This is a genomic window from Legionella sp. 227 (genome assembly GCF_043161935.1).
Lineage (GTDB): Bacteria > Pseudomonadota > Gammaproteobacteria > Legionellales > Legionellaceae > Legionella > Legionella sheltonii.
In genome coordinates this window covers 2561371-2619041 of record NZ_CP171154.1, presented here as the reverse complement: position 1 = coordinate 2619041, position 57671 = coordinate 2561371, and the positions used below count along the sequence as shown (strand labels likewise).

Below are 57671 nucleotides of genomic sequence, written 5' to 3'. Positions count from 1 at the left end.
AATATTAGCACTATCCAACAGGCATCACTCAGAGCAATACTCGGTATCGTTCCTCAGGAAACTGCTTTATTCAATGATACCTTAAGAAATAACCTAATCTATGGAAATCCGCATGTCACTGACGATGAATTGGCAGATGCACTACAAGCAGTACATCTTGATAGGTTCGTGACAAAACTGCTTGATGGGTTAGAAACCCAAGTTGGTGAGCGCGGATTAAAATTATCTGGTGGCGAAAAACAACGAGTGGCCATCGCTAGAATGCTGCTTAAAAAACCTAAAATTTTTATTTTTGATGAAGCAACATCTTCACTGGATATGAAAACAGAGAAAGACATTCAGACCTGTCTCAAACAAATATCGGTCAACACAACAACACTTATTATTGCCCATAGGCTTTCTACAGTAACGCATGCAGATAATATTCTGGTACTCGCTAATGGTGTGATTATTGAGCAAGGTACCCACAATGAACTATTAAATCAAAATGGTGCCTATGCTCAATTGTGGAAAGCCCAAAATCAAAATAAAATTGACGCAGGGTCTATTTAGGTATTAAGCAGGTCAATCAAGTGTTGAAAACAGTTGTTAATTTAAAAAATATTGTTCCAAACCTAATGATCATGCTGTGATACTAATGGAGACGACATTATGAATAAAAAACAAAACAACACATCCATCATTCCCCCTATTTTATATGGTACAGCATGGAAAGAAGATGATACAAAACGATTGGTGCTTCAGGCACTCAACTCAGGATTTCGAGGAATTGATACAGCCAATCAGCGCAGACATTATTTTGAAGAAGCCGTTGGTGATGCTATTGAGCAATTTTTAACAATCACTCAAAAAACACGCAGTGATTTATTTCTTCAAACAAAATTTACTTCTGTACATGGTCAAGATCACAGAAAACCTTATGATGAATTTGATTCGTTGACTAACCAGGTCAAGCAATCCTTTGCAAGTTCACTCGAACATTTACGAACAGACTACATTGACTCCTATATACTTCATGGTCCTTCACTATCTCATGGAATAATCGATGCAGATTTGGAAATTTGGCAGGCCATGGAGGAGCTGGTGCATAGCAGCAAGGTGAAGTTTCTTGGTATTTCGAATGTCAATATTGCACAAGTTGAAGAGCTATATAGAAAAATCTCTATAAAGCCATCGTTTATACAAAATAGATGTTTCGCCATAACACAATGGGACCAAGACGTTAGGACATTTAGTCAAAAAAACAAGATTATCTATCAAGGATTTTCTTTGCTCACTGCGAATCAGCCGTATTTATTAACCCCCTACATGCAATCACTTGCTGTAAAATATGATAAAACCATCCCGCAAATTATATTTCGCTTTGCAAACCAAGTCGGGATGTTGCCTTTAACCGGTACTACAAATCAAAAACATATGAATGATGATTTAAACATATATGACTTTGAGCTTTCGCAAGAGGATATTCAATATATAGAAAATATAGGGTTAGAAGTGAACCAATATGACCATTAAAATTGAAACATCAAGGATGTTTTTGCGTTTGATTCAGGATGAGGACTTAGACGTAGTAGCTCAGCTCCATGCAGACCGAGAAGTTAGAAAATTCTTTCCTGATGGAACTCAAGATCGAGAACAGACTAAACAAAGAATAAAACAGATTATGAATCTTTATAGAGATAAAGGATTACCTGGATTTGTTATATTCAACAAGATGACTCATGAATTCATTGGGCGATGTGGATTTGGACCAATTGAAACGGGGGAAATTGAAGTTGGATACCTTATTGTAAGAAAATTTTGGGATATGGGTTATGCATCTGAAGCACTAGAGGCACTTCTTGAATGGAGTAAAATAAATATCAATTCTGATTATATTATTGCTTTTGCACCACTCAACCATAGTGCATCAAATCGAGTAATGGAGAAATGTGGTATGGAATATTATAAAGATGATATTGGTCATGGTGTTGAGTGTAAATTTTATCGCTCCAAAAATAAATAATTTATAAAACAGGTCAATTAGCATGACAAAAATTACAACAGAAGAAGCCGCATTAAAATTAGCTGTACTTATTGATGCTGATAATGCTCGAGCTGTCATTATTGATGGTCTTTTAACTGAGATTGCTAGTTATGGAGATGCGATTGTAAGAAGAATTTATGGCGATTTCACCTTGCCATCTAGCGCACAATGGAAAAAGGTATTGCATAAATACGCTATAAAACCAGTACAACAGTTTGCGTTTACTTCTGGAAAAAATGCAACGGATAGTGCGCTTATTATTGATGCTATGGATCTACTTTATACGCATCGTTTTGGTGGTTTTTGTATCGTATCAAGTGATAGTGATTTTACAAGTCTTGCTAACCGTATTCGTGAAGAAGGGTTGCAAGTTTTTGGATTTGGAGAGGAAAAAACACCAGAGGCATTTCGTAATGCCTGTAATAAATTCATTTTCACTGAAGTACTACGCCCTGTAGCACCACCTGATCACTCAATCAGTCAGTCAAAAAAGAGAAAACAGCCTGTTAAACAAGCGAAAGCGAATGAACCCTCAGCACAAGAATTTCCAAAAGAATTTATTCTAGAGGCATTAAATAACTCATACGATGATACTGGTTGGGCATACATAGGAACATTTGGTGGCTATTTAACTAAGTTAAAACCAGACTTTGATTCCAGGCTTTATGGTTTCAAAAAGCTGAGTGACTTAGTTAAAGGAAAACCAGAGATTTTTGAAACAGAAGAACGTGTCAATCCAGGATCAAACACAAAAGTTTTATATTTACGTGGTAGACAAGAATAACGTGGAAATGATTAATGAATCTATTAGAAAAAATTGCAGCATTAGAAAATGAAGCTGCTGAATTTGGTTTTCAGTGGGAAACGACAGATCAGATTATGGCTCAAATCCAAAGTGAGTGTATTGAAGTCGATGAGCATTTAAAAGCAGGAACTAATAATTACTCATCTGCTTTGCAGGAAGAAATAGGTGACCTATTGCATGCCGTGTTTTCACTGTGTGTATTTTGTAAATTAGATCCCAAAGATACACTGCAACAAACCGTGGAAAAATTTGAGCGTCGGCTCCGCGCTGTCAAAATGATTGCTCATGAAAAGAAACTCCTTAATTTGGAAGGACAACCTTTTGATGAGTTGATGTCTATCTGGAAACAAGCAAAGAGTAGAGTGGGTTAACGCTAAGTGAGTATGACTTTCAAATTGGGTAGCCGAAATGTAGATTCAGCATAAAATCACAAACGCGCAATTGTCCTGCGCTTGATAAAATGTTTTCATGCTCGCATAAATTTCCGTACAAAATTAATGAATAAAATCAACCTATAAAAGAAACAGCACACCTTTCGCAACTGGTTGCATTATGTGTAACCCATTGTATTTATTCAAAATAAATCTATATTTGCAAGAATAGGCTGCGAAACTCTAAATATTTGCTAATTAGCAATCAAAAAAGCAGTATGCAAATGTGCATCACTTTTAAATATTTTGTGAATTTTATCTGATGCAGATCTGCATACTAGCACCCGTAACCAGTTGAAATATATAGCTTAATATGATCTAATTGTAGTTAAGGGTGGCGTGCATGGATGCATCAGCCAAACATCCAACATAATCGCAAAAAGAGGTTATATTATGGCTAGAATTACTGTTACCTTACCTGAAAATCTCCACGAACAAGTGCTTAAAATAGCTGGCAAAGAAAATGATTCTATCTCGTATACTACAACAAGGCTTGTTGAAATTGGGCTAATGGTCATGAACAGCAAGACTGAAAATAAAGATGAAAAAAAAGCCACTGATATTGAAGAGTATTGCCAAAAACTCATTATTCAAATTAATGGCATTGTTAAGGAAATTGCTGTTGATAGATTTAATTTTGATAATGAAAAAATTATTCAAATAACTAAAGATACCTTAAGCAAATTTAATAAATTAAAAGGTATTCAACAGGAATCATTATAGTTTAATCTCGTTAATTCTTGATGTTTTTGGATTTAGAAACAATTGCTCTAACTCTAACTTGCTATGAAAACGATATTTATAAAGTTAAATTGTTATTAGCCGACACAAGATGTAATAACCATTTAAAGAGTACAGGTAATGGCATTACATATAATGTGTGATCCTATTCATGGGATTATGGAAATAGATAAAGATGCCCATGAGGTTATAAAAACCGTAATCGATACATGCTACTTTCAAAGACTACGACATATTAAGCAACTTTCATTTGCGGAATTTGCTTATCCAGGCGCTGTCCATAATCGGTTTAGTCATTGTATAGGAGTCTCTTATTTAGCCAATAAAATATACAATGCATTGGATTTTAGGAAAGAAGATATAAATACAAGGTCAGCACTATTATTAGCTGCTTTAATGCATGATATAGGTCATGGCCCATTCTCACATGTTTTTGAAAGTGTAACGGAGGAAATGGGGCTACATATTTCTCATGAAACATGGTCTTCAAAGTTCATTACTCAAATAATTTCGGAAAACCCTAAATTTTCAAGCCAATTAATATTAGCCAAAAGTATATTTGAGAAAAAAGAAGGCATACTAAGTAAAGTCATAACGTCGCAACTCGATGTAGATCGATTAGATTATTTGTTAAGAGATAGTCATTTTTGCGGCGTATCATATGGTAATTTCGACTTATATTGGTTAATTTCTTGTATAAAAACTGAAAAGAATGAGCTTATTATTTCTGAAAAAGGAGTGAAAGCACTGGAACACTATATTATGGCAAGAAGACTGATGAATCAGAATGTTTACTTCCATAAAATTAAGTGCTCTGCAGAATATTTATTAAAAATTTTCTTTAAAACACTATGCGCTCATTTAGATCAATCAAAAAAAACACCAGTATTGAGAGATTCATTATTTACTAAATTTTTTATCCAAGCGGATAAAATTAAAAAAACGAGTAAATTAAATGAAGAGTTAGAGGAAGAGGATATACCGGAAGATCTATTCAAATTATATGCAAGAATGGCTGATCATGATTTTTGGAGTTTAATGAAAAACCTGACCGACATTCCCAGTAAATATAACAATGAATTTATAGCGTTTATTAAAGAGATTGGAGAAAGATTTTCCACTAGAACCTTACCGAAGGTATATCGAATTAATTCCGAATTTTATGATTTTGCCAGGAAGCTTGTTAATGAGGAAAAACAAAAATTATGCCTATCTGATATAGATAAAGAGAGATTCTGTTTGATAAAACATCCCATTGGTATTTATAAAACAAACAAAGAGGCTATTTTTGTGGAGATAGAAAATACACAATCTTATTGTAACGTATTAGCTCATTCTCAATTACTTAAATTATTTTCAGAGGAAGATATTTGCTACGTTTATTATATGAAATCTAACAATAATACTTTGAATGAAAGCTTAGAGGCTATTACTGAAAAATTACGTAAGCATGGTTGCCTAGATATTTCCTCTGATGGGCAAAAAGAAACCCCATTTATTGGGTCATAATTTATATTTCCTGCTTTAGAAGACAATTCCAAAATGGTTATTTTGAATTAATATACCCCGTGAATTGCCCCTTAGATCTGAAATTCAAATATATTTAATTTAAAAATCAATTGAATATTATTGTATTTCATTTAATTAATATCAATAACAAACATTTTCAATACAAGCATATGATATGCTAGAGTTGCTCCAATTAAAAAAACACTATAGCTCCATTTCTACTTCACGTCGTATTTTTATGGGCAGTGTTTTTTCAGGGGTGAATGAACCAGACTTTGCTATTGATTGCTGGCTTTTGTTATACGCTGCGACCATTTGATTTAAGTCTCTTTTGTTGTCAATGATTGCAGCATGGTCCCTAATGGAAATGATTTCGCTTTCGCTTAACTTCATGGATTTCTTTTGAGCAAAATCGGCAATAGGTTTTGGTAGTTCGATTAGCTTATCAACTTTTAATGTAATGGTTCCTGTATTCTTTTGCATTAGTTGCTTTTGGATTTCTGAAATCCCTTTGTTTAAATGAATATCGTTCCAGTCTGTTTTTGTTTTCCCTTGTAACCTATCGGGAAATACAGCTCTGATACTTAAGTTCTCTTGTTTAAAGGCGTCGATTGTTTTTTCGATGGCTTGTTGTGATTTAGCGAAAACCCCATCATTATCACCTGCAATAACAACTTCCTTTACATTGAATTTCTTGATGATTGGGCTCAAGTTTTTCATATTTGAAACGCCAAAGGAGCATAGTACAGTGGCTTTGCTATCTGCAAGAGCTATAGATGCGGCTGTTTCAAAGCCTTCGGCAATATAAAGATTGGCTCCTTGCATTCCTTTTTGAATAACGCCACAACTGCCTTCTATGATTCCTTTGGATAGCTTTGGATTGTCCATGAATTTATTTTTACTGGCAGTTTGCTTGTCCAAGTAAATTCGTTGAACTCCTGTCAGTTCATTTTTCTCATTTTTTGCTGCAATGATTAATGCTGGAATTTTATTGACTTTATCTTCCAATAATCCGTGCTCATTGCAGTTTTTCCATTGAGAGCCAGTTGGCCAGAAGCGTATATCCATTTTATCAATGGATTCTATACCTCGATGTTGTTTTAGATATTTTTCGGCTAGTGTTCCTTTTGCTGAGATAGAACCATCCCAGATGCTTTTTGCTGAAATTACTTTGTTTTTCTTTTCAAGATCACTTAATTTTTGTACCTCATTTTTACTTGGAGTGGGGACTTTTATGAATTTGGATGGTTCTTCTAATTGATTGATGCCTGCCATGGACGCAGCTTGGGAGAGAGCTTCTTTAAAGGACAGGTTATCTCTTGCCATAATTGCTTGAATCGGCGCGCCTCCTATCCCGTCACTAAAATCATGCCATAAGCCTTTGTCCTTGCCTTTCAAGCTTACAATTAAGCCACCAGAATAGCGTAATTCTCTGGAATTTTGTGTTTTTGGCTCACCCCAGATTGCTTTATAGGTGGTTTCTGGGTCTACCATCAGGGCTTCATTAACAATTCTTGCATCTAAAAATTGCGCAGATTTCTGGATTTTTTGTAAGACCGGATTGTTTGATTGTAATGATTTAGAGGCGATCGTTTCTGGCTTAAAACCGTAGTTGCCTTCTAATTCCTTATTAATTGTTTTTACAGATGACACATTCAATGGATATTCTTGTAACGCTAATTGATACCCATTTCCTTTTTCAATTTGCCTAATGTGATTGAAAAGGGATGACCAGTTTTTTTTCCAGGCTGATATTTCTTTTGCAGAATTAGAGTTTATAACGCAGAGGAACTGCGTTGATAGTGTGTGTACGACTTCATTGAGATCCTTAATTTCACGCAATTTTATTCGATGGTTGCTAGCCTGAGTTAATAGCTTTTCTTTGTTGCCTTTTTCATAGGATAAAATTGAATCAAGGTACTTTGAGCCTTTTAATTGATGAGCCAATGCATCACGTTTTGATGACTGAGTGATTGCCTCTGAAATCAACTTGTTATACTGAACATTGCCATTGGCTTTATTAAGGTGTGCTTGCTGCCAAAGCCTGTTCGCTTGAATGCTGTTTTTTTTGTAAGTCAGGAAGCATTGATAATCTTTTTTCTCAGAGGATGAAAGAGTAGAAAATCGTTCTTGTCTGTCGGTAACACGTAGATATTTACTAAGGGTTTTGGTTTCAAGATTTGCTTCCTTTATGAAAGGATAGTGACCAGCGATATCATTTTTAATCTCATTAATTACTGCAAGACGTGTTTTAAAATTAGACTTATTTGACAAAAATTGCTTGATATTTTCCCGATACTGATGCTTTTCTTTTTGTGTTGTTAGATTTGCTAAATCCAGCTTGAAATAGGAGGCTATTTCAGGCATGGCTTTATTGTGCATCAATTTATGGGCTAACTCATTACGAGCAATGATTAACTCAATAGATTTTGGATTCCCCCACTTCCCTTCACTGTTTTCAGCTTCTTTTAGACTTGTAGTCCAGTTCTCTCTAAGCTCCAACTGTAACGCTTTATAGGCTTTGACATTATCGAACGCCAATCTTCCCTCAGCACTTAATCCATTTCGAAATAGCTTATCGCTGTGCGAGCGCGCGTCTTTATGGATGGATTGCCATAAAGATTCTGGCTTTTGATTCAATTCTTTTGCATGAGTTAAAACAAAAGGATGTGATAATTTGGATTCTCTTCTAATTGAAGACGCAAGTTGTTCTTTCACCTCGCCTTGTGCATTTAAATAAAGCGAAATATTGGTGCGTATTAAATCCATTGTTGCCTGCTTACCAAGTGATTCCAGGCGTAGCTGTGCTTTTTTAAATTCCTTGCCATACTCATGCTGTGGCAATCCAATCCGGTTTAGTTCGCCGATAGAAAAATGCTGCAAATAGGGTTTATAACGCTCCAGATCCCGACTAATTAAAAAAGCTACTGCATTTCGTCTAGCAGCCAGTTGTTGCAAAGCTTGCTTATTCTGATTTGAAATTCCATTATGCAACAATTGAGCATTGATATGTTGTCTTCGTTTAAGAATTTGTTGGTTTAAGGACACGTATTGCCTAACGATAGAAAAATCCTGACGCTCTGATTTGGGTAGTGAATGAAATAACTTCGAGGCTTGAAAACGCAGGGCTTCACGCCGATAGGTACTAACACCAAAACCTAAACGCTCTTTGGCAAGACGATACAGTTTGGGATCATTCACAATGGCAAATGCTAATTTTGTCGCTTTTCGATCTTGCCCTTGTTGTTTGTATTGCACATAAGTTTCTACCGTCTCTTCCAAGACTTTCCAGTCTTGTTCTTTTGATAATTTTTTTTCAATGGCATTTTGTAAAACTATACTGTTTTTGTGCTCTTTAAAACGTGCTTCATGTGCTTTCAAAACATCTGAATCAACCATATCCATTGAGGAGTACTTGTCGCTGTTATTGGTGGTAATGGCTTTAATCAGGTGATCTTTATCGTCCGTGACTACTATCATTTCCCAAATACCCCGGGTTGTTTCCACGTAATAGTTTTGGATAGTTGATGCAAATCGGTTTTGGCTTTCAATAAGGCCAAGTCCTCTCTTTTTATCTTTTCCCTGGGTAGCATAGGTCGTGAGTACATAGCCATGATCAAGATGGCGCAGTTCTTTTGCTCCGTGAGATAAATGTAAGGGTTGATTGTCTTCTGTGGTAATCTCTATTCCCTCTTTGGTAATTTGTTTGATGGTTGCCAATTCAGAATTGCGAATACTGTTGTGTTCAGAATTACGTTTCCATTGGATTTGATCACCAGCCATTAGACTCAACTGTTCCTGTCGATATACTTCGACTGGACGTTCCAGATCTTTGTTTTCTGTTTTAAATTCAGGTAGAGAGGACAATTTGAATATGATGGTTTGACCATTTTCAAGCTTAAGTGGCAGTGTATTCTTTTGCTTGTTTGCGTTAGTGACTAACCCAACCGTTAAATAATCTCCTGCTTTAATGTTATACCGATTGATACTATGATTAAAACGAATGACATCATTTTGACTATAATAAGCTGCGTTTCTGAGCTTAATTCCGGTTAAATTGCGCTCTTTTAATATGGGTTGCAGATGTACCTGTCCGGTTAGTGTTCCTTCGTTGATTAAGGCGCCACGTAAAACCTGCGTTATATCCTGCCGGTTCTTGTGCGTTGGTGCAAAGCATAATGTGTTTTGCCGTTCTTCTGGTGTTAATGACAACCATTTATCTGAAAGATACTCAACTCGTTTTAGATAAGTATCAAGCGTTTCCACATGGGTTAACTTTTCAACGGCATCATAGATTTCACCTCTGCCAGCATGAATAGCTGACTCCCTTAATTCTGTGTCTTTCTGACGTAGATTATCCGTCATAGCAACGGTTTTAACCCCATAATCCTGAATGACAGAGAATAATTTTCCACTGGATGGTGATGGAAGTTGGGCTTTATCGCCAATGATTTTTAACTGTGTATTAAACTGTTCTGCAAGTTTAATAATTTTATGCCCTTGGGGATTAGACAACATGGAAGCTTCATCAACTACAAATATAGTTTTACTCAAGTCCTGTTTCTGATTTTGTAATTGGCCTAACTCCCTTGCAAAGGTTGTGGCATTTAACCCACCTTTATTACGCAGTTCATTGGCGGCTGATGAACCTGCTGTAATACCGCGTATTTCATACCCATGAAGGAATGCCAGTTCTCTGGTTAAACGCAGCATGGTGGTTTTGCCAGTTCCAGCATAGCCTTGAATAGCAATAAATCGGTCTGTTGATGTTAAAAAGTGTGACATTGCTTTTTTCTGTGAAGAAGATAAAGAAAACTGCATGTCCCGTTCTTTGTCTTTTATAAAATCTCGAACTATTTGTTTGGAACAAATAGCATCAACTGCCCCTTTACCATTTTCTATGCGTTGAATTGCTTCACTCTCCATGGTCAGTTGCCAAGGAGTTGTCAGCAATGCTTTTTGAGTATAGGGATGCTTGGCTTCATATAGGTTTTGATTTTTAATATTCTCAACAATTACTTTATCAATGTATTTTTCATCAACTATGCTGTTACAGGCTATAACATGCTTAAGTGCTTCTTTTTTTAGCTCTTTTTGCTCAAATACTGCCTGTTGTTGACTGACGGATTCAATGGCAACATATACAGCTTCCCTGGCATGATTCATTTCGATGTTTTCTTTGCCATAAAATCGCTCCACGATTGCTTCTTTTACAGTTTGAAACACATTTTTCTGCTGTCTATAGGTTGCTTCTACCAATTGGTGAGGATCAAAATTCAATTCATGACATTCTCTGATGATGTCTTCTTTCCAATGCTCATGATCAATAATTTCTTTATCCGGCTTTGTTTTTTGAGCCGCCAAGGATGAAGCTTTTGCACCAGTCCATCCCTTTTCATCGAGCATTGAATCTATCGCCTCACGCCGTTTTGAAAAATGGGTTAAAACTTGGTCAGGCACGCCTTGAATTTCCCATAAACCATCGCCATCGGAAACCACTGTATAGCCTAACTCCTTGGTTAAATTTGCTAATTTATTGCGAAATTTAAGCCCCCCATAAATGTGGTGCTTCATGATTTGCTCAACCACACCCCTATTAGCATCCATATCACTGGCCAGTGAGCGCCATTTTCCATCTGGGCACATTGTCATATTTAAACCAACCAAATGCCCATGCGAATTAGGATCATTAGCACGAGAACTTGGTTGGCGAAACGCTGCAATTACGAAATTATGAGTATCAATGTACTCAACTTTGCCATCAACTAATTGGCGTGCTTGGGCAAATTCTTTCTCCATTTGATCAACAAACCATTCAAGGGCCTTATCAAACACTTCACCAAGCCTTGGATCAGCGCCGCTTTCAAGCAAAATTGAAAATGATTTAGGCGCAGTAATTGTCATATCAAAACCTGGGCGATGATGAATTCCGTCCTTATCAGTTCGACCAAGTTGGGTTCCATCAGGCAAGCTTCCTTTGAGAAGAGCCATCATTTGATCTTTTTCTACTGTTTGTCCGTGAATACCAAGTACTTTGGCCCCGTCTCCTAACCAACGCACGCTTTTGGAGTCGTTAGCATAATAATTAACAACATCAAGATAATAAGATGCAGCTCCTTCGGCACTTTTTAGTGGCTGAATACTTAACATATTTCCCCCGCTACTTTGATCAATCTGGTTTTATAGAAACTCAACACTCTCTTTTTCTTTTGTTTCAAGTTTTACCGATTCTTTCTTTGGTGCCATTACTGACTCTAAGGCCTCATCATGAGACGCAGCCAGGAGTGGATCGCTGTAGGTGTCCACTAATTTTTCTATTTTTTGACGGAGTGGATCAGGGTCAATCTCGCGCGCGATAAACTCCTCATGAATAAGCGGATAATCAACATAATCAAGCTTAATCTTTGCAGCAGGGAACTCCCCCTTGACGCGCAAATACCCTTGTAAGTCATTGACCACCTGAATTTGAGTTGGTAACACCAATTGCTTTTCCTTAATCTGTCGCGATACAGAAATCCCATCGCGCATAGTGTTCGCTCCATAACTGATAGATTCATTTACTTCTTCAACCTCATAAGTACCAATATTACGAGATGCATGCTCTGCATCAGTGTGTTCAGGTAAGCGCAAAAATAATCGGGTCGAACACAGGTTTGAAAGAGATGCAGCACCATCGTTGCCATAGATAGTACGCAATTGGGATGCGCCATGATGACCTAATAGGAAGCAGCCACCAAATTTACGACTTTCTGATTTAACGGCGCTCAAAAAAGGTAAAGCATGCAAAGTAGCCAACTCATCCAAAATAAACCAAACTCTTCGGTTATCATTGGGTGTTAAACTTAAGAGCTCCTTGGTCGCGGTATTAATCCAGGCTGAGATTAAAGGCCTAATTGTTGGATGTTTACGTCCATCAGAACTGACAAACAAGCATGAGTTGCTCTGATCATTCAAAATCCAGTCACGAATCGAAAATATGTCGCCATCATCCTTCAAATACAGCAAAGATTTTAAATAAGTGGCCATTACAGTTTTTACGTTTAACGCAGTTTTTTGTACTTTATCTGAAACCAGTGATTCTGATTCAGTATGACGCAATAAATGATGAATACGACCTAAATCTGCCGTGAGCAAATATTGCAATAACATAAGGTTGGAGCGATTCGGATCATTTTTTAGTTCATTGGCTGTAGATACAAAAATCATTCGAGCGGCTTTAATCCAGAAAGGATCCATGGTGTTATTAATAGGCATTGGCATGATTGCCTCAGCCAGAGCCTCAAGGTCAGCCTTATCTTCGCACTCTGCCCAAACATTCCAGGAATGGCCTCTGATATCCAGAGGATTTAAAATCACATCCTGATTCTCGCGATAAAAACGGGATAAATAAGTCCCTCCCTTATCATAAATAATGGCACGTTCACCCCTATCTCGAATCGTTGTTAATAGATTACGAATAGCAACAGTTTTTCCAGAGCCTGTTGTACCAACTATTTGTATATGCTGAGTTTCAGAACCTAAAGGAAGTGACACCCGCCCAATCTTATACGGAGAAATTCTTGTTGTTTTTTTAATACGTTTTTGTAAGGTTTCTTCATCAACTAGCTCACCACCACGAATGATTTTGGATTTACTTTGATTTTCTCCTCTTTTTTGTAGCCATTTAACCATAATAATCAACATCCCCATGGAGGCAAGTAATGACTCCATCAGACTGTAAAATAGTGATCGCTTTAGTTGATCTATAAATGTAATGATCATAGGGGCTTTTACAATTTGTGCCGAATACACCGGATAAGATTCACCTGTTGGCATACGTACTATTTGTTTCGCTTTGCTTTGTATTAGGACCATTGCTTGGGCTTTAACCCACACTTGACCTATATAACGCTGATAAGTACTGGTATTAAAATAAAAAGTTATCACTGTGAAAACCAAAAAAACTATGATCATAGCAAGGCTTACTTTCTTACCTACTTGCGTGAACATGCGTACATTGTGTAAAAAGATTTGACCGCCGCGAATAAACAATTTTGTGGGATTTATAGCCATAATTGACTCCGAATCAGTATAAAAAGAGTGAAAATCACGCTAGAATAATAAAAAAGGAGGAAATTCCATGGAGAAGAACCATAAAGGGCAAGTGATAATTCGCTCAATCGATGAGCTACCCACTGCTCAACAAAAACAAATTCGGTTGGCCTCCCTGGGAATAGGCTCTCTTGTTCTTTTAATTGAAGTTTTAGCCTTCCTTGCTTTTGGAGCGTTTCCAAGTAATAGCGGCTCGCTATTTTTCTACTGCGCTGATTGGTTCTTGTTTGGGGCTGTGCCCTTAGCTTCGTATGGTCTTGGTTCTTCTTTTGGCTTTGTTTTAATGCTCTCTGACTTAGGCTACGCATTATCTTTGGGACATGGCGGATCTGATTTTTCGTCATTAAACCAGCCGTTTTCATCAAATGAATCACCCAGTTACCATCGTTCAAATAATTACAGCTCCCACGTGAGCATAAATCCAAGCTCAGGCCGTCCGATGTCGGGCAGCAGTGGTATGGATATCTCAGGAAATCCCTATGGTACGCGCTCCTGGTAGCCATCATTTTACGTCCTTGTTAGATCGAGCAACGATTACATCCTGCATCAGTTGGGAGCCATCTTGAACAATACCGCCTAAATTCTTAGAGATTTCTTTATTGGAGCGAACAAAATCTTTGTCAACTGCTGTAACTGATTCTTTGCTAACGTTACCTACATTGATGTTCTGGGTTCTCTTATTCAAAGTATTGGAATAATCATTAAGCGCATGATCTACGCCCTCATTACCTCTAATATGATTTTTAAAAGCATTATTTTTTTGTTGCACCTGATGTTCATTAATAGGATGATTTTTTTGAAATTGGTTAATCGTTTGCTCTGTTTTTTCAGCAACAAATTGTCGCGCATAAGACTGCGCTAATTCAGGATCATGACGAATCAGCCATTCTGCTTGCTGTAACCCAATAGTGCCCTGACTATTAGGAGCACGATGATGTGATAACCAATCAATAAAACCTGTTTGCGCATCAAGATTAATCGACGCTGTTTGCTCACTGGATGTAGTTGCTTGTCGGTGATAACTCTCTGATTCAGAAAAACTTGCCATAGCCTCATCACGATAATGCATGGATTTATCATAGCCTGCTGAAAAATTATTAGCCAAGCGTCCACTAAAATCATCGGATGCACGAAAATGCTCATCTTTAGTAGCTTGTCGTGCCTCATTAACTACAGCAGTAAAATGATGTTCATCACTAAAACGGCGTGCTTCATTCATCAAGCGTGCATCTTGATGGGAGTTTGATTTATCCCATTCGCGGCGTAAATTTCCTCCCAACTCAACATTTCCTTTTAACCCAGGAACAGCAGAGCCAGTCCCTAAACCACCTGAACCACCAAAATTAATACTGGCGGCACTTAATACTTTTGTGGCCTCATCCCGAGAAATATTATGATCGTGAGCAAAGGTATCAATAAGATTAGAAATCTTTGATGCCGCTTGATTAAAACCTGCTGAAGTAGATATTTGATATCCTTGTCCACTTTGTTCGTTATGTGATTGTGTTTCACCTAATTCTGCTAAGCTTCGAAGCGATGCAGCATATTGCTGTGATGAAGCAATTGATTTATTAAATCCAGCACTCTTGGCACTGTCTGATAATTCAGTAAACGCAGAGCGCGTGCTTTCGCCTAGTTGAATATTAAGTGGGGTATGTGAAGTCGCAGTTGCCATGGTCAATGTTTCACTGCCATCCCTTGATAGCCTTGCAATCGAGCCGCTATCAAGACTGGTTTCTATGCCACCTAACGATACTCTTGCATTTTGATCATTATGAAAAGAACTGGAGTTAAACCCATGGTGGTTGGCAAAACTGGTGTTGCCATAGCTGTAATTACCCATTTGTGCTTCTTCAGCTGCGGAGGATGCGGCATTTTGAACAACGCCTGACGGTTGTTGTGCGACCGACACAAAACTTCCCACCTGGCGACTGATTAACATATAACTCAAGGTAGTAGTCGCCAAGACTAAATATCCGCCTAAAGCAGCCATGTTTTCATAGACTTGATTCATACCTGTTTGATACGCCAGGGTAGTTACTCCTGTTGAGACAAAAGATAATGAAAACTGTGCCAAAATAGTCATAATATAGTTAATCACTGTAAACATCGGTGTCCACAAGGCAAGCCAAACATAAAGTGTTGCGTAAAATTGGAAAAATGTAATGCCGCAGGGAAAAGGGAAAAAGAACAAAACGAAAATAAAACATCCTATGACGATGCAAAACAAAAGACTCTGCAACATAGGCAACCAATAAGCGGACATCAATCCAATATTACTTAATGCCGCGGGAATTTTGTCTTGCGAACGACTTGCTGAAAAACTATCAATGGCCGCTTTGGAGTTTACGCGAGCGCCCATAGAAAACACGCCGTCTCGAATAGCATTGGCCATCATATTTTGCCGGATCAGTGCTGCTGCATCACTGGACATAGCCGTTAAATGATTGTAAGCCTGTGGCAGATACTTTTCAAAATTGGCCAAGGCATCTGAATGATTACCAAAAGCAAAGCCTGCGTACTTGGATTTAGCGTCTTCAATGACGCTATTCCACGCAGCATCCAATAAGGCAGCTGCTTCCACACAGGATCTAAACTGTCCATCGTAAATAAATCCACGCGCAACCGAAGCATTCGATTTAACCAATTCCCAAATATCTCTTGCCTGGTTAATGTCTTTTAAACTATATCGACCGTACATCACATCATAAAAGACACATTGCTGCATGAATTTTTGCATGTTTGCATTAAACACTGGATCGGTAATTTTAATATTGCTCGCTGATAAAAAGAGCTTCGCACCCATGATCATGCCTGTTTGACTGTAATCCATGTCGTTAGGTGAATGAAAGAAGAATTCAAAAAGCTGCGTTATTTTATCGCTTAACTGGCTGCTCAAGCCCCCAACAACACCCAGAACCAAGGGAACATTATCAACAGTTAAATCTGGGCGTAGTGGGTCAGTTCTGTCGTGGATTTGTAGATTACAGGTAGGTGTTAGGATAAAAGAAATGACAAAAGCATATTTTAAAATAAAGAAAAACATGTTGCGCACGTCACGCTTTACAATAAATTGGCCAACTGTCCAAATCCCACCAATAATGAGTGCAGTTCTAAAAATTCCCAATATTCCATCGTAATGAAACATAGCCGCAGTAGCGTTATAAAATGCTTTAATCAACTCACCGCCAGTAATTGTATAAATTTGCATCGTAACTGCCATTGCACTTACCTCAATTGATTAGCCCAACTCAAAGATTGAGTGAGCTCTGATGAAAATTCACCGACCAACATTTGCTCGATGGTTTGGGTTTCCTGAATCATTTGCATCGCCATGCTCATACGTTGATGCGCTGTGCCTTCCATTTGCGTCAGATCACGACGAGCTTGGTTAAGATCAGATTGAAACTCTTTCATGATTGCTTCTGGGTATTGCAGAGTACCTGCTGCTTGTTTGATGAGTTGTAGGTTTTCATTCAAATATTGAAACAAAATATCAATGGCAATGGCTTCTGAATATCGAGTGGTGTCAATTACCGCGCTCTCTTTCATAAAGGCCAGTTGCACGCTGACCATTTTCATAATTGGATATTGGGTGGACTCAATCAATCCTTTAGCGGCTTCGCTTTGCTCCACATTGTCTTTAATCTTACTGGCCATATCCAAGATAAGGTCACGAACTTTTGACTCTAAACCATGACTCATATCAATGGTTTTACTGGTTAATGTTGGCTGTAAACATTTCACCTTTTCATCACATTGGTAGACTTTCACCTCACCACCACGTAAAAGCGCGCTGATTAAATTATTGTTACTCACTAAGGAAGCCAGCCGTTGGACATGCACTCCATCTGCATCGCGAGTAAGAATTAAAGTGCCTGATAAAGTCATCATGAGCTGGGCTAATTCGGTGTCATCAGCAAATAAGCCGTTTTTCTTTAATGCATTCCATGCCACATTCGTATTGTCTACTACTTGCTCATTACTGCTGTTTTCATTAATCACTCGGTCGTAATCGTAATTGCTGGAGCCTTTACCACAACCTTGCCGCGCCTCTGCCCAATCAGAAAAAAGGTTCTTGGATTGACCGATGGATTGGCAGGCATGTTGTTGTGCCTGGCGGGTGCGAGGCCATAAACCAAGCACCGCACTCTCAGACATCTGGCACGAGTTCATCCCTGATTGATTCACCCAGGTAGCCACATTTTGTAATTTAGTTGCCACATTACCTAAAAGCGGAGTGGCTTGCTCTAAGGCCAATTGAAAAGCCAATCCTTGTGAGTTGTTCAATATATTTTTTGTGAAATCGACAAACTCTTTACCTTTGATATGGGAAAAGCCGCCAAAGGTAGCATCAATACCACCACAGCCTGCGGATACTTTAGGCCAGTTCAAACGCATGATTTGTAGATTACGTACACTACTTCTGGCATACAAATTACCACCCGTATAAAAACCGGCACGCTGTGCCTGATAAGCATGAGGCTCTGTTACATTCGCACCCATACTAAGGGCTTTAAAATAACTTGTTAAATCATCCCCTATTGATTTAGCATGGCATATACCAAGGGTGCTAATCAGAGCACACGACAAAATTATTTTTTTCATAAAACCACCTCTTCGTTATGTGTCTGACTCATCTTTAGTAGGCGATTTATAAGCTCACCTTCATCAATATTGCCCTCGGTTACAAGCCGTGCTAATTGATTCTTTGGGTTAATCAAGAATAGAGAAGGAAAAACGCTGACTTGAAATACCTTGCTTTGTCCTTCCTCCATTACCGCATCAGGAAATGATGATAAAAAGCCGCCATCAACGGAAATTGCGACTACGCTAAAGCCATACTGTTGGCTAACACGTTTTAGTATCGGTGCAAAGCGTTGGCAATGAGGGCAACTGGAACTGTAAAAGAAGAAAAATCCTTGTTGCTTGGCAAGCATATTAAGTGATGTATCAGAACGATTTGCATACACACAGGACGCAAATAACATCACTAACACTATTCCAACCGCTGATTTATTGCGCATTGTATTCCCCTGATTGAAAAGCATTGGTTGCCATTAAGATGTTTTCTTTCAGTTCCGATTGACTGATCAGACCATAGGCAACTGGCATAGTTTTTTTAGAAACTGGGTTAAGAGCAAAGACGGCAGGAATATGTTTTACGCCCATCTGATTCGCCTCACCTGAGTCCACCCGGGAATTAGGAAGTAATGGAGAGAAATGATCAGTCATGGCAATAGGAATTACGGTCATGTGATAACTGTTAGCAAAGTCACTCACAACCTCCGCCATGCGCTCGCTGAAGGGTTCTCCGCCTTTATAGAAATACAGCAATCCCGATGTCTGGCTAATTTGAGCAATCGCTCTTTCTTTTTGCATGCTGTTTTGCTGGTTATAAATATCACGTGCTGTACTGCCACTCGGATTAACAAGACTTTCATCTTGATCAGGATTGATTAATAAATCGAGCATCCATTTTTCGGAAAAAAGATTAGCCTGTGCCACAATCAAACGTTGTAGTCGCCTTGCCCTAGCTATGTTAGCGCGGGTTGGATTTAAAATAGCTTGTGCACGAGCACGCTGTACTCGCTCACCAATTAATTTCCATGTTTTATCAGGATCTGCGGGTTTCTTGATAACAGGAGATACCACACGTTCTTTCTTTTTAGAGTGTACTTTAGGATCCTTATGCCAATACCAACCCTCTTCATGTTCGTTAAGATAAGGCAGCTCTGCATGCAGCAAAGGACTGATGCTAATCAGAAAGACAAAAACCCACTTAGCCATTAATATCTCCCTGGTTATAAAACTCCTTGAGGCGCTGGCTTATTCCATTAGCCGTTTGTCCATAATCAGGTTTTTTAAGTTTGTTTTTTACCTCGGCGTAAAATTCAGAAAAATTAATTGATTCAAAATGAATGAGTTGCATTTGTTCTGGCGTAATACCCGAACAATTAGAGTGCTTTCCGTTGCCAAAACTGATGTGCAATTGATTTCGCCGTCCTTGTTCTTGAACAATGCGGGCTAATTTAGATTGAAAGACACAATAGGTTTCATGGGTATCGGTACATACGGAGCCGCCAGGAAATTTTCTGCGTTTATAACAATACCGGCCTGTTGGAACAACCAGCTTGTTTTCTCGAGCTTTACCCAATTTTTTCTCACTATCGCTACAATGGGCTAGTTCTAAATCAACACCCCACCCAGAATCACTGCAGCAATTTTTAAAGTGAAGCATTGTTGTTGAACACTCAAGCAATTGCCCTTTAAAAATATAATTGGCATTTACATCAAAGTCTTTCGATGCATCAGATACCGAGGACAATGTAGACATGGCCTTTTTAAAATCATCTTCGTTGGCAGGGCTATATTCATGTGTTGCACAATCACCCTCCAGACAAAATGCGCCCTCGCCACAAAGTAATTGATTATCGGTGCATTGGTTTTGTGGGCATTGATAAGTTTGCTGATAGGTTTTACAGCGACCACCTTCCTCCTTGATACATATTGAAGCAGTTTGTTCACAACCTTCATTTATGATGCCATCACAACTATTTTGTCCTTCATCACCACATTTATAGGTTGCTCGCTCTTTCCAACAAGGACGTGTAAACGGAACTTCCCCAATAATCCGTGTTTGATTGGGTTCTGTGCAGGTTAAGGGTGCTGTAATGTGGCATAATCCTTTTTGTTCCTTATTGTTTAAATGCTGACACTGATCATCCCAATACTCCTTACCTTGATAGATTTCTACTGTCATTGTCACGGAGTGAAAATATGGAATGGTGCAACGTCCATATCGACACTTTCCTACCACCAGTGATAAGGCTGGATTAGCGCAAGTAGAAGTTTGCTCCACCACTACCAAACCCTTTGTATCAATAATGTTCACTTTAACCATGGCACAATGATCAGGGAATTGAATTGAAGGAGCTGTTACTTGATCTTTATATATCGTATAGCAAGGATTTTTTCCCTGCTGGCAAGTATCCGTTTGAGCAAAATTAACTGAGACCTTAAAAGGTTTGGTGCTCCTTCCCTTTTTTTGCAGAGATAAAGTATAACTTTCTGTTTTGTAAGGTGAGAGTTCCAAACGCAGATTTCTGGCACAATGCAGTGTTCCTAATCCTTTGCTAGTCAGGCATGTTTTTTCCTGCCAAGAATAGTGGCACTCTTTGGGTTTTAAAGAACAGGTGGTTTTATCAGTGTTTTGCCCAAGCATAATTGCATCCCCATTTTCCGCGATTTGATTCAACTTTTGCATGGATTCGGAAGATTGATTTACTTGATACACAGGTCGGTGATTGAAGCTTTCGCTAACTGCTTTCCCTGATTCATTATCAACTACAACTGTTTGTGAGTCCGCTTCAAGACCCGTATTTTCCTGAGTGACTCCGCTGTAATAATGTTCCTGCGGCAGATTCGTTTGATAACCAGGAAATTTATTAAGATCGAGCTCTTTCAACAAGTCAATGGATTGATTCGCATGACTTGTTCCTGTCTGGGCGCCTTCTTTATAGGCTTGCTTGAGATCAAGCGCGTTGACTTGTGTGCTTAATATCAAAAAAATAAAAATGATGTATTTCATCTGACTTGCTCTCCTCTTAGTCGAAGAATCATTTGATTTAACGAAGGCACTTCCATGGATTGCTCGCCATCTATTTTTTCTAAGGCGTAATCCAGAGATACATCACCATAAAGTTTGTCGTAATCAACTGGCTTACAGTCCATATTGGCAGGACAAAGAGGCATGTCTTTGACATAAACCACAGCAGGAACCGCAGTGACTTCAAACATCTTAAAAAGAATCGGATCCAGCTGCATTCCAATCCCTGTTTTTTGACTTAACGTCTGGATAGCAGTCATCGTTTCTTTAAACGAATTATGAATCAACCCACGAATTACGGGAGTTGCGCCACTTTGTTTGCACTGTAGAAGCCAAGCCTGCAAACTTCTTTCTGGCATTGAAAATGATAAAAACACCAGAACCTGACTGACCTTCTTCAAGTGAGTAGCTATAGGCTCTTGTGCTTTAGATGCTTGGCTCATCTCATGAGAGAACTCGATGATTTGGTTTGATTTTTTTGAGATTTCAAGGCTTTTATTGATTTGTTTTACTTCTTGAGTAAAGACATTGGCTCGATTTTTAGCATTTGATTCAATAGTGGCAATATAAGCCTCATCTGCTGCAAGCACTGATGCTGAAAAAAAGAATAATACAACTAAGAATGCGGGGTTCATCACTGCTCCTATCATTAAAGAGCGCAACAGTTGCGCTTACGCCAAATCAGATACCCAAAATCCTCACCTTTAAATGGATATTCGTGACCTGCCTCCCATAAGCTCGTAGCACGCCCCAAGGGATAACAAGCGTTAGTAGTTGGTAAAGGATTAACCATCTGATAGCGATAACGTGATTTGGGTAAAATAGGGGAATAATGCGTATGACAAATGGATTTTGTGCTGCTTGTCGAATCGTCCAGTCCTACCGTATCCTCCAGTAGTCCTTGGCGATGCAGTTTGTAATTCATACGTTCAGAAAGCAACACAGAAGCTTGAACTCCTCCAACGTGTTCTTGCACATGTCCTGTTAAGGGATACATACTTCCCTGGGCTCCAGCACACCAAAAGAGTTTATCAATGGCGCTTCCCAGTAAGGCAGTACTTGCATCGGCAGCACAGGCTGCTTGTGCTGGCAAACTACCAAACAATACTGCTTCAGGATTGATGATAAAACCCAGTTCATCATCATTCCACATCACATCTAATTCGCTGGGGTAGGCAATGTCAAAATCGCCTTTTTCAACACAAATACCATCGGTTAATACATTCAGCCAGTACATCAATGGAAATTTGTACCAATGCACATGATAAAAGGATTGATTGGACAAGTTGCTGTCTGTTTCCACCGCACCCTTGCGATAATATTTACCGAAATTTAAGGAGATTCCCCCTAAATTAACTAAACAAAAAGGGGTACGTGTAACATCGACTAAGTTGACAGGCTCCCAGTACCCAATCGTTAATCCAAGACGTGGGATAGGATTTCCTGGACATTCACAAACAGGCAACTTAGGATTTTTAGTGTCTGGTAAATGATTAGAAGAAATGAGATTCATTTGCCCTAAACTTAAGGGGAACAAACACGACCAACACACATCGGTGATGGGATTAACAAAACGACCGTGGCACGAACCTGCTTCTGTTACTCCGGTAATAATAAAAGCAAGGAACATAAAAAGGGACTTCATATACTCACCTCATTAATTAGTAGACGCTTCCCTGCTTGCACAACCCTAACCGGCAAATGCTTTATTTGAAATTTGGAGACCAAAAATCCATTTAAATCAAAGTAGATGGCTTGTTTAAACAGGTTGGCAACATCCTTTACAGAGCCTGCGGTGAGGATTAATTTGACTTTTTGGTGCTGTCTTAGCTCTTGCGCAACCCATGACACTTGCTCTTCATCATCACCATCAAAAAAAATAAGTGTGCTGCTTAAGCCAACTCGCTCCAATGGATTAATTACTGTGCCTTGTTTCACGATTACTTCCCCATAACTGTCTTTCACATCGTAAGGCACAGTAAGTGATGGATTAAAAAACCACGTTTTATCTACCTCTGCCCTGGGCAAATTTGTAGGTGTTGGGCGCGCCAAATGTTCCTTTACCCGGTTTTTAAATTCAGACTGAACCCTCTTCCATTCACCATTGGCCTGCATACCTGCTATTTTTTGCTGGATGTACTCTAAAAAGTCCATTTCAGCTATTACGAAAGTCTTTCCTAATACGCCAAAATCCTTAGCATTCGCGATGGGTAGATAAAGCAGGCAAATAATCAATAGAAGCGCTTTCACGATTTAGACTCCAAACCAACTCTATCCATTAGAACGTTTGTATAATCAGGACTGCCCTTAATCACGGCCTCTCTTGGGACTAAAATCAATGATTTGGAGCGCGATAAATCGCTCAAAGCCTCTTCCAAACGATGAGAAAAATCTTTGATTGCCAATTCTTTTTCAGGAGTTGAATGATTTTTTTGTGCCTCTTTTTTTATAAATTGAGAGGTAATAGCCAGGATATCAACGGTTGCAATTTCTGGCCGCTTAGCTGCGCAATAAAAAATCCCGTTAACAAAGATGCTTGTGAAGAGTGCAGCCTGTATGGCTACTTTGGTTGTCTTAAACATAACCGTAGACCTCCTGAGCAACCTTGGAAATGGCATCAGCTAATGGCAAACCTGTTGCCATTAATCGTTTCAAAGCCTCTACTTCAGGGCCACGTGTAGTGTTTAGCACGCGTGAAAATGGATCAACAATCAAACGATGCACTGTTGAATTTTCTTCACACATCATTAAAAATTCAGAGTATTCATTAGTTATTTTAAGGCTGCGGATTAAACGCTCACCATAAGCATCCAGCTGATTACTCGTTTTTAAAGTATCAATCGTACTTTTTGAGGCACCTAAAAAGATTTTATAATAGGCATTGTCGTAACACATTTTGGCAGTTGGATTATTGTCATAATCATCTAAGCCATGGGTCACAGTAATAAAATTACCACCGTATTTAGGCGCTCGCCGATAGCCCTCGTTCACAAAATTAGCACTGCCGCCCGTGCCATTGTCTGAAAGTAATTCGTAGGATTCATCAATCAAGCAGCTTTTGGGAATGTGCTTTGGCGTGTAATACATAGCATTGGTAATTTGATACATTAAGATTTTTAATACAATGCGTTGTAAGTCCTTATTTCCATCAAGACCACCCAACTCCAAAATGACTAAATTTCTTTTAAAATCCAGTGAGCAAGTCGGTTCAAAATAATTGCCATAACGACCGTTTTTAGTATAGCTATACAACAGCCGCCCAATATTTTGAGAAATAGGATCGTGACTCGCTTCTAAGTGATGAGCAATAAGAGTGATTGTTGTAGCATTGTGATGTTGTCGCCACATTGCCTCAATGGCTTTCTCAATATGACTTCGTTCTTCATCACTGACGTTACCGGATGGTCTTGCCATCATACCAACGAGCTGAATTAATTGATTGTGAACGTCTTTAAATGCGGTGTCATTTTTGGCTTGTGCATCAATTGTTGAAAAGAGGTTTAGGCTAATTTCGGTGTCATGATTAAAATCAATGAGCTGTCCGTTCAACATCTCACACGATTTTGCGTAGGAACCACCCACATCAATAATATAAACAAAGCCGCCCTGGGATAACAGACTTTGAATGTAGTCATTCATTAAGAAGGATTTTCCTTTTCCAGGCGGGGCAACAATGGCGACATTGTAGTTTCTGACTACGTTGTCAAAAAAATAAATAGCAGTAAATTGGCCTCGTCTTTGTGGATAAACTTGTGCAAATCGCCCTGCACCCTTCCACTCACCCTGGATAGGTAATAAGTTAACTGTATTAAAACTGGTTAAAGGTCTTACTCGTCCAAATGATTTGTAATCATCAAACATGCCCTCAGCTGGTGCAAAGGGCATGGATGCCAGAAGTGTTTGTAGCTGCAAGCCTGTTGGCGTACGTAAATCAAATTGATTGCCACGAAATACATCCTTAGCACGTCGCACATCGCGACGGACATTATCAGGCGTTGTAAACAATAAAACGTTATAATACGAATCAACTAAAGAGTCATCAGAGCTTAAGCGCTCTCTTAACTCCTCGATTTCTGCGTATTTTTTGTTAAAATTTTTGACCCATTTGGCAATAAAGGGCTGTTTGGCATTTTGGCCTTCATCGGCATACTTGGCATCTAATGCTGCCATCACCTTGTCTTTATCTTTAATTCGTACTGCAAAACTAAAAAGAAAAGGACAGCTTATTTGCAATGAGGCATTAAACAATTTTCCAAACAAATCACCCATTTGCCATTGCATAGGAGATTTAGGGTATTGCCTGACGGACAAGCATTTAATCACGCGGGTATCTTCTTCGCGCTCAATCTCTATTTGATTCGACGTAACTCGCATGCTCGCTTCAATATCAGTAAGTTGGAAGCGAATTTCAGTATTTGCATCATAATTAGTTTTTTCTTCATATAAACTCTCGGTTGGAAAGAGCCATTCACGCTTTAAGCTAATTACTTGTTCCACAGAGAGTTCCTTACACATAATGTTGACTGACTTTAGATTATTGCTAATGTCTTCGCGCAGACTGCCAAGCAACAAACGGTCATCTTCTATAGATTTTCGTGGAATCGAAATACATAGAAAAAGTCGGAAATCACGCAAAACAAAATTACTTTCTTTAGTTAATGAGCCATACACTCCTTTGCGATAAAATTCAGCTCTTCGGTGTGCCAGGGCTTTTAAAACCTCACTGCCTTGATTGCGTTGATGTTCCATTTCATCAATCATGTGGCCAATTTTAGGAGATGCCCAAAACAAAGCATGAAAACAACTTTCCGGTGGCAAAATATCCGTTAATATACTGGTAAGAATAGTTACAGTTTCTTCACTGGCACCGATTAGTGTCGAGCATTCAAACATCATATGAGAGGCTTGTTTGTAAGGATAAATATCAGCTTCTGCATCGTAGACCTCATCCGGTAAATAAGGTGCCAAGCAATAGGTATCCAATAGCGCTTCAATTTGTTTTTTATGATGCGCATCTGTCATACCAAGCTCTTCTCGCAATGTTTCCAGTAGTGAGCCTGTCGCATGACTTAAAGTAGTGCGGGTGTTTCTGACTGCAAGACTCGCTTTTTTTAGTGTAGACAACATAATGGCTCTCCTTATTTTGAAGCCAATTGTGACTGCTGCATCCATTGTCCTTCCTTCACCACGCTATAAACCCGATTAGCTTGATGATAATTGCCATCAGTGTCTTCATAAGGAGCTATCCAAAGAGGCATCACTCCTTCTCCATAACGCACAGGCTGACCAGGTCGTCCATCCATCACCATAGGATTTCTGGCAGGCGTTACCGCCAAGGATTTGCCTTTACCATTTACCATGTCATAAACCTCGTCCATGCGTTTGCACGATCCTCCATTGGGAGCTGGGCAATCAAAGTCCTCATTCAATTTGGCGCAACCGGTTAAAACAACACAAGGTAGCAGTAATAAAGTAATTAAAATTTTCATGATCTATATGTCCTTAAAACGAGTGATTTTTATAGAAAAATTGATTGGCGGCTTTTTCTTCAGCAGTCTCAGACTCTGCGGGAGCTTCAAAAGCCACTTTGGAATTTTGGCTTTCTTCTGATTGTTCAGGCGCATTAGTATCCGTTCCCCCGTCAAGCCAAAAACCCTTAAGAAAAGTCACATCTACTGTTACCATTGGAGGCAATTGTATAATTGGGTGGTACATTTCAGCACGCTTGATGTTGTACTGCGCATACATTTTGGCAGAGCCCGATCCACCACTAGAAACAGCTGCAAGAGGAATTTTTCCCGGTTGAATTGTTGCTACACTTCCAAGGGCCGAGGTGCTGTAATCAGTGGAGTATTGCTGGCCAATATTTCCCATGCTTTCCCAGAAGTTCCCCCAAAAAGCTTTTTTCACCATCGGCTCATCACGCCATACCGCACGCCCACGAATTCCATTTTTAGAGTCTGAAATTATGCCCGTAACTTGGATATCGATACTGGTGCCATTGGAATGAATGCAACTTAATCGCTCGGTACGAAACTTTCCGCGCTCGCTTGATATATCGCCAATTACAGAAGCACTGACCATACAACCTTTAAGAGGTGCTCTGTATTTATTCGGCATTATTCCATCATCGATTATTTGAAATATCATAATGTCGGGATTGGCTTGGCTTAAAACTCCCGCAGATGCATCGGCTCCTTGTAAAACAACAGCTTTAGCAAAGGTGTTTGAGAAAACATAATTATTGGGTGTTTTGATTCGTGGCTTGGATTTTTTATTCAACTTAGCTGTGTATTGAATAAATCCCGAATCCATCTCCATGGAGTTGTTCGCTGCCCCTTCATCTGCTCGGGGTAATAACCCATTTTGTAGATCATTGTTTTTTAATGCCCCATCCACTGGAGTAGTACGCTCTATCTGTAACTTAACTATTTGATGCTTTAGTTCAGAGAGGGTTGCTTTCATTTCTGAGATTTCATCTTTTTGCGATCTAATAAGCTTGCCTTGCTTGTCTTTTTCATCACCTAGCGCTTTAAGGTTTTTACCAAGAAGTTCTGATTTTGCAAGCTCAGCTCTCCAGGCATTTTGTGTTTTTTCAATCCAGTGGGATTCATTAGTGGCCGTAGATATCGGGCTAGCTAAGCTGTGTTTTTTATAAGCTGGTTTATCAACCTCTTTGGATTTGGCGGTCTTGTTTCCCAATAAAGCAAAGCACGCAATCACAAACACTATAACGCCGATAACAACTCCTAAAAGGATCTGTTGTTGTTTTTTAAGTTGAATAGACATATTAGCTAATCCTATACAAACGAGTAGTTTCAAATGGCGCTAAATGGGTTTTTGCAAGCGCCACCCCTTTGGTTCCAGGCCAATTAAACCAGGACTCTCTAGCATCAATAGGCTGATTAGTTACGTTCTTTATTTCAAAAATCTCACCTTGCATGCGATTGCCTTTAACCGTCAATAAACGTGTTAGCTGTGTTTTTTGTGCTTTATAGACCGTAGGCTTTTTGGGTATTATTTGGGTAAAACCTTCTGGCAAATATCCATTCACGAGAGCTCGTAAAAAACCAACCATCACCTTTTCATAACTTGATGTATGTGGAGCCCGGGCACGAATTACAGGATTTTTATAGGATTTAAAAACGATTGTTTGTGAAGCAATGGGTTTTGGCTCTACACGCACGTTGTAAAAAAAGCCTTTTTCAGTCAATAAATTAATAGTAAAAGCTCTGGTGTGGTATAGAGGTGATGGCAAAAAAGTAAGAATGCCCGTCGTATCATCAATTAATTTGCAATTCGCCTTCCCATTGCATGCATCAACCAAGGTGTTTCCAGGTGCTTTTATTTGCTGAATGCGATCGTCTTCTAACATGAGATTATTGGGTTCTTTAATTGAGGCATTAATAAAAATATCTTCATAATTTCTGACTGTTTTTATTTGCGCTCCTTCTGCTGTCGCTATTAATAAGCCCAAGCTGAATATCATTGCCATTTGTTTCATGATTACACCTTCTCAAGATTCGTTAGTTTTAACAGGCCATATTCATAGGAATACCTAATCAAAAAAGTCTCCCGTATATCAGACATCAAATCCGCTCCAACAAAACGCTTCATCTGTCCCATTACTTTTACACTCAAATGTTTGATATCAATTTCAAAGGTCGATGGATAAAACACGCTGGATAAATGTTCATGATTGATTTGTTCGACCTCCTTTACCAGTTGTGCTCTGATGTCGCCATACAATGAGGGAGCTACATATCCTAAGAGCGCATTAAATTGGTAAGTAGCCGAACTTGACGTGATATTAAAACGAAGTTGCGTTAGGAAATTGGTCATATCTCTTAAATAGCCTTCCGAAACACCTGCTCCAGAAAGCGTAAATTCTTGAGATATTTTAGGAGGGATGAAATGGGTTTCGTGTCTGCTATGGGCATAATGCAATAAAGCTACAATGGTAATTGATTGCATGAATGTCATAGCAAGCAACACACTACTAATACTTATGAGCAAAACTCTGGTCTTTTTTTCCTTCATTAACTCTGATTTTTTTTGTTCTATTTTCATTCTGTTACCCCAAAAACGATCTAATCCATGACGGTGGTGTTGCCCGCAACTTAGGCGATAAAGAAAAGAACCAATAAAAAAGGTGGATATAAAAATAAGGACCTTCATTCCCCTTCATGCGTTTCATCAAAAATAGAAACGCACAGGTTAGAATTAATGAGGTAACAAAAAAACCACAAACAGCCCCAAATATGTAGAGAGTTAATGCCGCTACCATGACCTCATCGAGTGTAAAAATAATCAATCGATAAGGTTCATTAAGATATTGAGGCGTTTTGTATTTTTTCGGATCTTCCATCTTAAACCCCTGCCAGCATTGCAACGACGTTTAGAAAAATAGCCATCGCTCCAACACCGCCAAGCGTCTTAATATTTCGGGTAAACATCAAAGTAACAACAGCCGCTACTGCTTCTCCGACATAAAGATAGGTTTTTATCGAACCATTGTAGGTGTCCTTAACTACTTCCTCTGCAGAAGATAAAGCATCTGCTGCAAAGGTTCCTTGAGCCATTATTAGCAAGCAAATAAGTATAAAAATCTTGCCTGTGTGAGCGTTGATACTGCTTAACACGTTACTTCTGAACTGATTTAATAAAGACATGTAACCCCTCCTTTTTAATGGTGATTGAGGATTGATTGCTGCATTGACGGACAAAACCTCTTAGTTGGATTGACCAAACCATCTTGCTTTTCAGATTGAATTTTTTGATAAATTTCATAACGGTGAATTGGTACTGAATTAGGTGCATTAAAAGCAATGCGTACCTGATTCCCTTTACACGCTAGAACCGTGATAAATACATCCTCTCCAATAACAATGCTTTCACCTACTCTTCTAGTTAGACTCAACATCTTCTTCTCCTTTTTAGTTAACTTTCATATTTAAAATTTGTTTTATTTTCTGCAAATGGGTTTTAGCAACTTCTGGGTTATTGTTTTTTGGAGATTCATCAGGTATAAAAAATGAGCTCTTCTTAGAACAATTTTTACAAAAATCAATAAATTGGGGTAAGGTTGGCGGTAATTCCTTATTTTTTCGACATAACTCAATTGCCAGCTCAAGAATGTTATCCGCATAGCCAAGTAGTCCTTGTTGCCATTCACCTTTAACAAAAACTAAAAACTCATCGCTTTTAAATTGACTACGCCAAACCTGTCCGTACATAGCTGCAAACCTCAAAAATAAGCGATCAATACGCTTGTGATGTTCCTCGGTAGGCGCTGAGTTCGATGATGTTGCTGTCATCGGATTCTTCTTCAATGCCTGATTTACATGACTCCCAGAAGCTGTCTCTAATGGGTTGTTTCTGATAATTTGTTTTATGGACTGCATTATTTGTCTCCTGACACATATCACTCTGAATATCATCTTCCCAGCAATGTTGTCCTAACCAATTGGCAGGAAATTTCCAAGCAGCCACCCATTGACCTTGGTTATGCTGTTGCTGATAAAACTGGATTTGTTGTTGTAAAGATGAATAAATTTGCGTTAATAACTCAGCAGTGGGATTAAGAGCTTGAAATGCTTCCCATGCTTTCTGCTTTGATTTTTTTAGTGGATACAAATCCCAAAATTTTTCGAATTGTGATAATAAAAAAATATAATAATTATCTTCTTTTAGAGGTGTGTCGGCTTTTGGTGATTTATCTATGTTGGGTTTTAGTGCGCCTGTCTCTGATAAGCTTGTATTTATAAGGCGTTGCTGATTTTTAGATAGGTCTAGTTGCTGTGTCGGGTTTAGGTCTACTTTATTTTGGACGAAATAACCCATTGTGGCTAAATCACATTTTAAAATTAATTTTAAGCCTTCGGACTGTAATGTAATAAGCCCCGCGCGTCCCAAAGCAGATAAGGCGCGGCGTATTTGCATGCGCGAACAGCTCTCGCTTTTAATACCTTGGTGCGGCTCAATATAAAGTTGCTCAGCGATCGATTGATAACTGATTCCACGTTTTATGCCAACTAAGCCTGTTTTAACGTCCATATAAGGCCGTATTCCTCTTAAATAAGCAAGTTGCTGGTTATGTGGTAAACCACAAAGGGCAGCTAATTCCTCACTATTAATCAAAAAATCCATTGTTAACTCTCAATCCGTGTATAAATTCGTTATTATTTTATTTCTATGGTATATTTACTAATATCAATCAATATTGTTGTACGATACGTGTAAATAATAATTTCAATTTAACACATAAAGTACGAATGTCAATTTAAATTTTCACTTATTGGGATAAATTGGTTTAACTAATATGAATATAAAAGAAAAAATTGGTCAAAGAATTCATGAGGAGCGTTTAGCTAGGGGGTTGACTAGAAAAGCTCTTGAGGAGTTAACTGATGATCTTAAGCAATCCAGAATTAGTAATTGGGAGCGTGGTGATAGAACTCCTGGGCCAGAAGAAATAAAACAACTGGCTAAAGCACTGGATGTGTCACCTGCTTATTTGATGTGCCTAACCGACGAGAAGAGACCGAAAAAAATTCCAGGATTAGGAGCGTTGATTCCAATACTTGATCACCAACAAGCCTGTGATCCGAAAAAATTCATTCAAACACTGAAAACTGAACACAATCAAGATGAAATAAGCTTTATCCCTATTTCTGCTGAACTCACTACTCGTATTGGAGAAAACGCATTTGCTCTAAAAATGAAAGATGAGAGCATGCACCCTGAATTGAGAGTAAATGATATTTTAATAATTGATCCTAACTCTGAACTCCAACCAGGAAGTTTAGTTGTAACACAGCTTAATGAAGACAATGAGGTTATTGTGCGAAGATATAAACAACTAGCCTTATCAAAGGAATTTAATCCTTTTGAATTGCGTGCCGAAAATGATAATTGGGGCAATATAAAAATTGATAAAAAAGCTGATGCAATAATAATCGGCGTTATTGTTTGTATTGTGAGGTATCCTGGGAGATATTAATACATTTAGCCTAATTGATTTGATTTACCAGTGAAATGTTAACGAATAGTGTTCTGAGATTTTTTATAACCTACAGAAAAGCTTCTTTAACACGATTATTCATTCGCGGAATAGTACCTAGCGAAAATAATCATTGAGCTCAAGGAGAAGTTTATGATAATTTTTAAAGAGGTTCTGTCCAGCTTGAAGTTTGGGCTACTAAGTATATAAAATCCATCTTCAGTAGGTATCTACATGTATTGGCCCCCATTAATATCCAGATTAGCGCCGGTAATAAATCCAGACTCGGGAGAAGCCAAGAAAGCCACGGCATTGGCAATCTCTTGCGGCTTGCCTAAACGGCCTACAGGAATGTGCGCAATGATTGACTTTAAGATGTCTTCTCGCATAGCAGAAAGCATGGGTGTTTCAATGTAGCCTGGTGAGATGGTATTCACAGTAATTCCTTTACTTGCAACTTCTTGGGCTAAGCTTTTGCTAAAACCAAATATGGCGGCCTTGGTCGCGGCATAATTGCATTGCCCAAATTGTCCCTTGCGTCCATTAATTGATGAGATGCTGATAATTCGGCCATAGCCTTGATCCAGCATGGCAGGTAACACATTGCGCGTTATATTAAAGACACTAGTCAAATTAGCATCAACAACCTGCTGCCATTGTAATGAGCTCATTTTCTTTAAAGTAGTATCGCAAGTAATCCCCGCATTATTGACCAAAACATCAATCCGTCCATAGCGCTCCATTAATAAATCGGTAAGCTTTTCACAATCAGCAAATTGGGTCGTGTCACCATAGAGAATATCTACATCATAACCTGCCTCTCTCTGACGGTCTTGCCATCGTTTTGCCTCGTCATGTTGGCCCCCTTTAAAATAACATGCGATGACTTGATAATCAGCCGCAAGACGCTGGCATATTGCAGAACCTATCCCGCCTGTACCTCCTGTTACCACTACTGTCATTCGTTCCATAAACGACTCCTTCGTTTTGAATGCTTATTAAAAAAATAAAAATAATGAGTTGTTATACAATCTCAACTTCTTCCGCCTGCAGGCCTTTTGGCCCTTTACCCGCTTTAAATAGAACACTAGAACCTTCATGAAGATTTTTAAAGCCACTGCCTTGAATGGCACTAAAATGAACAAAATAATCCTTGCCACTACTCTCAATAAAGCCAAATCCTTTGTCTTTATTAAACCATTTCACCTTTCCACGTATTTTATCTGCCATAGCGATCATCCTAATGATAAGAAAAAAGAATTGAGTGCTTTTAATCCCCATGCACCTCTTTTCCAAAGAACACCGGGTGTTCTAGAATTATTCTGGCTAGAGAGCCTATTCATAAATCTTCCTGAGTCATTATCGTTGCTAATATCATCGACTCACAGGTTAGACAAAAGTACGATTTAGCCTTGCTCCATAGCCTTTAAGCGCATTTGCGCGCTAGCATTTCCTTGCTGAGCCGCTTTTCGAAGCCAATTCATTGCCTCAGCATCATTTTTCGGAACGCCTACCCCATCATGATATACGGCAGCAAGGGCAAACTGTGCTTCGGGAAGCCCCTGTTCTGCTGCCCTACGAAAATACTGAACGGCTTTCGAATCATCTTGAATGACACCTTTACCCGTCATGTATTTAACCCCAAGATTGTACTGAGCAGTGGCATCCCCTTGTTCCGCTGCTTTCTCAAACCACTTAACCGCCTCAATGTCGCTTTGTTGAATGCCTCTTCCAGTAGACAACATAATCGCAAGGCTGAGTTGGGCTAAAGCATTTCCTTGTTCCGCCGCTTTACTAAACCATGTTACTGCTTCTGCATCATTTTGTTCAATCCCCAAGCCTTCTGCATATCGTGTACCTAAGTTGAATTGAGCTAAAGCTAATCCTTGCCGTGCTGCTTTATCAAGCCATTGGGTTGCTTCCATGTCATTTCGCGCTACCCCTTTGCCATTTGCATACATGAGGCCCAGATGCAGTTGAGCCATCTTCTCCCCTTGTTTTGCCGCCTTACGAAACCAGGTGAAAGCTTCCGTATCGCTCTGCAGAACCCCTTTTCCATCAACATACATTGCTGCAAGATTAAGTTGAGCAAAAGGGTCTCCTTGCTGAGCTGCTTTGTGAAACCACTTAAACGCTTCAGAATAGCTCTGCGTTATTCCCTTACCCGTGCCATACATAAGACCAAGGTTACGTTGCGCCATCGGCAATCCTTGTTCCGCTGCTTTACGAAACCAGGTTACAGCTTCGCTTTCATTTTTTGTGACCCCTTTTCCAGTAGCACACATCACACCAAGATTCAGCTGGGCGATGACATCTCCTTGTTCAGCGGCTTTACGAAAATAGTGAGCGGCTTCCCTATCACTTTGCAAAACTCCCTTACCGAATGCGTACATAATGCCAAGGTTACGTTGCGCCACGGGGAATCCCTGTTCGGCAGCTTGACGAAATCGCTTCACGGCTTTAACATCATTTTGCGGCACTTCATGACCTAGGGCATAAGCTACGCCTTGATCATTCAAAAGAGAAAAAGGTTCATTGAGGGCTCTATCCTCAGCAACAGGACGTTGTGTAACATTCGCATAAGTGCTCGTATGCATAGTCAAGGTCATTAAAAATAAAATTGAATAAAAATAAGATGTTCGCATTTCATCTTAGCCTTTATGATGAAGAACATCAGCTTACACTAAATGGAGAAGAATTGCTCTACTAACCCACTGAATTTTATCGAAACACTCAGCAAGCATCCATCTCCTTAAGCCAAGTCTAAACAATACGCGCTTCCATGAGAGTAATCCATTATCTCCATCCAATCCAAAACCCATTTTCCCGAAGAAAAATCCTAATGTGGCTATCGCGACACAACTTATATACTATTTACGAGCCTAATATTGGGATAAAAATTCCCTGATTACTAACGCAATTATGCTCAATTGTCTTCGATGATAACGGGCTTTTCATAAACAGAATGGTTGATGGTATTTAATCGTGTTATTGTGGGTATTATTTGCGAAGGGCATCGATAGGCATTTCCTTCAATGGAATGTATTTCGATATCTGTATGCCGATTCGGGCTCAACGTATAGTATCGTTTAACCAAGGTTTGATGTTTTTCAAACACGACCACATTGGCATTTAATTTTTCCCCTTCATTTTTAAGAAAATTGACATCATCTTTTTTGAGATTCTTTTCCAATCCCCATGAAAATTGCAGCTTCAAACCATGCACATCCTTACCCGATATTTTTCCCAGCAACTTACAATTTTTAGTAATTTGTGTGTTTTGACCGTAGATAAGCGTGATGTTTTTCGCATCAGGCTCCAGAGGCCTTGGCATGCACCCTACCAGAATGCTCATTGCAAAAACAATCATTGAAAAAAGAGTTTGATTCATCAGTAATCCTTTACAAAGTCCAGCCCAAATTCGCCACCAGTAAATAAGAGGCCCTTGTTTGATTCCCATATAAATTTTGGGTAACAGGTAACCCCACACCCAACTGAACAATTAGTTTTTTTGAAGAAACCCAGAGCGAAGGCGTTACATAGACTACATTTCCCCCTGAATTAAAATCGATTACTCCATTGATTTTATTTCGTTGTGTATATTGTCCATCTCCTTCAACCATCCATGCAAACATCCATCCCTTAATGTTAATAATATGTCTTCCGAAACCACCCTGATAAAGAAATTGATTTCCAAACTTTGTATCATTATGCCTTGTAGTTAATACTACCCCAGATGATGCAAATGCGAACCAATCGACATACATACGAGATAGTGTGCTGCCTATAAAAAAACTTGGGGACCCAAAACCCGTTGGCGGTTGTTTTTGCGCTGAGCCCATAGGGAGCGTCAGATTCATAACCAGGGTTGCTTGCTCTACAAAAGAAGACGTTTTTTTCGTATAAAAAGCATCTTCAAGTTGCACGAAGGCATCTTCAAATCCTGAGGATTTTTTTCTATTTTGCAGATAGCTCACAGCCATCGGTGCATTAATAAAAATCGATAAATCATCGGTAATGCCATACAACACACCCGGCATCACATCGACAAAATGTTTTTCTACCCCAGCAAAATCATCAGCAAATAGAAAGAGTTGAGTCTCATTTTTTTCAATAATATTTTCGCCAAAGCTGACCAAGGGGCCGGGTTGTTGCGATAAAGGCAATGCAAAGTTGCCAATCTTTGGCGGCGCATCATTGGATTTTGTTTCTTTTGGAACTAAATGAGCATTGGCTCCATAGGTGAATGAAGAAAGGAATAAAGTCATGGTGAGAATCACTAATTTCATGAACTCATCCGAGGAGAAGCCCATAATTTGGGGATAAATGCAGGCGTTTTCTCTACATACTTTTTGTATTCTTCTCCAAACTCCTTAAGAGTTTCTTGTTCTTCGTGATGCGCCAGTTTCACATACATCACAACCAAGATAGGAAACATGATTAAGGTTAGAATGGTTGGCCATTGCACTAAAAAACCAATCATAATCAGAATAAAACCATCGTATTGCGGATGACGCATTTTGGCGTAAAGTCCTGTTGTGGCAAGTTGATGGTTTTTTTGTGCACGATAAAGAGTACCCCAAGCAGAAGCAATCATCCACAGACCACCCAAGATGAACACAAAACTTAAGAGATGAAATACATCAAAATGAGGGTCTCCTTTTAAACCCAAAAAGGTATGGAGTAAATGACCGCTGTCATGGCCGTATAAATTAACCCCAGGGTAATGCCGAGTCAGCCATCCTGACAGCAAATAAATGGTTAAAGGAAAACCATACATTTCAGTAAAATAGGCCACCACAAACGCAGAAAAAGTCCCAAAGGTGCGCCAATCACGCCCTGTTTTAAATTGAGTAAAACTGTAAGCAAATAGAATGAAAATCGCCGAATTGACGATGACCAATAACCAGAAGCCATAGGCATAAGAAGCATGTTCCATCGTGGTTACTCCTTGTTTTCAGAAGAATGATTATCCACGTCATCATCAGGCTTGTGATGATGTTTGTCTCCATGCCCACCATGTCCTTTATGCATGAATAGATGCATCAATGGGCAGAGTAAGATAAGCAGCAAAAAAGGCGAGGCACCAAGGAGGCTTGCGATATGAGCCCCATGCTCAGTAATGAGATAATAGCCTATAATGACAATAATTATTAGGGCAATAACGCCAGGAGGAGTGCGCCAAAAATGTTTCTCTTCTTGTGGCTTTTGTTGTCGGTGATGCTGGTGTTCCGATGCCATGATTCACTCCCTTTTAAATTAATCATGAATATTATAACCGCCATCCACGTAGATGATTTGGCCAGTAATGTATTGGGCTTGATTGGATATAAGAAAAGCGGTGGCCTCACCAATCGCATCAATAGTGACCAATTGATGCAGCGGTGCTTCTTGGGCTGCTTTTTCCATCAAATGGTCAAAATCCGCCAATCCTGATGCAGCACGCGTGTTGATGGGGCCTGGAGAAATGGCGTTGACTCGAATTTTTTTGCTGCCAAGCTCCATCGCCAAATAGCGCACTGAGGTTTCCAGTGCTGCTTTGACTGGCCCCATGAGATTGTAGTTTTTTACCACTTTGTCAGCACCATAATAACTCATTGTGATTATTGAGCCTCCATTGGTCATTAGCGGTTCAGCAGCTTTTGCCAAGCGAATGAACGAATGGCACGAAACATCCATGGCTGTCATAAAGCCCTCGCGCGAGCAATCCACGACACGACCTTGTAAATCAGACTTGGGCGCAAAAGCAATCGCATGAACCATAAAATCCAGTGTTCCCCAATGGGTTTTGATACTCTGAAACAAGGCATCCAATTGCGAGTCATCCGTAACATCAAGCGGCATGAAAAGCGAGCAAGAAATACCATCAACTAAGGGTTGCGCAACCTGTTTTGTTTTCTCATTTTGATAAGTGATGGCAAGCTCTGCACCAGCCTCATGCAAGACTTTGGCACATCCCCAGGCAATGGAATGTTCGTTTGCCACCCCAACAATCAGTCCTTTTAAATGAGTCATCGGTTATTTTCCTTACTGTTTCCAAGAAGAGACAGAGCATGCATCGCCATGAGCTACTGTGTTAACGTGCCAGCTTTGATTTTGTGCTTCCACCCAGTGCAGAATAAAACGCAAGGCACTTTCAGGAGTGGTGTCAGCAGGAAGTACTGCGTTATCCGCATAATTCTGAATGGGATGCGTTTCATGGGTTACTGTAAATAAGGGTTTGCTCCCTAAATCATACACTTTGCCTTGAGCAAGTAGAGGTAGTGTTTGCTCCCTGGCAAACACTTGAAATTTTACACTGGATGAGCCTGCATTAATCACCAGAATACACTTTTTTATCTTGGGTATCATTTAATCTTCCCTGCCTTACGTGCCGCAGCCAACTTAACGGCCAAGGCACAAGAGAAGAGTCTAGTTCGCAAGGAATCGGCACGACTGACTAAAATGATGGGCACGCGCGCTCCTAAAACAATACCGGCGGCATCTGCATGGCCTAAAAAAGTGAGCTGCTTTGCCAAAATGTTACCTGACTCAATTTCAGGAACAAGCAGGATATCAGCATCCCCTGCAACCGATGAGGCAATCCCCTTATCCTCTGCAGCTTCTTTGCTAATGGCATTATCAAATGCCAATGGCCCATCGAGAATGCCATCGGTGATTTGGCCACGCTCCGCCATTTTACATAAGGTTGCGGCATCTACCGTTGCTTGCATCTTAGGATTAACTAACTCTACCGCGGCAAGAATAGCGACTTTTGGTTTTTTATCTTCACCGAATAAGATGCGCCACAGATTAATCGCGTTTTGACAGATATCGGCCTTCTCGGACGCACTGGGTGCAATATTAATCGCCGCATCGGTAATAATGAGGGGTTTATGATAAGAGGGAATATCCATGACATAAGCGTGGCTAATCCGGTATTGGGTACGCAGGTTGGAAGTCGCAGACACAATGGCAGCTAACAACTCATGAGTGGTCAAAGCACCTTTCATGATGGCATCTACTGCGCCAGTCGCTGCTAACTCCGCGGCTACGCTGGCTGCAGCCTCACTATGCTCCGTATCAATTATTTCCCACTCAGAGATGTCAATTTTAGCCTCAATAGCGGCTGACTTAATTTTTTCTATTGGGCCAATTAATACCGGGATCATAAGCTTAGCGTTCACCGCATCAGCTACTGCTTCCAACACATTGGCTTTTACCGGATGGACCACCGCGGTACGAATCCTTCCCATGCATTGACAGGTTTGAATGATGGCCTGAAACCGGTCATGGCTGTGAATTTCCACCTGAGGCAGATTTGCTTTTGCGACTCGTATTTTTTGTGTTGGTGCGAGCACAGTAGCCATACCTTCAACCACGATTTCGCCACGCTGATTTACCCCCTTGCAGTCCAAAGTGACGATGGCTTGCTTAGCCTGTTTGTCACGGACAATAAGCGTGATGGTAATCGTATCGCCAATGCGTACCGGTTTTTTAAATTGGATATCTTGCTCCAGATAAATCGTTCCAGGTCCCGGCAAGATGGTACCAAGAAGTGCCGAAATCAGAGAGCCTGACCACATACCATGACCTACAATGCCATGAAAGATATCGCTTTGAGCAAATTTGGGATCCATATGCGCCGGATTCACATCACCGGACATGGCTGCAAAAAGCTCAATATCTTCTTGAGTAAGCGTCCTACTCAGACTTGCCTGCTGCCCAATAGTGAGCTCATCAAAGGTGACATTCTCCAGAAATTCCTTATCCATCATGGTTCCTTTATTTCTGCATCACATAATTGCCAGGGGCTAAGGGCAGCGCTTTATCAATGAGAGGTGGAGAAACTCGCTTTACGGTATTGTGTCGTGTTAGCCAATCATGTAAGGCTTGCCACCAGGAATCCTCTTGCTTCTCTGCTTTATCTAACCAGCGCGAGGGATTCAAATAAGCCTCACCCCTTTTGTGTTCATGAATGTGATAATAGCGTCCCGGATAACCTGGTTCGCTGACAATCCCTGCGTTATGTCCACCACTGGTCAAAACAAAGGTGGTATCACTACTGGCCATCAGATGAATTTTATACACCGATTGCCAAGGAGCCACGTGGTCCTTTTCAGTCCCCACCGCAAAAATGGGTAATTGAATGTTTTCAGCGGCAACTGGTTCTCCTTCCACTGTAAAGCGTCCTTCAGCAAAATCATTATTTAAAAACAGTTTTTCAAGGTATTCGCTGTGCATCTTGTAAGGCATGCGAGTGGCATCGGCGTTCCACGCGAGTAAATCAATGGTGCCACGACGCACACCATGCATGTAATCTTGAATCATTTTAGACCAAATCAAATCATAAGCACGCAGCATCTGAAAGGAACCGGCCATTTGCTTGGTGTCAAGATACCCCTGCTCCCACATCATGTTCTTGAGAAAAGCAACCTCACTGTCGGTGACAAAAAGCATCAATTCCCCGGCTTCGGTAAAATCGCCTTGCGCAGCAAGCAAGGTGAGACTGTTGAGACGATTATCTCCATCGCGTGCCATCGCCGCGGCCGTAATCATTGCCAGTGTGCCACCTAAACAATACCCAATCAGATTGATTTGGGCTTGAGGCAGCAGAGTCGAAACCGCATTAATGGCCGCCATGGCCCCTAATCGGTAATAGTCATCCATCCCTAAATCCCGATCATTACCATCAGGATTGCGCCATGAAACAATAAACACGGTGTGCCCCTGGCCAACAAGCCATTTAACCAGTGAATTATTGGGGGATAAATCAAGAATATAATATTTCATAATCCATGCGGGTATGATTAATATTGGTTCTTTAAACACGGTTTTGGTTTGTGGTTCATATTGAATAAGCTCAATTAAATGGTTTTGAAAAACAACTCGCCCCGGAGTAATCGCTACACCTTTACCGGGTATAAACTCTTCTGCGCCAGCAGGTAGTGCGCCGGTTAGCCTATCAAGCATGTCCTGAATCGCAATTTCAGTGCCACTAATTAAGTTAAATCCATTGGAGTGAATTGTTTCGTAAAACAAATCAGGGTTGGTCCAGACAAAATTAGAAGGCGACCACGCATCCAAAAATTGCCGTGCCCAAAAAGAAACGGTGCGTTCAACCGGCTTAGGCAATCCTGGAACCTGAGTCGTAGCCCGTCGCCACCAATCTTCAATTTGCAAAAAATGTTCTGCTAACAGCCGCCAAGGCATGGCTTGCCAGCTTTCTTTATGAAAGCGCACGTCTTTACCACCTGCAGCACGATCCACACAGAGCACGTTATTAATGCAATCATGCGCATGCACCGCAGGGTAAAGTGCTAATTCCAATAAGAGCCCCGGAGACTGTTCCAATTGCACAAGCCAAGAAAAGAAGGCAATCCTCAACGCTGCTGGGCTCATGCCTGCTGTGACCTTGCCCAGATTTGCCTGAAAAAATTGAGTGAGAAAGCTAAAAAAATGAGTAAGTTCATCTGAATCGGTAGCCGAGCAACACGGCATAGAGACATTGGATGATGTCTGTTTCTTCTCGGAAGTTGATGTCTCGTTGGAACAGCATTTTGTTTTTGATCCATTCATGTATATCCATCCTTAGCGTCATTATGAGTCTCGTTTCCATTTTGTGGGTGACTCAAGTGTTACTTAAGACAAAAAACGCTTCCACAAATTCAATGAACTATTAGAATCATAGCATAATTGGGATGCAATACACGCTGTGGCCTCCTTCTTAGCATGTATATTTTCATGAGCCGTTGCCATTTATCTGGGCCGTTCTGGTGAACGTCTTATCTCATTTCTTTTCTAATTGATACCAACCTAATTCTATATTTAATTTATGTTTATACCTTGTGATGGTTTCATGCAGTAAAAATAGTTTTATATTGTCATCTGAATCGTGCTGACATAGACTTAATGGTGGTCATTTATTGAATCACTTCGACTTCCTCGGCCTGAGGTCCTTTCTGCCCTTTTCTAATTTTAAACAAGAACGGTTGCCCCATCGAGAATCGTGTTAACGCCGTTACTTTGAATCGTACTAAAGTGGACAAAGTAATCTTTGCCACTGCTTACAATAAAACCAAGCCCTTGTCTTTATTAATATTTGACTCTACCACGAATTTTATTGGTCATTTTTGTTTATTTGCTCATAATAAAGTGAGGTTACATCAGTGTCATGCGACATTGTGCTTTTTGTCAATACTTGTTTACCAGATAGCGCTTAGTGGTTTAATGGGTTGAATCAGTGGATTTTTCGGTGTTTCCTGTTACTTTTTTCAATGAAACCACTTTATCACACTGAATCTCAATGGTATTTGATTTAGCAGTGGATACCCCCCAACATCGTATTCTTTTCCCCTCTTTATCGATGAATAGCACGTGAATAACTAAATTTTTTCCGTAAGTGTTGTTGATGGTAATGTCCTGAGCATCATTCGTTTTGGCCAGGAGTCTTCCTTGTGATTTGCCATTACGGTGGAACTCTATTAATACTACAGCGTTTGATAAGGACATATTGTTTATTTTTGAATCTTTATGGTATTTGATGTGGTAGGATTGTATGTCGGCATAGGCATTGAGTGTTATGCAGGAAAAAATTGCCGCAAAAATCATTTTAAGAAGGTCTATTTTTTTTATTTTAAATGACTTGATATCGCTCATATGATTCCTATCCTTGTCTCTGCCCATGTACTTTTACTATTTTGTCATAAAATTTTTACATGCCCAATCTTTAATAGCATAAATTTCTTTTTGTCATAATAGAGCTAAGTAAAAAAAATTATTATGAGGTTGGAGACTCATTATAATTTTTATTAACGTTTTCTTAACAAGGATTAGTTTGGTACGCACTTACGTCGTGTAACCTTAGTTTTAATCGCAATTATTATAAATGAGCGAGTTCATCTGAATCGGTAGCCGAGCAACACGGCATAGAGGCATTTGATAATGTCAGCTCTTTCTCGGAAATCATGATGCAATAGACTCTGTGGTCTCCTTCTTAGCATTATTTTGTTTTATGAGCAGTTGTTATTTTGTCTGGACCGTTCTGGTGAGTGTCTTATCTTATTTCTTTTCTAATTGACACCCTCCTATTAAAAAAACATCCCAACTTAACTAAAACACTTTCTATATTTAATTTATGTCGTGAATTTACGTTACGCAATATTACGACTCGTAAACTTGCGAGTTATAATGCATTAAAAATAAGGATGCTTCTATGCTCTAAAGAAGCTACTTTCCTTTAGGTGTTGCCATTGGCTCATCTTTTTGTAACCTAACTTAAGAAACAAACTTACTCATTAATAATATTAAAAATGGAAAAGTTATAATCTAACAACCTATCAAGCCGATGATTTCACATGTAAAAGTATCCTATTCTTTTGTAGCGATTTGACAGGTGATGCAAAAGTGTTACACTTAATATATGCACAAATTTAGGAGCAATCATTATGCCCACTAAAAATCCTAGAATAAATATTACCTTTGAAGAGTCAACAGCAGGCTTACTTGCTTATCTGGCCGAGCTAGAACATAAATCAATTTCAGGATTAGCTAAAGAGCTTATCATGGAAGCCTTAGAACGGCGGGAAGATAGAGTCTTGTCTGCTATTGCAGAGTTTCGGGATCATGCCAGAGTAAAAAAGGTGAAGCATGATGACGCCTGGAAGTAAACTGTATCAAATTGAATATGTAGAAGATGTTGTCAAATACGACATACCCGAGTTGCCAACTGCAGCTAAAAAGCTCATAAAAAAAGCGATTGAAGAGCGATTGATGATCGATCCTATTGGTTTTGGTAAGCCATTGCGATATAGCCTTAAAGGGCACAGGCGTTTGCGAGTCAGTGACTATAGAGTTGTTTACCGCATTGAAGCAGAAACAAATACAGTCGTTATTATTGCAATAAAACACCGAAAAGAAGTTTATGATGATTTTTAATTGGGAAATAGAGTCTCAGTTAAGCTATCGAGCCTATCAATGCTGGCTAATAGGTTGATTATTCGCATAATATCTGCCGACAAAAATGGTAAAAAAACATAAAGATGGTTATTAGAATAAAATAAAGGCAAAACTTCGATTTCCTCTTAATCATACTAAAGAAATCAGAGAGAAAAAGAATGAATCATATTACGGAGTTCACTCCTTACAAAGGATTAATCGGCGGCTTTTTTATCGGACTTAGTGCTGTCCTTTTTTATGGCTAAATGGACGCATAGCTGGAATCAGTGGTTTGGTGCATGGTTTATGTCCGCCTGAAAAAAACACACGGTTTTGGCGAGCCATCTTTCTATTAGGGCTCGTTGTCGGAGGCCTATCGTTTTACCTCGTTCCTCCCATTCAATTTCCCTTACGAACTCATTACCCAGTTTATCTTTTAATCATTGGCGGTTTTTTTGTAGGATTTGGAACCCGCATGGGGCATGGATGTACCTCTGGCCACGGCGTTTGTGGCATTGCGCGCTTATCAATACCCTCTGTCATTGCTACCCTTGCATTTTTTTTATCAGGCGCAATAACGGTTTTTATTAGCCGACATCTAATAGGATGTTGATTAATCATGTATCTTCTATCCGCGTTTTCATAGGAGTATTATTTGCCACAGGTTTGGCCATTTCAAATATGATAAATCCCAATAAGGTTTTAAATTTTTTGGATTTATTCGGTCATTGGGATCCAACGTTGTTCATCGTCATGATTAATGCCGTAGTGACCTGACCACTTTCATAGGCTATCGTTTTGTTCTTCAACTCGACAAACCACGATTATCTGCAGCATTTCACCTACCACCAAAAAGGAAAATCAAAACAAGTCTTGTCATTGGGAGTGCTATTTTCGGCATAGGTTGGGGTATGACAGGATATTGTCCTGGACCCTCAATAACAGCACTTGCTACATTTAATTTCGATCCCCTCTACTTCGTTATAGGCATGATAGTTGGATCCTATACTTATTGGTTTAAGTACCTTAGAGGAAAAGAGTAGAGCATATTGTTATAGTGGGCAAGAGAAAAGATTAGTCATGGGTTGCTCTAACCTAACTACCTGCAAGCCTCTAATCGCTATAGACCTTATCCGATCTTATATGATGATCATATTGCATTTCTTGATACGTCGCTTTTTTCAGACTTGTTTTGTAAGCTTGTGTTCAATTGATTCTAGGAAAAAATGATCCGAGTTTTTTAAAAAAATCATAGGCCATTAACAATGCACATGGAGATAAAAATAAGGCAATTGATATGAATCAGACTTATAGTTTTTATGTAAACCTAAAAATTCCCTCCAAAGCAAATGATTGTTGATTCTGGCTTGTTGTAATGCCATTTTTATTCAGAAAAGAACTGACGTTAGAAAAATCGCGTCGTGTTTCTGCACGAAACTCAAGATTTTTAGTAGGAATATAGCTCAATGTCATAGTGAGCTCATCCCAAGTTTGAGCTACTCCCGTGCGATAACCATTTCTATCCGAAAAAATTTCTCCACGTAGGGAGGTTCGCCATTTCTGATTCAATTGATAATTCACATATCCTGCGATTCCTTGCCACACTGCTTTCGCTACATTGCCATTGGGAAGTGCTGCTTTCGTTTGTAACGCACCATCATAGTTGATAACAAAACTTAACTGTTTCGTAATTGTGAACGTGGCGATTAAATCTATCAAAGTACGCTGCCCTGTTGGGCCGCTCGATATCCTTTCAGCAATGCGTTGTTGACCTGAATAAGCATAAGTTGCCAAAGAGAACCTTGGGTTAAACGTATAAGAGGCGCCAAGTTCAATAGTTTTCTGGCGGCTAGTATCACGAATACTATCCCAACCATTATTGATACCACCGATTAATGTGAGCTTATCATTGGGAATGTAGGAAACTCTTAATCCCGTAACGGTAAAAGGTTCTGCATAGCCCCAGAGAATAGAGCGAGAAAAATTGGTATCATTATAAGAAAAAAGATTTTCAGCACCGGCTAACTCAATAAAACTTCCTCCCATAAAGGTCAAAGGACCGCTCGCATACTGCACATAAGCTTGTGGCATTGCAAACGAACGTAGATTCCAACCATAGGGTGCAAAAATATTGGGATCCCTTCCTACCACAGGGGTGATTAAACCGCCAAATCCTTGTTGGGGTTGATAAGCTAAGGTGATGCCTGCTTGTTGGAGTGTCACTCCATTTGGGTTGATGTCAAAGATGCGATCATCGATACCGCTCGTGAATTTATTGCTGTTTTGAAGATAATTATAGGAGCCATCAACATAGCCTGAAAACTTGAAGTCTGATGGGGTTTTCGTGGTCGTAGGAACGTGTTGCATCGTGCCTAAGGCTATTCCGGGTACTAAAAAAGTAAACAAGATAAAAGCCGTTCGCTGATGCATATTGAATAGTCCTAGTTATGAAACACCAGGACCATTTTTTGAGAATGTTCTAGATAGCCAACACTTACTCATCGGACTTTTCATTTATTTCAGTTATTTTTGCTTCTTGCCACACTAAAAAAACAGCTGGGATCACAATGAGAGTAAGGATGGTTGCGGTAATCATGCCACCCACCATGGGTGCAGCAATACGCCGCATGACCTCAGAACCTGTGCCGCCACCAAGCATAATAGGCAATAAACCACCAATAATGGCAAGCACTGTCATCATCTTGGGTCTGAGACGAAGCAGTGCCCCTTCAATCACCGCGCTGCGCACATTGGCTTTAGTGAGCGCACGACCCTCTTGCTCGGCCAGTTGTTGTTGCTTCATCAGCGCTTGGTCCAGATAAATGAGCATAATTACCCCGGTTTCAGCAGAGACACCCGCCAAAGCAATAAATCCCACGCCCACTGCAATCGATAAGTAATAGCCAAGTAAATAAATAAACCAGATTCCCCCTACGAGCGCTAAAGGTAGGGTACCAAGAATTATGAATACCTCCGAAAAGCGTTTAAAATTCAAATAAAGTAAGACAATAATAATCAAAAGTGTCAGGGGAATGACTATCATAAGCCGTGCTTCAGCACGCTGCATAAATTCATATTGCCCAGTCCATAAAAGCGTATAGCCTGGAGGTAGTTTAATGTTCTGTTTCACCGCTTGCTTGGCTGAGTTGGTATACGAGCCCAAATCGCGTCCCGCAATATCAACATAAACCCAGCCCGAGGGACGTGTGTTTTCCGTTTTAATCATATCCGGACCATCGGTCACTGATAATGTCGCCACGGCCTCCAGCGGAATATGAGCACCAGTCGGGGTTACAATAGGTAATTGACGCAATTGTGCCACCGAATCACGCACAAACTGAGGATAGCGCAAATTCACCGGATAGCGTTCAAGCCCTTCAACCGTCTGGGTAACATTCATGCCGCCTACTGCATTTTCAATCATTTCTTGCACATCACGGATGTTTAACGCGTACCGAGAAGCTTTGAGCCGGTCAATCTCCACATTCACGTAGCGTGCACTCACTACCCGCTCTGCAAACACCGAAGCAGTGCCTGGCAAAGGCTTTAGTACCTGTTCAATGTTCTGACCAATCTCTTGGATGACCTTTAAATCGGGGCCAATAATTTTAATCCCCAAAGGGGTTTTAATGCCAGTCGCTAACATATCAATGCGGTTGCGAATGGGCATAACCCACGCATTGGTCACCCCAGGTATTTGCACTTGCCTATCCAGCTCATCTCTAATTTTTTCAAAGGTCATGCCAGGCCGCCATTCGCTTTGGGGTTTAAATTGAATGGTGGTCTCAATCATCGACATAGAAGCCGGATCGGTTGCGGTTTCCGCATGGCCAATTTTGCCAAACGCTGATTTGACTTCCGGGACGGTGAGAATGAGTTTATCAATTTGCTGGATTAATTGTTGCGCTTTACCCACTGAAATCGCTGGGAAGGTGGTAGGCATATACAGCAAATCGCCCTCGTTTAAAGGCGGCATAAATTCAGAGCCCAAGCGGGTAACGGGCCAAAAACCAATAGCCACGATGACAAAAGCAATAGCTAAAATCGTCTTGGGTGCTTTAAGGACTGCGTGAATGACTGGTTGATAAACCGCTTGCAATGCCCGATTCAATGGATTTTCCGTTTCCGGTCGAATACGTCCGCGAATCAGATAGCCCATCAACACAGGAACCAAAGTAATCGACAAAGCCGCAGCACAGGCCATAGCGTAGGTTTTGGTAAACGCTAATGGAGAAAATAAACGCCCTTCCTGGGCTTGTAAGGTAAATATCGGGAGAAAACTAAAGGTGATAATGAGTAAAGAAAAAAAGAGCGATGGCCCGACTTGTAAGCTTGCTTCTTGAATAATTTGCCAACGATTCTCTTGGGTCACTTGAGTTTGCTCAAAATGCTTATGCACATTTTCAATCATGACAATGGCGGCATCGACCATCGCACCAATAGCAATGGCAATACCTCCTAAGGACATGATGTTTGCGGTAATGCCTTGCCAATACATGATGATAAAGGATGCCAAAATCGCAATAGGCAGGGTGATAATAATGACTAAGGCCGAACGCAGATGAAATAAAAAAACAAAACAAATCAAAGAAACAAGAATGAACTCTTCAACCAGTTTATCCTTTAGGGTGTCTACTGCCCGTTGAATCAAACTGGAACGATCGTAGGTTTCAATAATTTTTACCCCAGGAGGCAGACTGCTCTTTAACTCAGCCAATTTGGCTTTGACTTCTTGGATGGTTTTCATGGCATTTTCGCCAAAGCGCATGATGATGACGCCACCCACTACTTCGCCCTTACCATTGAGCTCTGCAATACCGCGACGGTTTTCAGGACCCAGCCTGAAGGTCGCTACATCCGATAAAAGAATCGGAGTTCCTTGTTTTGAAACACCTAAAGGAATGTTTTCAAAATCAGCAGTTTTTTTAAGGTAGCCTCGCGCACGTATCATGTAATCGGCTTCGCCCATTTCAATGGTTGAGCCACCTGTTTCTTGGTTGGCATCCCGAATGGCTGCAATCACTTGAGATAGGGTTAAATCAAATGCACGTAATTTATTGGGGTCAAGAACCACTTCATAACGACGCACCATTCCACCAATCCGTGCCACTTCAGAAACCCCAGGCACTTTCTGTAATTGAAACTTTAAATACCAGTCTTGCAGGGTGGTTAACTGAGATAAATCATGCTTGCCTGTGGTATCCACCAAAGCGTATTCATAAACCCACCCCACCCCTGTGGCATCCGGACCTAATGCCGTACTGGCATTAGGCGGTAACCGGTTGGCAACCTGGCTTAAGTACTCCAGAACACGAGAGCGTGCCCAATACAAATCGGTTCCATCTTTGAAAATCAAATAAATATATGAATCATCAAACGCAGACTGACCACGTACTGTTACTGCGCCAGGTACTGCAATCATCTTGGTGGTCAAAGGATAAGTGACTTGATCTTCAACGATTTGTGGTGCTTGCCCAGGATAGGTTGATTTAATAATCACTTGCACATCGGATAAATCAGGAATGGCATCCAGCGGCGTTTCTTTGAGGATATAGAAGCCTGCAAGGGTTAATAAAAGAGTGGCCAACAGGATAAAAGGCCGATTCTGGATGGACCAGCGAATGATGGCTGCAATCATAGACAATCACTCCCTGTATGAATTTTAGTGTGCATTCATTTTCCCTTTTTTGCCTTGGTTGTCGTTCATGCGCTCTAAACTGGCTTTTAAACTGGCCTCCGAATCAATCAAAAACTCCCCTGAGCTGACCACCCGTTCCCCTTTTTTTAATCCCGATAAAATCTGTATGCGCGAACCTGACTCAATGCCGGTGACCACCGGTTGAACTTGGAAGCGACCTTTGCCTAAAGAAACAATAACACGTGTCCCCTCACCCGTTTGAATGATGGCTTCTTTTGGAATACTTAACACCTGTTCCAAGGGTGTCATGGACAAGGTAATCATGGCATACATGTTGGGTTTTAACTGATTCTCTGGATTATCAAAGCGTAAACGCACTTTAAGGGTACGTGTTTTTAGATTAAGCTGAGGGTAAACATAGTCAATGTTCCCTTTCCAAGTTTTACCAGGAAAGGCCGGAAATTGCGCTTCGGCTAATTGCCCTACTTGAAGCCAAGAGGCTTGTTGCTCAAATACTTCAACGATGATCCAGATGGTCGACAAATCAATGATACTCATCATTTTCATTGCCGGTGTAATCCGCATCCCTTCGCGCACATTTAAGGTGGCTACAATGCCCTTTTGCGGACTGTAAATATTAACGAGCTGGCTTACTTTATGTGTTGTTTTAAGCTGTTGAATTTGTGCTTCAGCCATACCTAAGGAAATTAATTTTTGCTGCGAGGCGTCAATCAGGGATGCCTCCTTCGTTTCAAGCGCAATTAAGTATTCTTCTTCAGCATTGACCAGGGTTCGTGAATAAAGCTGCATCAGTAATTGGCCTTTTTCAACAGAAGCTTCAGTTGTTTTGACAACCAGATTTTGAATCCAACCATCCACATAAGCATTAATATTACTAATAAGGTTTTCATTGGAAGTCACATAGCCGACTGTTTCGATTTTTCGGGCAAGCTTGCCTTTTGTGACAAGCGCTGTACGTACTCCTAAATTACCTACAATCTCAGGAGCTATCCGTACGGTTACTTTGCCATTTGTCGCTCCTTCATTATCAGAATAAACAGGGACCAATTTCATCCCCATGGAAGAGAGACCTGGTTTGTTGTATCGAATCATAGGATTCATAGGATCCATCCAATACATGGGCTTTCCTTTTTCATTCGTTGCAGTTTGTTGATTCGTTTTTTCAGTTGGGAAGGCACATTTTTTCACTAAAAAAAGGACTGCGAGTAACACAATAATCAGTATACCTATTTTCAGTTTCATCTAAGTTTTTCCTTGTAGGTAGAGTAGTGCTACACGTGTTTTAAGCTGTTCAATGTGAACGTTTAACTGTTCCAACTGGATAGTAAGCTCCCCACTATAAGCACGTAACACCGTATTCATGTCCGTGGTTGCACTTTGATACGCCAACAAGGCTGCTTTGGCATTTTGCTTGGCTTCCGGCATGAGTTGTTTCGTAAATACGGCGTCGCGTCGGGTTAGCTGCTGCCATGCAGCATAAGTGCTTAACAGCATTTCCATTAAATCGCGAAAGTGGGCATGTCTATCCAAGAATGCCGATTCTAAATGAAGATAACTTTCCCTAAGGCGTGGTGTTTGGCGATACTTAGGAAAAATAGGTAAATCAACGGTGACTTGCGCGGTCAACATATCGGAACGTGGTGTCCCATCAGGCATGCGACCTTGTCTGAAACCGTAATTGACATCGAAAACGATACCGGGCTTAAACTGCTCCTTTGCTAACGCCACGGATTGGCGACTTGCCTGAATAGCGCTGAAGTCGGCTTTTAATAAAGGATGACATTTTATTTTTGCTTTCAATGCATCTAATGAGGGAAGGTGTGGTAGGGCAGGTAACGTAGCAGTTAATGGACGTCGTGCTTCTTGTTGCCCGATCCAACGTCCTAATTTTGCACGAACCTGTTCCATTTGCTGGGTGATTTGAACGAGTTGTTCATCCAATTGAGACAGTTCGACTTCGACTTGCAAGACATCCGATTGCGTGGCTTTGGCTTGTGCGTATTGGGACTTGGCAACTTTAAGTAAATACACAAACAAGCGACGATTCTTCTGCACAATATTCGCTGCTTGTTGCCAATAGTATAATTCAAGCCAGGCTTCTCGCGCTGTTTTTACTATAGCCAGCTTTTGTTCTTGAAATCGCGCGCGATAGACGCCAGATTCTGCTTTAGTTCGTCGTGACTTAATGGCTAAAGAATGCCCTGGCGGAAGACGTTGTTCTAATCCGCCCATGATCATGGTCATCTCATCTTGCGTAAAACTGAAGTTATTGGTGGGCACGTTAATCGTTCCTGCCATTAGTTTTGGATCAGGCAATTGACCATCAGCGATGGCTTTCTGATCTAAAGCTTCCGCCTCAGTACGCAAACGTTTTAGTTCAGGAGAAAATAAAATGGCACGCTGGCCTGCTTCGTAAAAAGAAAGGGGCGTTGATAGCGTAGTGGCGTACGTATTTAAATAAAATACAGAAAAAAGGACCGCAGTGATATTAAAAATCCCATTTTTCAACGTTAACATCGATTTAATGTTTAACCCCATGAGGTCAATATTCCTATCCCTTATGAAACGCACTTTGGTTGTAATTACCCGAGATTCCAAATTGGGGCAGTATTTTATTGCTTGTTTGCAGAAGCACTAACCTAAAATGGTTCAATGTGAGCCTGAGTATATAATACTACGATGCAACTCAGGAATGAGCAAGGTATGTAAAATAAGTCTATGCAGCAACTGGTTAATCAATTCAGATTTTTGCAATCAATAAACCTATCATTCAAATTATGTCTTTATTTTGCGTGCCACCCCGGAAAACAGAGTACGTTATTAATTTGATTGGGATAATCGCTTCGCCCTGTTGCAACAATGGCAGCGTATGGCCCTATGTCACCTAAATCTAATACTGCTGTTCCGTCTGAAACTACTGCAACCATGTTTTTCTTAATTGTTAGGTTAAATGCATCTTCAGATTTTTTATAAATAGAAGTACAAATTAGCGCAACACCTGGTGTATAAGCGATTGACAGATCATCTCGAGTCTTTAATGGAATACGACCTTCAATTTCGATTTTACCGCCCAGGTGGGCTAGAAAAATACGATCCGAGACGTGAATCACTTCTATGTTAGGAATCGTACGCAATAGATCAACTATAGACTCCGCATGTTTCGGGCCACATGTGTAAATGGTAATATCACGTATCTGAGTATCTGCTTCAGCGCGAACAGTATCAATCGCACCAATTTGCCCACCTTCTTTTTCGATAGAAGCTGCTAATTGTTAGGTAACAGGATCTCATCACTGAGATCCTGTTACCTAACATTAGTGAATTTGGAGAAACAGATAATCATATGGCTTCGCTAATTGACCTATCTCTTGATTTGTCGCTTGTTAATGAACCTCCCCGTGGCAAGCCACGAGGAATACTAGTGAATTTTTTATATCAAAATTAAAATAGAGACTATCTTGGAATATTTAAACCAAATCATCAAGCATGAACATATTGTTGTCTGGGATGCGAGTCGCCGAACCTGGAATATAATTTTACAAAATATAGGACTGTCTATAATTGTTATTAGCACGCTTGTTGTCGGGGCAATAACTGGTTATTTTACGTTGCCAATAGCCGTTTTAGCTCATGAAATCAGTGAACTTATTATGATTGCAAGTGGTCTTCGTATGTTAAAATCTTAACCATAGATGAGTCATTACAATGCGCTTAATACCCGCTCAAGTCGTTGTCTCACTTCACCTGCAATATGATTGATCTCAGAATTGCCGACCAATTCTAATACGGCGTTCGGATCCATGAATTCAACATACACTTTGCCTGTATTATCTTGGCGTACAACCACATTACAGGGTAGAAGTAAACCAATAGACGGCTCTTTTTCTAAAGCTTGATGGGCAAATTGGGGATTACATGCACCAAGAATTTGATAGGGAGGCATATCTTGATTTAACTTCTTTTTCAGAGTGGCGGACACATCTATATTTGTAAGAACTCCAAATCCCTCTTTTTGTAGTTCTTCAGTAACCTTCTTAATTGCATCATCAAATGAATACAATGTTTTTTTTCCAAATCCATATTTTATATTATTCATTTTTCTTCCTAATTGTTTTAATAGTTAATTATTTACTTCGTAATCGTTTTGCCCACCAAAGAAGAGCTAGAGTAATCAGGGCATTGATAACTATTGACCAAGTATTTAAAGTGGGGGTCAGAATTATAAATTTAAGGTCTAAAGGAACTAAAAATGCAAAAAAGACGTGTGCTATCGTATGAAAAAATTCAAACCCCGCAAAAAATAGAACGATATCCCTAAACATAGCATTTCTCCTTTTAATAAGTCTCCATTCATTTATTAATTATAGATTGCCTCCAATCTTTCAGTATATGTATAAAAAGAAAAATTTGATGTTGATTATCGATTTTTTTTGGCAAAGGCCGGACATGTATATCTCAAAACGAACCGAATGGGAATTTGATTTATATCAATCTGAAAAATTGGCTGCTTATTATTTTGCTGCTGGAATACTAACTTAATTTTAGTTATATAATCAACTTTCAAACTTTCAACATGGCTTAAAAGACGTTAATTTAGTAACCAGTTGAGTGACCACTTTAATTTATGCTGATAACAATTTTGAAAAATCACATAACCGGTCTTTGCGAGATAAAGTACCACAACGAAACAAACTCTTCTTAATACTGATTGACCTGCTCTATCAAATCTGAACGATTACTTATTGATTTCGGAAAAAATAATCGCCCTATTTTTACCTTTCTTTTTAGCCACATATAATGATTGATCGGCTGCATCGATTAATTCTTTCAATGAAGAACCATCGTTTGGGTAAATTGAAGCACCAAGGGATATAGTGATGTTCGAAACAGTCTCATCAATGACGATTCGCATTTTGTTCACTTCATTGCGAATATTCTCAGAAGCTATTTTTACGCTATTAAGGTCACAATTTGGTAAAACAAATAAAAATTCTTCGCCGCCGTAGCGACATGCCAAATCACCTTCTCGAACTAATGATGGGAGTAAATTACCCAAGCGAGATAATACATAATCCCCTGTTTCATGGCCAAAAGTATCATTAACCTTTTTGAAGTTATCCACATCAACCATAATGAATGCTATGGATGTTTTGGTACGCTTTGCTTGTCCTATTTGCTTGACTATATATTCGTCGAGAAAACGACGGTTTAATAAGCCAGTCAGTGGATCACGGATGGATTGAGAATGAAGCAATTCTTTTAATCTTATGTTTGCAATAGCTAACGAAATTGTTTCTGCGACCACAGGAATCAGCGTATTTAGTTTCTCTGAACTTCTATATATAAATAACAAGCCAAGTATTTCATTTTGGGCCATCAAGGGTATACACAAAGACGCTTGCTGTTCTTGCTTCATTTCTTTGATATGTCGACATACGACCCCAGGCTGCCGTTCACTGACTTCATGAATGCATCCCCGTCTTAAAGCCCAACATTCATTGGAGGAAAAAATCGCCGAATAATGATTTGAATCCCCCCATGTAATTTTTTTCTCCAAATAGTTGCGCGAATTATGCATAAGGTATAAAGCACCATCCGAAAAATCCAGAATTTTATTCGCATAGGATGAGAAAGACTCCAGTATTTCGTCAATCGTGTTGCAGGCAAGAAAGGTTTCACTTAATTGGGTAATGGTGAACATTTTTTGATTGATTGATTCCAGTTGAAATTTTTCTTCCTCGAGCGTTTCATACAAATCCCTGAGAGATTTTTCTTTTTCTTGTAATAATCTATTTTGCTCAACTCGTAGAGTCACATCACGGATGATGGCAATAGCGGCCATCCCTTGGGTTATTTGCAAAGGGCTTAAGCTAATTTCAACGGTAAATATTTCTCCATTTTTGCGCCTTCCTTTAAGCTCCATACCAAGTCCCATAGGACGCACACGCGGTGATTTGAAATAATTAGACCGATGCTTTGGATGTACTTTTGCCGAATTTTCAGGCATCAATGATTCCACCGATAGACCTAATAGTTCTTCTTTTGTATAACCAAACATGACCTCTGCCTGATTGTTACTAAATTCAATTTTTCCTTCTTGATTCACTAATACCATAGCATCTGGAATAGCGGATAAAAATGCAGAATGATAAGCTTCCCTTTCTTGCAATTTCTTATTAAGCTCTTGAATATCCTTGGCTCTTTTTACTATTTCAGCCCCCATTGCTCCCTCATGACGTTGCAATGTTTCTATGATTTTCAATTGGAAGTCAGGGGATTGCTGAGGATGAATAAATTCTGTGACATCTTCTACTCGATGGATAATGTATTTTACACGGTTATCTTTATCTAGAACGGGACAATTAAGTGGGCTCCAGTATCTCACCTCAAAATCACCTCCTGAAGCAGCGGGACGTCGGATATCATATTTTTGTATGGCCATGGCATCACAAACTTTGTCCTTTAGTACCCGATTTAATGAGTGACGCAAATTATTGACGCCCGTTGCCGAGGTATCATTAGGATTGTCTGGGAAAACATCGAAGATATATCGTCCCAGGATTTCCTCTCGTTTGACCATCGTTGCTTTGAGATAGGAATCACTTGCCCCAACAATATTAAATTTTGAGCATAAAATAAGATACAAATCGGGTGCTGCTTCCAAAATGGCTTTGGCATCTTCTTTGAAATTTTGGATGTCTTTCATCGCTCGATAACTCATCAGTCAAGAGGGTTTTTAACGTCAATAAAACCACATCCTTTATCTTTATTAAACCATTTCACCTTTTCTCGTATTTTGTCTACCATATCAATATCCCTAATGATAATAGAAATATAGTTTAGCACTTTTTTATTGATTGACTAAATTACTAGATAATTGTGTCAATATTTGAATATTGAACTTATTTTTGAGTATCAGAGGCGGATAGGTAAGAGGGTAGTAGTTTATCAGTGCCCGGCTAATCTTGGCAGGCAATACCTCAAGACCATAAAACTCTAACAAATGCTCAGAAATTGGTTCATAACTCATGCCCACGGGCATAAAGCGATAGTATGTTGTTATCTTCATTTAATATCGTTTGGCGTTTCTTGACAATGCTCGGCTCAAAACTACCTTCACGATCGCGAAATGCAATAGAAATGAGTAATCTTTTATTTTATTGGCTTAATCTCTTACATGAATCGAATGATATAACTGTGCTATTCTTTGCCCTATTGCTTTTGGCCAAGAGGTGAATCATTTTTCCGGGCAAATAACCACTCATGTTAGCAATTAACAATGGTTTCTTTCAGAGTTGGTTGTGTGCAAGCAACATGGATTTGCTTTGCCTCTGGATATTCGGTCAAACTGTTTTAGTATACATTTGTCTAGAGCCATGCGATGTTTCTAAACTTTGTATAAATTGACATCTGCCTTTAAATGTTTAGCAATATCATCCAAATTATGAATAAATGCCATCATCTCTTTGATGCCACTGGAAAAAGTTGAGGTAGTGCGATTAATTTCATTCATACTCTCAACGATTTGTTCAATCCCAACTGCTTCTTGGCGAATGGTTATCTCGATGTGCTGACTGGAAATGGATGCTTCATGAATCATCTTACTTAGGGTTTGAATCACCTCACCCGCTTTTTTGATACGTGTTGATCCTGAATCAAGAGTTTTTGTGCCTTCTTCTGTAACGGCGACGGCTTTTTCAGTGGTTCTCCGAATGTCTTCAAGAATTTTTTGTACCTGTACGGTTGACTGTTCTGATTGCTCAGCGAGATTTCTTACTTCAGTTGCTACTGCGGCAAAACCTTTTCCAGCTTCTCCTGCTTTTGATGCTTCAATCGATGCATTCAATGCCAGCATCTTTGATTGTTGGGCAAGGGTATTTAC

59 protein-coding genes and 1 pseudogene (2 of these 60 only partly in view) are annotated in these 57671 nt (G+C 39.8%); 16 read left to right on the top strand and 44 right to left on the bottom strand.

Annotated elements, in window-relative coordinates:
• The 7 genes from ACF8MK_RS11305 to ACF8MK_RS11275 all read left to right on the top strand — a co-directional run.
• Window positions 1-552, top strand: partial view of an ABCB family ABC transporter ATP-binding protein/permease gene (locus ACF8MK_RS11305; RefSeq protein ID WP_392536754.1) — the 3' end only. Its footprint begins 1242 nt before the window's first position; the window shows 552 of its 1794 coding nt (coding positions 1243-1794); the start codon falls outside the window, past its left edge; its stop codon occupies window positions 550-552.
• A gap of 99 nt (window positions 553-651) precedes the next feature.
• Window positions 652-1515 carry an aldo/keto reductase family protein gene (locus ACF8MK_RS11300; RefSeq protein ID WP_392536753.1) on the top strand — a complete coding sequence of 288 codons (864 nt, stop codon included), beginning with the start codon at window positions 652-654 and terminating at the stop codon, window positions 1513-1515.
• Window positions 1505-2005: a GNAT family N-acetyltransferase gene (locus ACF8MK_RS11295; protein ID WP_392536752.1), complete on the top strand. Its 501-nt coding sequence runs from the start codon at window positions 1505-1507 to the stop codon at window positions 2003-2005. Before ACF8MK_RS11300 ends, ACF8MK_RS11295 begins: the two co-directional genes overlap by 11 nt.
• 22 nt (window positions 2006-2027) lie before the next feature.
• Entirely contained in the window at window positions 2028-2810 is a 783-nt protein-coding gene (locus tag ACF8MK_RS11290) for an NYN domain-containing protein (RefSeq protein WP_392536751.1), read from the top strand.
• A 14-nt stretch (window positions 2811-2824) separates the two neighbouring features.
• Window positions 2825-3202 carry a MazG nucleotide pyrophosphohydrolase domain-containing protein gene (locus ACF8MK_RS11285; RefSeq protein WP_392536750.1) on the top strand — a complete coding sequence of 126 codons (378 nt, stop codon included), beginning with the start codon at window positions 2825-2827 and terminating at the stop codon, window positions 3200-3202.
• A gap of 453 nt (window positions 3203-3655) precedes the next feature.
• Window positions 3656-3985, top strand: coding sequence for a hypothetical protein (locus tag ACF8MK_RS11280; protein ID WP_392536749.1), 330 nt, complete (start codon window positions 3656-3658; stop codon window positions 3983-3985).
• Window positions 3986-4123: 138 nt separating this feature from the next.
• Window positions 4124-5512, top strand: a complete 1389-nt coding sequence (locus ACF8MK_RS11275; protein WP_392536748.1) for an HD domain-containing protein — start codon at window positions 4124-4126, stop codon at window positions 5510-5512.
• A gap of 204 nt (window positions 5513-5716) precedes the next feature.
• On the opposite strand, the gene traI is transcribed toward ACF8MK_RS11275, so the two are convergent.
• On the bottom strand, window positions 5717-11662 hold the full coding sequence (gene traI, locus ACF8MK_RS11270) for a conjugative transfer relaxase/helicase TraI (RefSeq protein ID WP_392536747.1): 5946 nt from the start codon (window positions 11660-11662) through the stop codon (window positions 5717-5719).
• Between the two features lie 30 nt (window positions 11663-11692).
• Window positions 11693-13564, bottom strand: a complete 1872-nt coding sequence (gene traD / locus ACF8MK_RS11265) for a type IV conjugative transfer system coupling protein TraD (RefSeq protein WP_392536746.1) — start codon at window positions 13562-13564, stop codon at window positions 11693-11695.
• A 67-nt stretch (window positions 13565-13631) separates the two neighbouring features.
• Here traD and ACF8MK_RS11260 point away from each other — a divergent pair, with 67 nt between their 5' ends.
• Window positions 13632-14102, top strand: a complete 471-nt coding sequence (locus ACF8MK_RS11260) for a hypothetical protein (RefSeq protein WP_392536745.1) — start codon at window positions 13632-13634, stop codon at window positions 14100-14102.
• Between the two features lie 3 nt (window positions 14103-14105).
• Here ACF8MK_RS11260 and ACF8MK_RS11255 read toward each other — a convergent pair whose 3' ends face one another.
• Genes ACF8MK_RS11255 through ACF8MK_RS11165 form a run of 19 tightly spaced genes read right to left on the bottom strand, consistent with a single transcriptional unit; the run spans window position 14106 to window position 31361 of the window.
• Window positions 14106-16826, bottom strand: coding sequence for a conjugal transfer protein TraG N-terminal domain-containing protein (locus ACF8MK_RS11255; protein ID WP_392536744.1), 2721 nt, complete (start codon window positions 16824-16826; stop codon window positions 14106-14108).
• 5 nt (window positions 16827-16831) lie between these two features.
• Entirely contained in the window at window positions 16832-18211 is a 1380-nt protein-coding gene (locus tag ACF8MK_RS11250; protein ID WP_392536743.1) for a conjugal transfer protein TraH, read from the bottom strand.
• A complete protein-coding gene (traF, locus tag ACF8MK_RS11245) occupies window positions 18208-18630 on the bottom strand; it encodes a conjugal transfer protein TraF (protein ID WP_392536742.1) in 423 nt (140 codons plus the stop codon). The genes ACF8MK_RS11250 and traF (ACF8MK_RS11245) overlap by 4 nt, the downstream gene beginning before the upstream one ends.
• Window positions 18620-19393 (bottom strand): type-F conjugative transfer system pilin assembly protein TraF, encoded by a 774-nt coding sequence (traF, locus tag ACF8MK_RS11240; RefSeq protein WP_392536741.1) that lies wholly within the window; start codon window positions 19391-19393, stop codon window positions 18620-18622. The genes traF (ACF8MK_RS11245) and traF (ACF8MK_RS11240) overlap by 11 nt, the downstream gene beginning before the upstream one ends.
• Window positions 19386-21194, bottom strand: coding sequence for a type-F conjugative transfer system mating-pair stabilization protein TraN (gene traN / locus ACF8MK_RS11235; RefSeq protein WP_392536740.1), 1809 nt, complete (start codon window positions 21192-21194; stop codon window positions 19386-19388). The genes traF (ACF8MK_RS11240) and traN overlap by 8 nt, the downstream gene beginning before the upstream one ends.
• Window positions 21191-21847 carry a type-F conjugative transfer system pilin assembly protein TrbC gene (gene trbC / locus ACF8MK_RS11230; protein ID WP_392536739.1) on the bottom strand — a complete coding sequence of 219 codons (657 nt, stop codon included), beginning with the start codon at window positions 21845-21847 and terminating at the stop codon, window positions 21191-21193. The genes traN and trbC overlap by 4 nt, the downstream gene beginning before the upstream one ends.
• Before the next feature lie 14 nt (window positions 21848-21861).
• Window positions 21862-22857, bottom strand: coding sequence for a conjugal transfer pilus assembly protein TraU (traU, locus tag ACF8MK_RS11225; protein ID WP_392536738.1), 996 nt, complete (start codon window positions 22855-22857; stop codon window positions 21862-21864).
• Window positions 22854-23462 carry a type-F conjugative transfer system protein TraW gene (traW, locus tag ACF8MK_RS11220; protein WP_392536737.1) on the bottom strand — a complete coding sequence of 203 codons (609 nt, stop codon included), beginning with the start codon at window positions 23460-23462 and terminating at the stop codon, window positions 22854-22856. The genes traU and traW overlap by 4 nt, the downstream gene beginning before the upstream one ends.
• Window positions 23459-23794: a TrbI F-type domain-containing protein gene (locus ACF8MK_RS11215; protein ID WP_392536736.1), complete on the bottom strand. Its 336-nt coding sequence runs from the start codon at window positions 23792-23794 to the stop codon at window positions 23459-23461. Before ACF8MK_RS11215 ends, traW begins: the two co-directional genes overlap by 4 nt.
• Window positions 23787-26339 (bottom strand): type IV secretion system protein TraC, encoded by a 2553-nt coding sequence (gene traC / locus ACF8MK_RS11210; RefSeq protein ID WP_392536735.1) that lies wholly within the window; start codon window positions 26337-26339, stop codon window positions 23787-23789. Before traC ends, ACF8MK_RS11215 begins: the two co-directional genes overlap by 8 nt.
• A gap of 11 nt (window positions 26340-26350) precedes the next feature.
• Complete coding sequence (gene traV, locus ACF8MK_RS11205; protein WP_392536734.1) at window positions 26351-26701, bottom strand: type IV conjugative transfer system lipoprotein TraV; 351 nt, start codon at window positions 26699-26701, stop codon at window positions 26351-26353.
• 13 nt (window positions 26702-26714) lie between these two features.
• Entirely contained in the window at window positions 26715-28001 is a 1287-nt protein-coding gene (locus ACF8MK_RS11200; RefSeq protein WP_392536733.1) for a TraB/VirB10 family protein, read from the bottom strand.
• 1 nt (window position 28002) lies between these two features.
• Entirely contained in the window at window positions 28003-28716 is a 714-nt protein-coding gene (traK, locus tag ACF8MK_RS11195) for a type-F conjugative transfer system secretin TraK (protein WP_392536732.1), read from the bottom strand.
• 2 nt (window positions 28717-28718) lie between these two features.
• Window positions 28719-29282: a type IV conjugative transfer system protein TraE gene (gene traE / locus ACF8MK_RS11190; protein WP_392536731.1), complete on the bottom strand. Its 564-nt coding sequence runs from the start codon at window positions 29280-29282 to the stop codon at window positions 28719-28721.
• A 4-nt stretch (window positions 29283-29286) separates the two neighbouring features.
• On the bottom strand, window positions 29287-29580 hold the full coding sequence (gene traL, locus ACF8MK_RS11185) for a type IV conjugative transfer system protein TraL (protein WP_392536730.1): 294 nt from the start codon (window positions 29578-29580) through the stop codon (window positions 29287-29289).
• A gap of 1 nt (window position 29581) precedes the next feature.
• A complete protein-coding gene (locus ACF8MK_RS11180) occupies window positions 29582-29884 on the bottom strand; it encodes a type IV conjugative transfer system pilin TraA (protein WP_058387894.1) in 303 nt (100 codons plus the stop codon).
• A gap of 14 nt (window positions 29885-29898) precedes the next feature.
• Window positions 29899-30135: a carbon storage regulator CsrA gene (gene csrA, locus ACF8MK_RS11175; RefSeq protein WP_392536729.1), complete on the bottom strand. Its 237-nt coding sequence runs from the start codon at window positions 30133-30135 to the stop codon at window positions 29899-29901.
• A 13-nt stretch (window positions 30136-30148) separates the two neighbouring features.
• A complete protein-coding gene (locus tag ACF8MK_RS11170) occupies window positions 30149-30529 on the bottom strand; it encodes a Vir protein (RefSeq protein ID WP_392536728.1) in 381 nt (126 codons plus the stop codon).
• Window positions 30474-31361 (bottom strand): hypothetical protein, encoded by an 888-nt coding sequence (locus tag ACF8MK_RS11165; protein ID WP_392536727.1) that lies wholly within the window; start codon window positions 31359-31361, stop codon window positions 30474-30476. Before ACF8MK_RS11165 ends, ACF8MK_RS11170 begins: the two co-directional genes overlap by 56 nt.
• A gap of 172 nt (window positions 31362-31533) precedes the next feature.
• On the opposite strand from ACF8MK_RS11165, the gene ACF8MK_RS11160 reads away from it, so the two are divergent.
• Window positions 31534-32214 carry a helix-turn-helix domain-containing protein gene (locus ACF8MK_RS11160; RefSeq protein WP_392536726.1) on the top strand — a complete coding sequence of 227 codons (681 nt, stop codon included), beginning with the start codon at window positions 31534-31536 and terminating at the stop codon, window positions 32212-32214.
• Window positions 32215-32444: 230 nt separating this feature from the next.
• Here ACF8MK_RS11160 and phbB read toward each other — a convergent pair whose 3' ends face one another.
• The 13 genes and pseudogenes from phbB to ACF8MK_RS11095 form a co-directional block, all read right to left on the bottom strand.
• The gene (gene phbB / locus ACF8MK_RS11155) at window positions 32445-33185 is read right to left on the bottom strand and encodes an acetoacetyl-CoA reductase (protein WP_392536725.1); all 741 of its coding nucleotides are present in this window, start codon (window positions 33183-33185) and stop codon (window positions 32445-32447) included.
• Between the two features lie 52 nt (window positions 33186-33237).
• On the bottom strand, window positions 33238-33444 hold the full coding sequence (locus ACF8MK_RS11150; RefSeq protein WP_265703917.1) for a cold-shock protein: 207 nt from the start codon (window positions 33442-33444) through the stop codon (window positions 33238-33240).
• Between the two features lie 176 nt (window positions 33445-33620).
• A complete protein-coding gene (locus ACF8MK_RS11145) occupies window positions 33621-34811 on the bottom strand; it encodes a tetratricopeptide repeat protein (RefSeq protein ID WP_392536724.1) in 1191 nt (396 codons plus the stop codon).
• A 329-nt stretch (window positions 34812-35140) separates the two neighbouring features.
• On the bottom strand, window positions 35141-35605 hold the full coding sequence (locus tag ACF8MK_RS11140) for a DUF4156 domain-containing protein (RefSeq protein ID WP_392536723.1): 465 nt from the start codon (window positions 35603-35605) through the stop codon (window positions 35141-35143).
• 10 nt (window positions 35606-35615) lie between these two features.
• Complete coding sequence (locus ACF8MK_RS11135; RefSeq protein WP_392536722.1) at window positions 35616-36503, bottom strand: hypothetical protein; 888 nt, start codon at window positions 36501-36503, stop codon at window positions 35616-35618.
• Window positions 36500-37153 (bottom strand): methyltransferase family protein, encoded by a 654-nt coding sequence (locus tag ACF8MK_RS11130; RefSeq protein WP_392536721.1) that lies wholly within the window; start codon window positions 37151-37153, stop codon window positions 36500-36502. Before ACF8MK_RS11130 ends, ACF8MK_RS11135 begins: the two co-directional genes overlap by 4 nt.
• A 5-nt stretch (window positions 37154-37158) precedes the next feature.
• A complete protein-coding gene (locus ACF8MK_RS11125) occupies window positions 37159-37455 on the bottom strand; it encodes a DUF2933 domain-containing protein (protein ID WP_392536720.1) in 297 nt (98 codons plus the stop codon).
• Between the two features lie 18 nt (window positions 37456-37473).
• Window positions 37474-38229, bottom strand: coding sequence for an enoyl-ACP reductase FabI (fabI, locus tag ACF8MK_RS11120; RefSeq protein WP_392536719.1), 756 nt, complete (start codon window positions 38227-38229; stop codon window positions 37474-37476).
• A 12-nt stretch (window positions 38230-38241) separates the two neighbouring features.
• Window positions 38242-38565: a hypothetical protein gene (locus ACF8MK_RS11115; RefSeq protein WP_392536718.1), complete on the bottom strand. Its 324-nt coding sequence runs from the start codon at window positions 38563-38565 to the stop codon at window positions 38242-38244.
• Window positions 38562-39968, bottom strand: a complete 1407-nt coding sequence (locus ACF8MK_RS11110; RefSeq protein WP_392536717.1) for a bifunctional enoyl-CoA hydratase/phosphate acetyltransferase — start codon at window positions 39966-39968, stop codon at window positions 38562-38564. The genes ACF8MK_RS11115 and ACF8MK_RS11110 overlap by 4 nt, the downstream gene beginning before the upstream one ends.
• Window positions 39969-39978: 10 nt before the next feature.
• A complete protein-coding gene (locus ACF8MK_RS11105) occupies window positions 39979-41772 on the bottom strand; it encodes a PHA/PHB synthase family protein (RefSeq protein ID WP_392536716.1) in 1794 nt (597 codons plus the stop codon).
• Between the two features lie 344 nt (window positions 41773-42116).
• Window positions 42117-42324, bottom strand: a pseudogene (locus ACF8MK_RS11100) (cold-shock protein).
• Between the two features lie 96 nt (window positions 42325-42420).
• Complete coding sequence (locus ACF8MK_RS11095) at window positions 42421-42852, bottom strand: hypothetical protein (protein ID WP_392536715.1); 432 nt, start codon at window positions 42850-42852, stop codon at window positions 42421-42423.
• A gap of 788 nt (window positions 42853-43640) precedes the next feature.
• On the opposite strand from ACF8MK_RS11095, the gene ACF8MK_RS11090 reads away from it, so the two are divergent.
• The 5 genes from ACF8MK_RS11090 to ACF8MK_RS11070 all read left to right on the top strand — a co-directional run bounded on the left by ACF8MK_RS11090 (window position 43641) and on the right by ACF8MK_RS11070 (window position 45173).
• Window positions 43641-43862: a hypothetical protein gene (locus tag ACF8MK_RS11090; RefSeq protein WP_392536714.1), complete on the top strand. Its 222-nt coding sequence runs from the start codon at window positions 43641-43643 to the stop codon at window positions 43860-43862.
• Window positions 43843-44130: a type II toxin-antitoxin system RelE/ParE family toxin gene (locus ACF8MK_RS11085; protein WP_392536713.1), complete on the top strand. Its 288-nt coding sequence runs from the start codon at window positions 43843-43845 to the stop codon at window positions 44128-44130. Before ACF8MK_RS11090 ends, ACF8MK_RS11085 begins: the two co-directional genes overlap by 20 nt.
• 295 nt (window positions 44131-44425) lie before the next feature.
• The gene (locus ACF8MK_RS11080) at window positions 44426-44743 is read left to right on the top strand and encodes a YeeE/YedE family protein (RefSeq protein ID WP_392536712.1); all 318 of its coding nucleotides are present in this window, start codon (window positions 44426-44428) and stop codon (window positions 44741-44743) included.
• Complete coding sequence (locus ACF8MK_RS11075; protein ID WP_392536711.1) at window positions 44737-44907, top strand: DUF6691 family protein; 171 nt, start codon at window positions 44737-44739, stop codon at window positions 44905-44907. Before ACF8MK_RS11080 ends, ACF8MK_RS11075 begins: the two co-directional genes overlap by 7 nt.
• On the top strand, window positions 44904-45173 hold the full coding sequence (locus ACF8MK_RS11070) for a DUF6691 family protein (protein ID WP_392538954.1): 270 nt from the start codon (window positions 44904-44906) through the stop codon (window positions 45171-45173). Before ACF8MK_RS11075 ends, ACF8MK_RS11070 begins: the two co-directional genes overlap by 4 nt.
• Before the next feature lie 274 nt (window positions 45174-45447).
• Here ACF8MK_RS11070 and ACF8MK_RS11065 read toward each other — a convergent pair whose 3' ends face one another.
• The 5 genes from ACF8MK_RS11065 to ACF8MK_RS11045 all read right to left on the bottom strand — a co-directional run bounded on the left by ACF8MK_RS11065 (window position 45448) and on the right by ACF8MK_RS11045 (window position 52923).
• Window positions 45448-46560 (bottom strand): outer membrane beta-barrel protein, encoded by a 1113-nt coding sequence (locus tag ACF8MK_RS11065; RefSeq protein WP_392536710.1) that lies wholly within the window; start codon window positions 46558-46560, stop codon window positions 45448-45450.
• Between the two features lie 64 nt (window positions 46561-46624).
• Window positions 46625-49768, bottom strand: coding sequence for an efflux RND transporter permease subunit (locus ACF8MK_RS11060; RefSeq protein ID WP_392536709.1), 3144 nt, complete (start codon window positions 49766-49768; stop codon window positions 46625-46627).
• A gap of 24 nt (window positions 49769-49792) precedes the next feature.
• Window positions 49793-51031: an efflux RND transporter periplasmic adaptor subunit gene (locus tag ACF8MK_RS11055; protein ID WP_392536708.1), complete on the bottom strand. Its 1239-nt coding sequence runs from the start codon at window positions 51029-51031 to the stop codon at window positions 49793-49795.
• A complete protein-coding gene (locus ACF8MK_RS11050; RefSeq protein WP_392536707.1) occupies window positions 51032-52327 on the bottom strand; it encodes a TolC family protein in 1296 nt (431 codons plus the stop codon).
• A gap of 245 nt (window positions 52328-52572) precedes the next feature.
• Entirely contained in the window at window positions 52573-52923 is a 351-nt protein-coding gene (locus ACF8MK_RS11045) for a hypothetical protein (protein ID WP_392536706.1), read from the bottom strand.
• 324 nt (window positions 52924-53247) lie between these two features.
• Between ACF8MK_RS11045 and ACF8MK_RS11040 the strand changes: the two genes are divergently transcribed.
• Complete coding sequence (locus ACF8MK_RS11040; protein ID WP_392536705.1) at window positions 53248-53475, top strand: hypothetical protein; 228 nt, start codon at window positions 53248-53250, stop codon at window positions 53473-53475.
• Window positions 53476-53489: 14 nt separating this feature from the next.
• Here ACF8MK_RS11040 and ACF8MK_RS11035 read toward each other — a convergent pair whose 3' ends face one another.
• Together ACF8MK_RS11035 and ACF8MK_RS11030 are read right to left on the bottom strand one after the other, a co-directional pair.
• Complete coding sequence (locus tag ACF8MK_RS11035) at window positions 53490-53885, bottom strand: DUF302 domain-containing protein (protein ID WP_392536704.1); 396 nt, start codon at window positions 53883-53885, stop codon at window positions 53490-53492.
• Window positions 53886-53913: 28 nt separating this feature from the next.
• Window positions 53914-54111: a hypothetical protein gene (locus ACF8MK_RS11030; RefSeq protein ID WP_392536703.1), complete on the bottom strand. Its 198-nt coding sequence runs from the start codon at window positions 54109-54111 to the stop codon at window positions 53914-53916.
• A gap of 88 nt (window positions 54112-54199) precedes the next feature.
• On the opposite strand from ACF8MK_RS11030, the gene ACF8MK_RS11025 reads away from it, so the two are divergent.
• Window positions 54200-54328 carry a hypothetical protein gene (locus ACF8MK_RS11025; RefSeq protein ID WP_392536702.1) on the top strand — a complete coding sequence of 43 codons (129 nt, stop codon included), beginning with the start codon at window positions 54200-54202 and terminating at the stop codon, window positions 54326-54328.
• Window positions 54329-54524: 196 nt separating this feature from the next.
• Here the strand turns inward: ACF8MK_RS11025 and ACF8MK_RS11020 are convergent, their stop codons facing one another.
• The 3 genes from ACF8MK_RS11020 to ACF8MK_RS11010 form a co-directional block, all read right to left on the bottom strand.
• The gene (locus ACF8MK_RS11020) at window positions 54525-56495 is read right to left on the bottom strand and encodes a diguanylate cyclase (RefSeq protein WP_392536701.1); all 1971 of its coding nucleotides are present in this window, start codon (window positions 56493-56495) and stop codon (window positions 54525-54527) included.
• Window positions 56496-56639: 144 nt separating this feature from the next.
• Window positions 56640-56858 carry a hypothetical protein gene (locus ACF8MK_RS11015; protein ID WP_392536700.1) on the bottom strand — a complete coding sequence of 73 codons (219 nt, stop codon included), beginning with the start codon at window positions 56856-56858 and terminating at the stop codon, window positions 56640-56642.
• A 318-nt stretch (window positions 56859-57176) separates the two neighbouring features.
• Window positions 57177-57671, bottom strand: partial view of a methyl-accepting chemotaxis protein gene (locus tag ACF8MK_RS11010; RefSeq protein WP_392536699.1) — the end only. Its footprint extends 1362 nt past the window's final position; the window shows 495 of its 1857 coding nt (coding positions 1363-1857); its start codon lies beyond the right edge, outside the window — the gene reads right to left on this strand; its stop codon occupies window positions 57177-57179.

Bases quoted from the DNA above. Each gene is read 5' to 3' on its own strand.
- ACF8MK_RS11300 (WP_392536753.1), top strand. From the start codon at position 652: ATGAATAAAAAACAAAACAACACATCCATCATTCCCCCTATTTTATAT.
- ACF8MK_RS11295 (WP_392536752.1), top strand. From the start codon at position 1,505: ATGACCATTAAAATTGAAACATCAAGGATGTTTTTGCGTTTGATTCAG.
- ACF8MK_RS11290 (WP_392536751.1), top strand. From the start codon at position 2,028: ATGACAAAAATTACAACAGAAGAAGCCGCATTAAAATTAGCTGTACTT.
- ACF8MK_RS11285 (WP_392536750.1), top strand. From the start codon at position 2,825: ATGAATCTATTAGAAAAAATTGCAGCATTAGAAAATGAAGCTGCTGAA.
- ACF8MK_RS11280 (WP_392536749.1), top strand. From the start codon at position 3,656: ATGGCTAGAATTACTGTTACCTTACCTGAAAATCTCCACGAACAAGTG.
- ACF8MK_RS11275 (WP_392536748.1), top strand. From the start codon at position 4,124: ATGGCATTACATATAATGTGTGATCCTATTCATGGGATTATGGAAATA.
- traI (WP_392536747.1), bottom strand. From the start codon at position 11,662: ATGTTAAGTATTCAGCCACTAAAAAGTGCCGAAGGAGCTGCATCTTAT.
- traD (WP_392536746.1), bottom strand. From the start codon at position 13,564: ATGGCTATAAATCCCACAAAATTGTTTATTCGCGGCGGTCAAATCTTT.
- ACF8MK_RS11260 (WP_392536745.1), top strand. From the start codon at position 13,632: ATGGAGAAGAACCATAAAGGGCAAGTGATAATTCGCTCAATCGATGAG.
- ACF8MK_RS11255 (WP_392536744.1), bottom strand. From the start codon at position 16,826: ATGGCAGTTACGATGCAAATTTATACAATTACTGGCGGTGAGTTGATT.
- ACF8MK_RS11250 (WP_392536743.1), bottom strand. From the start codon at position 18,211: ATGAAAAAAATAATTTTGTCGTGTGCTCTGATTAGCACCCTTGGTATA.
- traF (WP_392536742.1), bottom strand. From the start codon at position 18,630: ATGCGCAATAAATCAGCGGTTGGAATAGTGTTAGTGATGTTATTTGCG.
- traF (WP_392536741.1), bottom strand. From the start codon at position 19,393: ATGGCTAAGTGGGTTTTTGTCTTTCTGATTAGCATCAGTCCTTTGCTG.
- traN (WP_392536740.1), bottom strand. From the start codon at position 21,194: ATGAAATACATCATTTTTATTTTTTTGATATTAAGCACACAAGTCAAC.
- trbC (WP_392536739.1), bottom strand. From the start codon at position 21,847: ATGAACCCCGCATTCTTAGTTGTATTATTCTTTTTTTCAGCATCAGTG.
- traU (WP_392536738.1), bottom strand. From the start codon at position 22,857: ATGAAGTCCCTTTTTATGTTCCTTGCTTTTATTATTACCGGAGTAACA.
- ACF8MK_RS11215 (WP_392536736.1), bottom strand. From the start codon at position 23,794: ATGTTTAAGACAACCAAAGTAGCCATACAGGCTGCACTCTTCACAAGC.
- traC (WP_392536735.1), bottom strand. From the start codon at position 26,339: ATGTTGTCTACACTAAAAAAAGCGAGTCTTGCAGTCAGAAACACCCGC.
- traV (WP_392536734.1), bottom strand. From the start codon at position 26,701: ATGAAAATTTTAATTACTTTATTACTGCTACCTTGTGTTGTTTTAACC.
- ACF8MK_RS11200 (WP_392536733.1), bottom strand. From the start codon at position 28,001: ATGTCTATTCAACTTAAAAAACAACAACAGATCCTTTTAGGAGTTGTT.
- traK (WP_392536732.1), bottom strand. From the start codon at position 28,716: ATGAAACAAATGGCAATGATATTCAGCTTGGGCTTATTAATAGCGACA.
- traE (WP_392536731.1), bottom strand. From the start codon at position 29,282: ATGAAAATAGAACAAAAAAAATCAGAGTTAATGAAGGAAAAAAAGACC.
- traL (WP_392536730.1), bottom strand. From the start codon at position 29,580: ATGGAAGATCCGAAAAAATACAAAACGCCTCAATATCTTAATGAACCT.
- ACF8MK_RS11180 (WP_058387894.1), bottom strand. From the start codon at position 29,884: ATGTCTTTATTAAATCAGTTCAGAAGTAACGTGTTAAGCAGTATCAAC.
- csrA (WP_392536729.1), bottom strand. From the start codon at position 30,135: ATGTTGAGTCTAACTAGAAGAGTAGGTGAAAGCATTGTTATTGGAGAG.
- ACF8MK_RS11170 (WP_392536728.1), bottom strand. From the start codon at position 30,529: ATGACAGCAACATCATCGAACTCAGCGCCTACCGAGGAACATCACAAG.
- ACF8MK_RS11165 (WP_392536727.1), bottom strand. From the start codon at position 31,361: ATGGATTTTTTGATTAATAGTGAGGAATTAGCTGCCCTTTGTGGTTTA.
- ACF8MK_RS11160 (WP_392536726.1), top strand. From the start codon at position 31,534: ATGAATATAAAAGAAAAAATTGGTCAAAGAATTCATGAGGAGCGTTTA.
- phbB (WP_392536725.1), bottom strand. From the start codon at position 33,185: ATGGAACGAATGACAGTAGTGGTAACAGGAGGTACAGGCGGGATAGGT.
- ACF8MK_RS11150 (WP_265703917.1), bottom strand. From the start codon at position 33,444: ATGGCAGATAAAATACGTGGAAAGGTGAAATGGTTTAATAAAGACAAA.
- ACF8MK_RS11145 (WP_392536724.1), bottom strand. From the start codon at position 34,811: ATGCATACGAGCACTTATGCGAATGTTACACAACGTCCTGTTGCTGAG.
- ACF8MK_RS11140 (WP_392536723.1), bottom strand. From the start codon at position 35,605: ATGAATCAAACTCTTTTTTCAATGATTGTTTTTGCAATGAGCATTCTG.
- ACF8MK_RS11135 (WP_392536722.1), bottom strand. From the start codon at position 36,503: ATGAAATTAGTGATTCTCACCATGACTTTATTCCTTTCTTCATTCACC.
- ACF8MK_RS11130 (WP_392536721.1), bottom strand. From the start codon at position 37,153: ATGGAACATGCTTCTTATGCCTATGGCTTCTGGTTATTGGTCATCGTC.
- ACF8MK_RS11125 (WP_392536720.1), bottom strand. From the start codon at position 37,455: ATGGCATCGGAACACCAGCATCACCGACAACAAAAGCCACAAGAAGAG.
- fabI (WP_392536719.1), bottom strand. From the start codon at position 38,229: ATGACTCATTTAAAAGGACTGATTGTTGGGGTGGCAAACGAACATTCC.
- ACF8MK_RS11115 (WP_392536718.1), bottom strand. From the start codon at position 38,565: ATGATACCCAAGATAAAAAAGTGTATTCTGGTGATTAATGCAGGCTCA.
- ACF8MK_RS11110 (WP_392536717.1), bottom strand. From the start codon at position 39,968: ATGGATAAGGAATTTCTGGAGAATGTCACCTTTGATGAGCTCACTATT.
- ACF8MK_RS11105 (WP_392536716.1), bottom strand. From the start codon at position 41,772: ATGAATGGATCAAAAACAAAATGCTGTTCCAACGAGACATCAACTTCC.
- ACF8MK_RS11095 (WP_392536715.1), bottom strand. From the start codon at position 42,852: ATGAGCGATATCAAGTCATTTAAAATAAAAAAAATAGACCTTCTTAAA.
- ACF8MK_RS11090 (WP_392536714.1), top strand. From the start codon at position 43,641: ATGCCCACTAAAAATCCTAGAATAAATATTACCTTTGAAGAGTCAACA.
- ACF8MK_RS11085 (WP_392536713.1), top strand. From the start codon at position 43,843: ATGATGACGCCTGGAAGTAAACTGTATCAAATTGAATATGTAGAAGAT.
- ACF8MK_RS11075 (WP_392536711.1), top strand. From the start codon at position 44,737: ATGTTGATTAATCATGTATCTTCTATCCGCGTTTTCATAGGAGTATTA.
- ACF8MK_RS11065 (WP_392536710.1), bottom strand. From the start codon at position 46,560: ATGCATCAGCGAACGGCTTTTATCTTGTTTACTTTTTTAGTACCCGGA.
- ACF8MK_RS11060 (WP_392536709.1), bottom strand. From the start codon at position 49,768: ATGATTGCAGCCATCATTCGCTGGTCCATCCAGAATCGGCCTTTTATC.
- ACF8MK_RS11055 (WP_392536708.1), bottom strand. From the start codon at position 51,031: ATGAAACTGAAAATAGGTATACTGATTATTGTGTTACTCGCAGTCCTT.
- ACF8MK_RS11050 (WP_392536707.1), bottom strand. From the start codon at position 52,327: ATGGGGTTAAACATTAAATCGATGTTAACGTTGAAAAATGGGATTTTT.
- ACF8MK_RS11035 (WP_392536704.1), bottom strand. From the start codon at position 53,885: ATGAATAATATAAAATATGGATTTGGAAAAAAAACATTGTATTCATTT.
- ACF8MK_RS11030 (WP_392536703.1), bottom strand. From the start codon at position 54,111: ATGTTTAGGGATATCGTTCTATTTTTTGCGGGGTTTGAATTTTTTCAT.
- ACF8MK_RS11025 (WP_392536702.1), top strand. From the start codon at position 54,200: ATGTTGATTATCGATTTTTTTTGGCAAAGGCCGGACATGTATATCTCA.
- ACF8MK_RS11020 (WP_392536701.1), bottom strand. From the start codon at position 56,495: ATGAAAGACATCCAAAATTTCAAAGAAGATGCCAAAGCCATTTTGGAA.
- ACF8MK_RS11015 (WP_392536700.1), bottom strand. From the start codon at position 56,858: ATGAAGATAACAACATACTATCGCTTTATGCCCGTGGGCATGAGTTAT.